Genomic DNA, 57,671 nt, shown 5'->3' with positions numbered 1-57,671 from the left:
CCCAATAAACACGTACATACTATGCCTAACTATAAAATAAAGGCAGGTTATTATTATGTACGCTCAATTCAGCCATCTAGATAGCATTAGGAAGGCATATCAGAATATACATCCGCACCTGGAAGATCAACACAAAATTGAAATTCAAAGTGTTCTTCATCAGTCAATCGGTCATGTAAACAATATTGATCCGTCTTTTGCTGCGTATGCAGAACTATTCAAAGAAGATTTTTAGAAAAAAATAAAACCGACCAGCAGGACTTTTTTATTGCGTCACGAATTCATATAGCGGTATGTTTTTAATGAAACCGTGAAGGGATGGAACAAAAATGACACAAACAAAAGTAACTGTTGAAAAAGAATTCTTAGATTATGTAAAAAAAATGGTGCACATCAATGAAGCGATCGGCCTCATGTATTGGGATCTTCGCACGGGCGCACCTAAAAAGGGTGTTGAACAACGTTCTGAAGTAATTGGAACATTATCTTCGGATGTATTTGCGATGTCTACTTCTGAGGAAATGAAGAGTTACATCGAAGAACTTTCTAAGTCAGATATACAGGACTCTCTATCTGATGTTACGAAAAAAACGCTTGAGGAAGTAAATAAAGATTACGAGCGTAATGCTAAGATTCCTCCAGCAGAATTTAAAGAATATGTCATTTTACAATCAAAAGCAGAAACTGTGTGGGAAGAAGCGAAGAATGCTTCAGACTTCTCCTTATTCCAGCCATACTTAGAAAAGCTTGTTGAATTCAATAAGAGATTCATCGGCTATTGGGGCTATGAAGGGAATAAATATAATACACTCTTAGATATGTATGAGCCTGGTGTTACCGTTGAAATCTTAGATGAGACGTTCTCTAAACTTCGTGATCGAATCGTGCCTCTTCTTCAAAAAGTTACAGAAGCAGGACAGCCAGATACGAAGTTCTTATTCGAACATTTTCCGAAAGAAAAGCAAAAAGAATTTAGTCTTCATGTTCTAAAAGATATGGGTTATGACTTTGATTCTGGTCGATTGGATGAAACGGTTCACCCGTTCGCGATCGGATTAAACCCTGGAGACGTTCGTGTAACAACGAAGTATATGGAAAATGACTTCCGTACGGCAGTATTCGGAACGATTCATGAAGGTGGACATGCACTTTATGAGCAAAACATTTCAGATGAACTCGTTGGAACACCACTTGCTACGGGTACATCAATGGGCATTCACGAGTCTCAGTCACTGTTCTGGGAAAACTTTGTTGGTCGTCATTTTGGATTCTGGAAAAATCAATACAACATGTTAAAGACGGTTTCTGGTGCACAGTTTAACGGAGTAGAACTTGAAGATTTCTACCGTTCAATCAACGTGGTCGAGCCTTCGCTCATTCGTATTGAAGCTGATGAGATGACATATCCACTGCATGTTATCGTTCGTTATGAAATCGAAAAAGGTTTATTTAACGACGAAATCGAAGTAAAAGACCTTCCACGCATCTGGAATGAGAAGATGCAAGAATATATCGGTGTAACGCCGAAGAACGACGCGGAAGGTGTGCTTCAGGACGTTCACTGGTCAGGCGGTAGCTTTGGTTACTTCCCGTCTTACGCATTAGGTTACATTTACGCGGCACAGCTTAAACATGCGATGCTGAATGATATTCCTGACTTCGACGCACTTGTAGAGGCTGGTAACCTTCTTCCGATCAAAGAATGGTTAACAAAAAATGTTCATCAATATGGAAAGATGAAGAAACCGATTGAAATCTTAAAAGACGTAACGGGTGAGGGACTCAATCCTGATCATCTGATCGCTTATTTCGAAAAGAAATACAGTGATATTTACCGCTTAGAGAACTAACTACATCCTACCGGCGGACTCGAATTTATATATCGAGAATGCCGGTTTTTTACATAATCTAAAAGTATAACTTGTTGTCAGAATGATTTTATACGTAACAACAAGTTTAATACGATCGTATAGGTTCACCGAATATTATCTTGAAAAGCTTGGTGTCAGCCAAGTTTTCTTAATGAAAATGTTTCATTTGTACATATTTTGTCTAAAACTATATAAAACGACACTAGGAGGAAATAAAGATGGGAGCTGCAACGACACAAGATATCCAGAACCTGTTAAAATTAAGAAAGCGCATTGCTGTAGTCGGTCTATCTGATCAACCTTTTCGTACGTCCTATATGGTTTCAGAATATATGCAGAATGCCGGTTACGAGATAATCCCCGTAAATCCTAATGTCAAAGAGGTTTTAGGGCAAAAAGCGTATGCATCGCTTGAAGAAATTGATGGCCACGTTGATATTGTTAATGTATTTAGACGCAGTGAATATTTGCCTGAAGTTGCACGTTCTGCTGCTAAAATTAAAGCTGGTTTCTTTTGGGCTCAGTTAGGTCTTTACAGTGCAGAAGCAGAAGAGATTTTGCAAAGTGCGACGATTCCTTATATTATGGATAAGTGCATTAAAGTGGAACATGCTATGATACGGTAGTAATGAACCACCCGCAATCATACGGGTGGTTTTCCCATGCTATCTAGCAAAGTAACATTTTTATTAGAAAATATTCTTTTCGACACTAAAGGTTTTCAGTTGATATACCGAGAAATAAGAGGAGAATATACAGACAACAGTAGTATAGAAACAAACGTTCTGCTATTATAGTAGTACTGCAGCAACGCGAAAGGAGCAACACAACTTGGCTAGTAATAAGTCATTAATGGAGTATAACGATGATGCCATACAGGTGCTCGAAGGTTTAGAAGCCGTTCGAAAGCGTCCAGGTATGTATATTGGAAGTACGGATGCTAGAGGGTTGCATCACCTCGTATATGAAATTGTAGATAACGCTGTTGATGAAGCTTTAGGCGGATTCGGTGATTACATACATGTGAAAATTCACAAAGATAATAGTGTGTCGGTATCTGATGATGGCCGAGGAATGCCAACAGGTATGCACAAACTTGGGAAACCAACACCAGAAATCATTTTTACTGTTCTTCACGCTGGTGGAAAGTTTGGTCAAGGGGGATACAAAACATCTGGAGGATTGCATGGGGTAGGAGCTTCAGTTGTAAACGCACTATCTGAATGGTTGGTGGTAACCATCCACCGTGACGGAAAGACTTATCGCCAGCGTTTTGAGAATGGTGGAAAACCAGTAACAACACTTGAAGTGATCGGAAATACGCGTAAGTCTGGAACGACCGTCCATTTTAAACCAGACCCGACCATGTTTTCTACGATCAACTACAACTACGAAACACTAAGTGAACGTTTACGAGAAGCAGCGTTCCTGTTAAAGGGAATCAAGATCGTACTTGAAGATGAACGTAACGGTGAAAAAGACGAGTTTCAATTTGATACAGGTCTTGAGGCATTCGTAAAATATTTGAACGAAGATAAAGATTCCCTGCACACTGTGGTGAGTTTTGAAGGCATACAAAACGAGATCGAGGTGGATTTTGCGTTTCAGTACAACGATGGATATGCCGAAAACGTATTATCGTTCGTAAACAACGTGCGCACAAAAGACGGTGGAACGCATGAATCTGGTGCGAAAACGGCGATTACTCGAAGCATCAACGAATATGCTCGTAAAACGAACATGTTAAAAGAAAAAGATAAGAACTTAGATGGATCTGATATCCGTGAAGGTTTAACAGCTGTTGTTTCAGTTCGTATTCCCGAAGAATTTCTGCAATTTGAAGGGCAAACGAAGAGTAAATTAGGAACGAGTGAAGCACGTTCTGCTGTAGATGCCGTAGTAGCGGTTAAGCTGGCGTATTTCCTTGAGGAAAATCCTGCAATTAGTGAAATGCTCATCCGTAAAAGTATTAAAGCCGCACAAGCGCGTGAAGCAGCACGTAAAGCACGTGAGGATGCTCGAAACGGTAAAAAGAACAAACGTAAGGATTCTATGTTGAGTGGAAAGTTAACGCCAGCTACATCAAAGAATCCTGAACGCAACGAACTCTATCTTGTCGAGGGTGATTCTGCAGGCGGTTCTGCTAAGCAAGGACGTGACCGTAAATTTCAGGCAATCCTTCCGCTACGAGGGAAAGTTATTAACACAGAAAAAGCAAAGCTTGCTGATATCTTTAAGAATGAAGAAATCAACACAATCATTCATGCGATTGGAGCTGGAGTGGGCTCTGATTTTACTTTAAAAGATGTGAACTACGATAAGATTGTCATCATGACTGATGCAGATACAGATGGTGCGCACATCCAAGTTCTATTACTAACTTTCTTCTATCGATACATGAAGCCGCTTATTGAAGAAGGAAAAGTATTCATCGCACTTCCTCCTCTTTATAAAGTAAGCAAAGGAACTGGTAAGAAGGAAGTCATCGAGTATGCTTGGGATGAGGACGAGCTTAGAGAAGCACAGAAAAAGATTGGAAAAGGCTACATTATCCAGCGCTATAAAGGTCTAGGTGAGATGAACGCTGACCAGTTATGGGAAACAACGATGGATCCCGACACTCGTACATTGATCCGAGTAAGAATTGATGACGCTGCCCGTGCTGAAAAACGTGTATCTGTCCTAATGGGAGATAAAGTAGAACCACGACGAAAGTGGATTGAAGAACACGTGGCGTTTGGCATAAACGAAGAAACTAACATACTAGATAACGAGAACTTGTCAGCATTCTGAGGAGGTTTAAAGATTGTCACTGCTTGAGAAATTTAGAGAGCTGCCGTTAGAAGACGTAATCGGCGACCGCTTCGGAAGATACAGTAAATACATCATTCAGGAGCGTGCATTACCTGATGCAAGAGACGGCCTGAAGCCCGTTCAGCGCCGTATTTTATATGCGATGTTCGCAGAAGGAAACACGAACGAAAAACCATACAGAAAATCAGCAAAAACGGTCGGTAACGTAATCGGTAACTATCATCCACATGGTGATTCTTCCGTTTACGAAGCAATGGTCCGTATGAGTCAGGACTGGAAAGTAAGAAATGTTCTGATTCAGATGCACGGTAACAACGGTAGTATTGATGGAGACCCTGCAGCTGCCATGCGTTATACAGAAGCGAGGCTATCTGCGATTGCTTCTGAACTGCTACGTGATATTGATAAAGAGACAGTAGAGTTCGCACCAAACTTTGATGATACAACCGAAGAGCCGGTCGTATTGCCAAGCCGTTATCCGAATCTATTAGTCAATGGATCAACGGGAATATCTGCCGGTTATGCGACAGATATTCCACCGCATCACCTTGCTGAAGTTATCGATGCGGTAACGATGCAGATCGATAACCCCGATGTTTCTCTTGAGGAATTAATGACTGTGATCAAAGGGCCAGATTTCCCAACAGGCGGAATCGTCCAAGGTCTTGATGGCATTAAGAAGGCGTTTGAAACAGGAAAAGGACGCTTTGTCATTCGTGCAAAAACGGAGATCGAGAGCTTAAAAGGCGGTCGTCAGCAGATTGTCATAACGGAAGTTCCTTTTGAAGTGAACAAAGCGAACCTCGTTAAGCGCATGGATGAGTTGCGTTTAGATAAAAAAGTAGATGGTATCGCTGAAATTCGAGACGAGACTGATCGCACGGGTCTACGTATCGTGATCGAGCTTCGTAAGGACGGTAATGCTGAAGGAATTCTAAACTATTTCTTTAAGAATACCGATCTTCAAGTCTCTTATAACTACAACATGGTAGCGATTCATAACAAGACACCGAAACTGATGGGTTTGAAGGCCATTCTTCATTCTTACATTCAGCATCAAAAAGAAGTTGTTACTCGCCGTACACGATATGATCTAAGAAAAGCAGAAGAACGTTCACACATCGTTGAAGGTTTGATTAAAGCTATTTCGATCCTAGACGAAGTGATCGAAACGATCCGTGCTTCAAAAGATAAACGAAATGCAAAAGACAACATCATTGAAAAGTTTCAGTTTACAGAACCACAAGCTGAAGCGATTGTGACTTTACAGCTTTATCGTTTAACAAATACGGATATTACGACGCTCCAGTCTGAAGCTGAGGACTTAGCGAAAAAAATTACGTATCTACGTTCTTTATTAGACAGTGAGAAAAAGCTATTTAACGTTATCAAAAAAGAGATGGCTGAGGTTCAGAAGAAATACGCCGATCCACGCCGTACAATCATTGAAGCGGAAATTGAAGAGATCAAGATCGACATGGAAGTGATGATTCCGTCTGAAGATGTTATGGTGACTGTTACAGAAGACGGATATGTAAAACGTTCTAGTGTTCGTTCTTACAGTGCTTCAAACGGAGAACCGCCAGGCATGAAGGATACTGATTCACTTCTCATGGCGTCTCAGCTAAACACAACCGAAACGCTTCTCATGTTTACGAACAAAGGTAACTACGTTTATCTGCCTGTGTATGAGATGCCAGAGATTCGCTGGAAAGACATGGGGCAGCACTTAGCGAGTCTTGTTGGACTAGATAAAGATGAAAGACTGATCAAAGCATACCCGATTAAAGAGTTTGCAGAGAATCAATACCTCATCTTCTTTACAAAGCAAGGTATGGCTAAGAAAACAGAACTTAAGTCTTATAAAGCAACACGATATAACCGTCCACTGATGGCGGTGAAGCTTAAAGCAGACGATGAAGTTGTTGATGTTTCGTTAACAAACGGAGAGAAAGACGTTTTCATTACGACACATTTTGGATTGGGATTATGGTTTGCAGAAGAAGAGATCTCAATCGTTGGACAGAGAGCTTCAGGAGTTAAAGGAATTAACTTAAAAGCTGGTGACCATGTGGTTAGCGGATTTGCGCTGCCAAAAGATCCAGAAAAAGCACAAGTTGTTATTGCGACACAGCGTGGTGCACTTAAAAAGATGAAGATTTCAGAATTTGAGAAAACCTCACGTGCAAAACGTGGTCTCGTCATGGTGAGGGAGTTGAAATCAAATCCTCATCGTATTGTGGGTATGAAGTTAATTACAACAGATGACATACAGTTTGTTTTAGAAACAAGTTCAGGAAAAGTTGAGACGATTTCTCCATCAAATTACAAACCAGCTGATCGGTACAACAATGGTTCGTTTGTTGTGGATACAGGAGAAACGGGACCAATAACTCGAATCAAATCATTGGTTTCAACTGAACAATCAAAAGAGTAGCTCTTGCTGCTCTTTTCTTCTTTTTTAATACTTGGTAGTTCTTGAAAGTAGTTGATTTTCGTTCCAGGATGCTCGCTTTCCATGGGGCGTACAGTGAGCCTCCTGCCGCTTTGCGCCTTTAGGAGTCTCCACCTGACCGCTCGTCCCATAGGAGTCTCGCACCTTGCACTCCAATCAACTTACCAAAGAAGTCAAGAATTAAAAATCAGCAGCAATGTAGATAAAGAACCCTCTGTAACTTGTAAATGAGGAATATAAAACAGTTAGGGAAACTACACAACTAGAGAAATGAGAGATACATAACATGAAGAGCAACACACATTTACTTGGAGGAGTTGTTGCAGGTGCTGCTTACAAGGCTTTTACAGATCTGCCTCCAGAGACTCTGCAGCATGAACTGACTTTTTTTGGTGCGGCTGTTCTTGGTAGCCTGCTTCCTGATCTTTGTCATCCAGGATCATATATAGGAAAGAAAACGGTATTTTTATCTAAAACGATATCTAAGACATTTGGTCATCGTACGATTACTCATAGCTGGATTATAATTCTACTATTATTTCTGTTGCCAGAGTGGATAGATTGGCAATATGAACAAAGTTTATGTACCGGCTTGGTCGTAGGGGTACTTTCGCATCTTATTTTAGATGCTGCAACATCGAGAGGTATTCAGCTTCTGTATCCGCTGCCCATTCGTTTTCGTTTTCCATTCTACACAAAAACAGGTTCAAAAAAGGAAACAAACATAGCCTCGTTACTTGGTTTAATAGCCGCTGTATTAATGATTCATCTATATATCGTCTCCTTGTTTTAAAGCAAGAATTTAAAAAGGGGTTTAATATACTTCCTCAATGGTAATACAACAAATGTACACACAAAATTGAGGAGTGGTTAAAGAATGGCTAAAATTGCAACAGTACTCGCAAACATGTTTGAAGATGTAGAATACACAGAACCAGCAAAAGCGTTTCGGGAAGCTGGCCATGAGGTAACCGTTATCGGCTCAGAAAAAGGTGCAACACTTGAAGGAAAGCAAAAGGAAGCCCAAGTGACGACGAATGCCGCGATCTCAGAAGTGTCACCTGAAGATTATGACGCACTTTTCATTCCTGGTGGATTCTCGCCTGATATCTTAAGAGGTGATGATCAATTCGTACAGTTTACGAAGCATTTTGCTGATGAAGGGAAGCCTGTATTTGCAATCTGTCATGGTCCTCAGCTCTTGATTTCTGCCGAGGTTTTAAAGGGGAGACACGTTACTGGATTCAAGTCTATTCATGTTGACTTAAAGAACGCGGGAGCAACAGTTAAGGATGAAGAAGTAGTTGTTTGTGGTGGTAATCTTGTAACGAGTCGCCAACCAGATGATATTCCTGCCTTTATTCGAGAGTCATTAAAAGCACTGCAACAATAAGTGGTTGTAAGATGAACCGTCTAGAGATAGATTCTAGGCGGTTTTTTTCAATGGTTGAAACTAAATGTAGCACAAAGCGTAAAATAGATATGAAAATATAGATGGGATGAAGAACGATGGAAACAAGGGAGTATTTATTGAAAGAACTTCAACAGATTGAGAAATGGGAAAAAGATCAAAAAGGGATATGGTTTTGGGAGCGGATAACGCGCTTGCCGTTTAAGCTGCTAGATAAAGTGACACCAAAGTTTATTCAAAATAAAATTGGTACACTTCTCGATGAAATTGGTGGATACATACAGAATGGTGGTCAATATCTATCCAAAGAGAAATCTGTTTTTCAGTTCTTCGAAAAACAAACGGGTAGAACGATTCATGATTTAGCAGACTTTAAAACAATACCAGTAGAAGAAATGAAGAAGGTTTCTTTAGAACTAGCAAACAAACGAAAAAGTGCTGCAACTCTACAAGGAGCTAGTACTGGAATTGGAGGTATCTTCACGCTAGCGATTGATATCCCTACTATATTAGCAATCTCTTTAAAAACTTTACAAGAAATAGCGATTATACACGGATATGATCCAAACGATAAAGAAGAACGAGTCTATATCCTAAAATGCCTTCAATTCTCTACTTCTGATTATATAGGTAAAGAAGCGATCCTTAATGAACTTGCTGCAATTAGTGAGGAAGAGAAGAAATCTAGAGAAGTTATTTCTCAAATTCAAGGTTGGAGAGAAGTTACTTTAACGTTTACAGAGTCATTTGGTTGGAAAAAGCTGTTTCAAATGGTACCTATCGCAGGAATCCTCTTTGGTGCATTCGCGAATCGGTCTATGATCAATGATCTTGCAGAAACAGGAACGATGCTTTACCAGAAAAGAAGAATTGTAGAAAGGTTAAAGTGTGATACGACCGCTGCTATAGAATCGGAGTAAAACGAATATACGAAGTAGACATTTCTAACATTTTATGGAAATGTCTTTTTTTGTGATCTATCTCACGCAAACTATACACAAATGATAATCGTAATTCAGTTTTGAAGGACTAATTCGCTTATTTGTTGAAAGTACATGTAATATAAAAAAAGAAATAAATGTAAATGAGCGGGTGACAAGTAAACATGGAACATATTGATAAAAGAAACCGGCTGGAAGAAAAACCTTTTAGTTACCGAGAAACAAAAGATCACAGCGTATTTTTAGATTATTATGGAAAACAAGTGAAAATTCTTAAAGGAAAAGAAGCAGAAAAGTTTTTAGATAAGATAAATGCTGCAGACAGTGATTTGGCGAAACAGTTGATTATGGCTAAAGTAACCGGCAATTTTAAAAGGGGTAATGAACGTAAAATATGACATGACTTCAATTCCTTCGGGTGCACAAATTCTAATAAACAATGATTATAAAGCATACTCATCAAAGTTTTAGGAGTGAAATAGATGAAGGGGTTCAACTACAAAGATTATGATGGATTAGGGCTTGCTGAGTTAGTAAAAAAGAAGGAAGTACAGCCGATGGAATTGGTTGAAGCGTCCATTAAAAGGATTGATTCTACAAATCCAAAAATCAATGCTGTTATTAACATGATGTATGAAAAGGCACGGGTGATGGCCATCAATGAACAAAGTGGGCCGTTTGCAGGTGTACCGACACTGTTGAAGAATATTTCACAAGAGGTGGAAGGCGAACCGATCACAGCTGGCTCGAAAGCTTTTCTTTCTTACCGAGCCAAAACTGATTCTGAATATGTACGAAGGTTAAGAAAAGCAGGCGTTATATTTCTCGGACAGACGAACGTACCAGAGTTTGCTTTAGTCGCTTATACAGAACCTGTTCAATATGGACCCACCCGGAATCCGTGGAATCCGAATCATACACCTGGTGGTTCGAGTGGAGGTTCAGCTGCAGCAGTCGCTTCTGGTATGGTTCCTTTTGCCGGTGCGAACGATGGCGGAGGTTCCATCCGAATTCCAGCATCTTATTGTGGTCTGTTTGGATTAAAACCAACGAGAGGAAGAACTCCAGTAGGCCCAAACTTTGGACGTTCTTGGCAAGGAGCATCAGCTGAACACGTTATAACACGAACTGTTAGAGATAGTGCAGCTATTCTCGATCAATTGCAAGGTCATGAAAAAGCAGGTGCCTTTCATACTCCAAAATTTGAAGGAAGTTTTATAAATGCTGCTAGCACTCCCCTAAATCGAAAGTTAAGAATTGCTTTTTCTGTCTCATCTCCCATTGGAACAGAAGTTCATGCCGAATGTCGAGATGCAGTTGTTAAGTCAGTAAAATTATTAGAGTCTATGGGGCACGATGTGGAAGAGATAGATGCTCCTATTGATGGACAGAAAATAGTGAAGAGTTATCTAATGATGTATTTTGGTGAAACGGCTGCAACATTAACATCACTGGAAAGTATTCTTGGACGGAAAGTGACTTATCGAGATGTAGAGCCATCTACCTGGCTACTTGGTTTGCTCGGAAAAGCAACTTCAGCAGAAGAATTTGTACTCAGTATTAGAGAATGGGATAAAGCAGCTCTACAGATGGAGACCTTTCATGAAATTTATGATGTTTACATAACGCCTACGACCGCTTTTGGACCCGCTAAGATTGGAGAACTTCAGCCAACAGCTTCAGAACAATTTCTTATTCGTACTGTCGGTCAGTTAGGGCTTGGAAGGTTTTTAAAGAAGGCAGGAATTGTCGATCAGATTGCTCGAAAAAATCTAGCTCGGACTCCTTTTACACAGTTGGCCAATCTGACTGGACAACCCGCTATGTCTATTCCATTTCATCTTACAAAAGAAGGGCTACCAATCGGAGTACAATTCATGGCTGCAAGAGGTCAAGAGGGGTTGTTGCTTCAATTAGCTGGAGAACTCGAACGATCTGATCATTGGATAGACGTGCGTCAAAATCCGTTATTTTAAAAAAATATGATACTTCAACCGTCTAGCTATCGCTAGGCGATTTTATTTGGGCTGAATAATTTTTTTCATTCACATAAGTGACAAGTTCATGTTCATATAATTAGAATGGTTCTTCGCTTTCTTTCATTTTTAATAAATTTTAGAAGGAGGTAACGTGTTGAAAACGAGTGTTAAATCAATAAAATTTTTGGATTCACTCCACAATCCTTCAAAGGAAGATCTCAAAACAGCTCTCATTTCTTTAAATATAGAGCTTGAAGATGTTCAAACAGAACTTAATACTTCAGAGAGTAAACCTTATTATAGAAAGCTATTATATCAGAACGAAGAAGTAGAATTATTGGTGATGAATTGGTCTCAATTAGAGTGTGCTCCACATGATCATGGAGCGTCGCAAGGTTGGATCAAAGTGCTTAGTGGTTCATCCAAGAATACCGTATATGAGATTAAAGAAAATGGGCTACCATCTGAATTATTTACAAAGACTCATGATAAAGACCAAATTTTTTACGCACCTGTAAACGGCATTCACAAGATGAAGGCTGAAGAGAATAGTGATCTTGTCACACTCCACCTCTATTCACCACCAATCAGTGGTATGAAGGTTTATGATCTTGAGAAATGTTCGGTATGTATAGTCTCTGATGATTGCGGAGCATGGTGGCCAGATGAGCAGCGACAAAAGTTAAAAGAGATGCAGTTAAATTCTTGAGAAACAGAGAAAAAGTCCAATTAATATCCAAATTTAATTGGACTTTTTTTATTCAATCATTACTTCTATTTTCTAAGTCTTTCGCAGTAGCACTCCATTCAACATCTTTTTCATCCTTTAAAGTCCCGAATAAAACATCTATAAAGGGAGTTGAAACGCCATACCAATAGTTCTCGTTCTTAAAGTGATGTAAGGTGTGTGTCTTTTTAATCCATCTGCCAAATCTGGTTTTCGGCTTGAGCGGTCGGTGGGCCACATAATGTTTCCATTCATAGATGAAAAACATGAACAAAAGACCGATAGAAAAAGACAAGGTGTACTGAACTGATTGTGTGAGGATAAAAAGAAGAGTGGATAGAAGAAAGAGGCTAGGAACGCTATACCAAATTGGCAAGAATAATAACTTTAATTCATTAGGCTTTTTATGATGATCATAGTGTAATCTTTTTATTAATTTGAACAGAAATGTATTTTTAGGTGCTTTAATATGAAAGAAAAAACGATGCGTAAGATATTCGCTGAACATGTAAATCAAAATACCAAGTGGAAAGAAAAGTAGAACAGTTGTCGTAAGGTTCATCGTAAATAAGATGCTGATTATTAGGATGAAAATAACCATCATTACTAAGATATCAAAATGAAAGAAGAAATCTCGATACATCCCTTTACTCTTCATAAGTCTCTCCTCCATTCAACTTTTTCTTCCAAAGATCTAAACTTTTTTCCATCATGGATTGCGTTATCTTTTCAGTCTTCTCTATGTCACCCATCAGAATAGATTCCAACAAGACGAAGTAATATTGTTTAGAAATTGAGCGATGGGAAGAGTCAGCGAAATATTTGAGTGCCATTTTGTAATAAACATTTTTAAAGCTATTCAAGATCAGGCGATAAATGGGGTTTGGAGATAAATGAGCCATATCTTGCTGTAGATTCCAATCAAATATGGCAAATGAATTTGGTTCATCTTTCAATTCATCCAGTGACGAGAACAGTGCGATCAGTTTTAAACGGTTATGATGTGCTGCATCTCTTATATAAGCTGGAGTTAAAGAAATTCTCAGTTGGAGCATATGCAGGACAAAATCATCGGGAATTTCGTCTTCCAGTTCTAGCATATTAACGATTGTCATCAAGTTTCCTTGTTTCCAATAATCATTCACTGTGGCTGGCATCCCTTTGTGTATGGTGATCCAACCATCCCGTTCCAAACGTTGCAAGGCTTCTCGAATCGTTGGTCTTCCTACATCAAATTGAGAAGACAAATCTCTCTCAGATAGCATTGATTCATGAATGCCGAGTTTTCCTTCTAAAATCGATTGGATGATTTGCTGTCCTATAATCTCTGAAGAGCGTTTTCCCACAGCAAGCTACACCTCGTTTCTGGTGGTAATACCAATGATTGATAGTGGTATTACCAAATATATGAATGTAAAAGAGTTTCATACCAATCTTTTATTTCAAAGTACCTATACTGAGATGCAGGTGTTTTATGTTTGTATAAAACAGATGGCAGTTACAAAAGCTGAGAACATCAATTATTTAGAAAGGGGAAAAGAGATGAGCCAGCAATTTTTCAAAAGAAAACGTCATGATTCTTCATCAGCATCTGAAAAATATGATCATCTTCATGTATCCTCTGATCTAAAGACGAATTTACTAGAGATTAAAAACATTCTAGGCGAAAGTATCGATGTGAAAATTGTAGAGTTTTTAGAGATGCCTGTTCCTTTTGGCATTTGTTACATCGAAGGATTGATCAACAAACAGCAACTAGAATTATCCATTATTGAACCTATAAAGCGGACACAACTAGAAAATAATAAATTACAACCGAAAGAACTTATCCATCAGACAGAAGTTTCCGCAATAATAAGCCCATGTCCTCATTTCGATTTGATCATTACTCCCGTTTTAAAAGGACAAGTTATTATTTTTGTAGACGGAATGACTAAGGCATACTCTATTCCACTTGAAACGTGGGAGACAAGAGGTGTAGAAGAACCAGAAGCACAAACGATGGTAAGAGGACCACGTGAAGGATTTATTGAAACCCTTCAAACAAATACAACCTTGATTAGACGCAGAATCTCAAATCCTACTTTGCGTTTTAAGCCATTTCAGGTGGGAAAGATTACGAAAACAACGATCTTAGTTTCATATCTAGAAAGCCAGGTTGATCAAGAAGTCTTACAAGAAGTGATAAAACGGATTACGAACTTGAATACGGACAAAATCTTTGAAAGTGGAATGCTTGAAGAGTTGATTGACGAGAACGGATACTCACCATTTCCTACCTTTCAATCTACAGAACGGCCAGATGTAGCTGCAGCTGCTCTATCAGAAGGTAACGTTGTAATCATGTTCGAGGGTACACCATTCGTCCTTATCACACCAACAACATTCATATCGTTTTTTCAAGCGGCTGAAGATTATTACCATCACTTTGATCTCTCAAGTTTCATACGTGTGATCCGAGTAATTTCGTTCATGATTTCTCTTGCTCTTCCGGCGGCTTATATTGCAGTTACTACCTTTCATCAAGAGTTGATTCCAACTAACCTTCTAGTCAGTTTAGCAGCTCAAAGGGAAGGAGTGCCATTTCCTGCATTCGTTGAAGCTCTTGTTATGGAGACGATCTTCGAAATTCTTCGTGAAGCAGGTATTCGTATGCCCCGTCCCATCGGTTCAGCGGTATCCATTGTAGGAGCGATCGTTATTGGTGAATCTGCGGTAGCCGCAGGACTAGTTTCACCAGCTATTGTCATCGTCGTTTCATTAACCGCAATTTCTAGCTTCGTTTCACCTTATTATGGCTTTAGTGGTGCTGCACGATTGCTTCGATTCGTTCTAATGATCTTAGCAGCAACAACCGGCATCTTTGGTATGATTTTTTTCATGATCGGACTGTTAATCCACTTGTGTTCACTAACTTCTATGGGAAAACCTTACTTCTCACCGTTAGCTCCTTTTCAATCAGGTAAGCAAAAGGACAGTCTACTGCGTCTCCCTTTATGGTGGACTCAAACGAAAATGCATAGAAAATGGGTAAAAAAATCATGAGAAGTTGGAAAATATTTGCGTTGATCTTCTCTTTTACTTTAATCTTAACCGGTTGTGCTGGTCGAATAGAGCTCAATGAACTTTTGATCGTATCTTCTATTGGTGTCGATTACAAGAAAAATAAAACGATTGTTCATTTTCAGGTGGTCAATCCGGGAGGTACAGCAGGTGGACAAGGTGGTGCTCCATCAGGAGGGTCTGGAGGATCGGTCTACACCTATACGGTAGCAGGTGAAACTCTTTATGATGCGGTTGAAAAAGGAAGAAATATACTACCTAGAAAATTGCTTTTTTCACATATTACAAGTGTCATCATTGGTGAAAAGTATGCAAGGACAAAAGGATTAGCACCATTATTTGATTTTATGGAGCGTAATCATGAAGTTCGGGATAATGTCATCATGTTTGTTGCAAAGAATTCGACTGCGAAAGATATTCTTTCCATGTATACACCGATTTTTAAAAACCCTGGAGAGTCTTTAAAAAATAGAGTTAGGTTAGCTGCTACCTCCACAGGTATATCTGAAGGAATTAAGGAAAAAGACGTTGTTCGTTGGAGATATGGAGAATTTAGAGATCCCGTCATTCAAGGGGTAGAAATCGTGAAGATTAATGATAGTCAAAGTGAGACGTCGAATCTAGAAAATATTAGTGCGAATGATAAGACTTATCGAATTTCAGGATTGGCTGTTTTCAAAAAAGAAAAAATGGTGACATGGTTGAACAATGATCAGACGAGAGGCTGGTCTATTATCAATCGAAAAGTGAAGGATATCTTTATTTTGAGTCACAAATGTGATAGTAAGAAAGGCAACGTAGGATTTATGGTAAAAAGTGTGGACTCAAAAACAAAGGTCCATTATAAGGATGGAAAATTAAAATACGTTGTAAATGTTAAAGGCAAAGCAATCTTACAAGAAGTTACATGTGCAGTTGATGTCGGAGATCCTAAAACGCTCCTTGAGATGGAAAAACGAGTGAACGAAGAATTAGCGAGACATATAAAAGGTACTGTGAAAAAAGCACAGGATGAAAAGACAGATGTATTTGGATTTGGGAAATTGCTTTATAACAAGGATCCCGAAGTTTGGAAGAAATACAAAGAAAATTGGAAAGACGAGTTTTCTAATGTAGAACTTGAAACGAATGTGTCCATTAAACTTGAATCTGTAGGAGCGAGGGTGGAAACCATTCATGAGCAAAAGTAAATCCTATAAAATTACACTTACGATCTTTTGGATCTTCTCGATGATAAACTTGGCAAGTTTTCTCTCGAATAGACAATGGCTTCCTTTTTCTAAATGGATTGATGCTCTATATTCACCATTATATAAACTGATGTTTGGAGGATAAACATGAACCATACTATAAATCGATGGCAGCTTGTTTTAATCGTAGTCAGTTTTATAATGGGCAGTTCCTTGTTAATGGCACCAAACTTAACCGCTTTCTTTTCCGCTCAAGATGCTTGGATATCCATGTTTATTGCGGTAGTGATTGGATTGATCTTGAATGTAACTTGGATATTAATCTTAAAGCGGTATCAGTTTCGCTCAATCTTTCGAATAACCGAAGTCGCTGGGGGGAAAGTGCTTGGAACGGTATTAAATATCATAATCATCTTTTATGCTCTTCATTTAGCTTCCTATGTCGTTCGGAATCTTAGTAACTTTATGATTTCGAACGTCATTCCAGAATCAAGTCCATGGACCTTTCAGATCATGATCATCTTACTTGCCGTCTATTCTTGCTTTTATGGATTAAACAATATTGGGCGTGTAAACGAATTTCTAACACCTTTTATGATCCTCTTCTTTATTAGTTCGTTAGCACTTACTACAAATCAGTTTAGATTTGCACATCTACAGCCTTATTTTGAACAAGGGTTATTAAAAATATCACAAGGCGCATACACGACGACGGGATTTCCGTTTATCGAGATCATTCTGTTAGGAAGTGTTCTCACCTATGTGAAAAACAAACATAAACTCTCCAAAAATTATCTAGCAGGAATCTTGTTTGGTGGAGTGGCTCTTATCTTAACCGTATTTATAGCTGTAGGTGTAGAAGGAGCTTATATGGTAAGAAGACAAAGCTACCCTACTTATGAATTGATGAGAGATATATCAATCATTAATATCTTTGAAAGGGTAGAGGTCATAATAGGTGTTGTTTGGATATTTGGCATACTTGTTAAGATTGTTGTAAGTCTTTTTACAGCGTTGAAAGGATTACAGCATCTATCTAAGTTTCCCAACTACCATCCTTTTCTACTTCCTGCAGGACTATTGATTTGGGCGATGAGTAACCATATCCACACGAATGCAATGGAGTTTACAGATTTTGTAGGACGAAATTGGACGTTATGGTGGTTTACTTTATATCTCGTTTTACTTGTTGTATTGGGTATAGGTATTTTGCGAAAAAAAGATAAGAATCAGGATCAACATGAAGAAGATTCTTCTCAATAAAACTTTTTATAATAGTGAGAAAGTGCAAGAAGTGGCCAAATTTTATCATAACTATGATAACGAATATAAAATGCACCAGGTAAGCCAGCTCCAGTTGGATAGCTGGCTCTTTCTTGTTTAGATAGCAACCATGTAGCAGCTTCCTCCATTTCCGGAATGGATTGGTCGTAGATTGAAGTTAATGCATGAAGCGCCCAAGCTGTTTGAGAAGGTGTACTTTCATTCAAGCTAACGTAGGTTCTCTTTGAATCACTTGCACATGATTCACCCCAACCACCATCTTGATTTTGAATCGATAGCAACCAGTATTTCGCTTTCTGAATTTCTTTATCTCTTGGATGAACACCACATGCCATTAAACCTGTAACCGCTGCCCACGTTCCATAAATGTAACAAACACCCCAACGTCCGTACCATGAACCATTCACTTCCTGATTCGCTCTTAACCAGTTCACACCTTTTTTGATAGTGAGGTATTCTTGATTCAAGCCATGGTAATTTCCTAAGAACTCTAACGTCCTGCCTGTAATATCAGGTGTGGAAGGATCAATAAGAGCATCTTTTGCATGCTTAATAGGAAGGCTTCCAATTAAATAACGATTTGTATTCTTCTCAAACGCTGCCCATCCGCCATCATCGTTCTGCATGGACACAAGCCATGCAAGCCCTTTTTCATAGCTAGAATAGTATGAGGAATGAGTGCGAGAGTATTGTGCCATTGTACGTAGTGCCACTTGGGTATCGTCTAGATCTGGGTGCTGCGTGTTACCTATAGAGAAGCCCCAGCCACCTGGGGTTGCATCTGGATTATGAACAGACCAATCACCATATTTATTCTGCTGTTGTGACAGTAGAAAGTTGGCCCCTTTTAATAGTTGAGCGTTTGTATGTGGAACACCCGCTTCCAGCAATGTATATAGAATGAGAGAGGTGTCCCATGTAGTGGAAGGTGAATTCTGTAGATGCATCGTGTGATCTATTTCACAAAACATCTTCATCAAGCCACTTAGTGCGTTTTGAATGATGGATGATGACCGTTCAAAGCCATTAGAAAGGAGACCATACACCATAAAAATTGTTGTTAACCCATAACTAAGAAGTGTCCCATCCGGTTCAATATGGATTTGAATATAAGAAAGAATGTTTTCTTTCTTTGTATTCATGTATGAGTCTCTAATATTCAACACAGAAAACAGATTGATCCAATCTTCTATGTTAGAACCTTGATCTGATTTTCCTAACAGTTCTGATAGATCAGGCGTGTAGCTTGAAGTTAATTTCTTTTTACCTTCAATCATCAATAAAACAGGTGCGAAGTGGGCTCTTGCATAGCTGCTTATATCATAACGGTTAATGGGAGAAGAAAGTGGAAGTGAAAAGAGAATGGCTGGGTCGATGGGCAGGTCTGGCCAGTGATATAAACCGTTCATTGCTAAAAAGACTTTTGTTAGAAGGTCCGCATTTTTTAATCCTCCATTATTTATGATGTAGTGTTTGGCGTTCTGAAGCGTTTCTTCCGTGTGTGAAAGGGGCTTTACATACAAAAGAGCTGTATAAGCTTGGATGGTCGCGGACAAATTACCAGGCTCCTCATCAGGATATACACGCCATAGCCCATCTTGAGACTGTTTGGAAAGGATGCGTTCAGCAATTCTATTAATAAGTCTCTCATTCCTGTAATCAATTGTTCGTAATAAAATGAGCATATAAGCGTCTGTGATCACAGAATTCTCAAAGCAATAACGCCATGTCCCATCGGGTTCTTGTAGGGAAAGGAGTTCATTACACCGTTTATAAATTTCTGATTCTATCTTCTTTTTAACGTTCAAATTTCTCACCGCACTTTATCCATAGTGGTTACAGTGTATGTAGCATATGGGTTATCCTATGAACAAGGAAGTTCAATCACTGTTCTTTTTCCGTCTATCACGTTAAAATCTTTTTAAGCAATGAGTTTTTGTTTTAAGGAGGAATGAGTTTGAGTAATAAAGAATTAGCAACATTCGCAGGGGGTTGCTTCTGGTGTATGGTTAAACCATTCGATGAATTACCCGGCATTCATAGTATCGTATCTGGTTACACTGGTGGACAACTTGAAAACCCATCATACGAACAAATAAAAAAGGGTGAGACAGGGCATCGTGAAGCGGTTCAAATCACATTTGATCCGAAGGTTTTTCCTTATCAAAAATTGTTAGATCTATATTGGCCACAAATTGATCCAACAGATGATGAAGGTCAGTTTATCGACCGTGGAAGTCAATATAGAACAGCAATCTTTTATCATACCGTGGAACAAAAAGAACTAGCAGAGAAATCTCGAAAGGCTTTAGAAGAAAGCGGCCGGTTCAATAAGCCGATCGTAACAGAGATTCTGCCAGCAAGTGAGTTTTATGAAGCAGAAGAGTATCATCAGGATTTTTACAAAAAGAATCCTAAAGCTTACAAAGAAGAGCGTGAAACGTCTGGCAGAGACAAGTTTATAATCGAAAACTGGAAGTAGGACACCATAATAATATTATGTAAACTAATTAAAAGAGACTTTAGTCATAAGTCTCTTTTTTTTACTTCTAGATTTTTAATTTATACTTAAGGCAAAGTATATGACATTCAAAACTAGCGGTTCAGTTTTCTAAGTTAGGTGTGCGAAATAAAATTCGAAATTGGAATACGTTCAAGAAGTTAGAAAGCAAATCAGAAAACATTTCTATGGAAACCTTTTAAAACATGGGTATTTGTTTGAATATAAAGTGGTCACTTTTTCCTCTTCAAAATGTTGGTTAAAAAGTACATTGAGATATCTATATCATCTTCTCGCTAAACCAATTTAACGCTTTTTTCGCATCTTCGGGTGACATACCTTGAGTTATATTTTTTAAGGATGCCCGCCAGACGGAAGAAAGAATAACTTCAACTCCTTCTACTAAATTATCTCCTAATATTTCATTGAACAGGATGGCTACTAGGTCTCTATTAGAGCTATAATCGGGCTCACTTAGTAGTTTACACGCATTAAGTTTTACAGCAGCATTAAAACCGACCAACATCGCCGATTTTAGTGAAGTCAATGAATCGTCATGAACTTCTGCAGCACCTTCCATTCTGCTCGTAATTCTTCTTTCAATCTCTTCGCGAACAACTTTATACAGTTCGATCTTATTACCAAAATGATGATATAGAGCTCCAGTTGTTACGCCTATTGATTTAGCAAGTTGTTGAACATTTACTCCTTCATAGCCGTGCATGCCAAACTCTTTTATCGCTTGGTTTAATATTTTTTCTCTAATTGAACCTGGAATTGGAATATTTGATTTCATGATTAGAGTATATCATGTTGACACATTAACGTAAATGATTTACGATTTACATAAATCATTTATGTTCTAAAAAATGGAAATAAGGAGCGTTGTCACATGAAGTTAGTTTTTCATTCTCAACCAGTAAAAGACATTAAAAAAGCTGTGATTTTTTACCGTGATGTTTTAGGAATGGAAGAAGCGTGGAGAGAAGGAGATCATACAGTAGCTTTGAAGACAAATGCGGATACTCAAATCTTGCTCGAAGATGATAATGGGGAACATGAATTTGGTCCAGGTAGCGTTTTTTTAGTTGATAGTGTTGATAAATACTTCAAAGAAAATAATCGAGCGCTTTCTTTTGTCAAAGAACCATGTGATATCCCTCCAGGTCGATATGCAATTTTTAGTGACGATTCAGGAAACCCAATCAGAATAATTGATATGTCAAAAAGGTCTTGAAACCTTGTAGATCCTACAAGGTTTTTTTGCTCTTATTCCACATCCAAAGGGGACTTAAGCTGATCATCATGTGTATCTATATAAAGTTTATTGCTGCTCGTTAATAAGGCATAAACAACTTTTTCCGCTGAGAGATTCCGCTTGATGAGTTCGGTTTGCAGCCACTCACGGGAGATGTTGTTTTCTTTTAAATTGTTCTGTAAGATATCGCCATCCATAATCAACTCAATCGGCAGTTTTACTTCAGGCTTGTACATACTTAAGTCTTTACGCGTAACGGTAAGGTGCTGTTCTTTCTTCTTCACAGATAACATTCCGTTATTTTCAACTAGCGCATAATCCACTTCGTCAACAGAGAAAATATCCTTTTGCCTAAGCTGTTGATTCAAATAATCGAGTGTGTAGCGCATTTTCTTCATGTTATGTTCGAGTATCTTGCCATTTTCTATTACGACAGTTGGATCACCAGCTACAAATTTTCTAGCTCTTTTGCTTTTTAATGAAAGATAAGCAGAAAGATAGATCAAGACAACAAAAACAACCAATCCGAGAAAAATGTACCGCGCTTTGATTTCAAGCGCAAATGATAGGTTTGCTGTAACAGAACCAAGTGTTACAACTGCGATAAAGTCAAAGATAGTCATTCTAGAAACAGTATGTTTGCCTAGTATTCGGGCTGCAACGTATAAGGCGATAAAAGCAACAATGGTACGTATCACAACATCTATATAAGTGTTCAAAGACATCACTTCCAATAACCAGCATTATTTATCATTTATTATTCTTTTTATCCAAATATATTGAATTTAAGACCGTATTCGTAATAGGTCATAAAGATTTGTGGTTTTCTGGAATTATCGTTTCTACATATATAAAAAACGCACAGATTTTATCTTGTGCGTTTTAAACTTCACGATTTGGTTTTCTTGTACTGATTCAACACGTGAACCATGCCTTCTTCGATAAGTTCATTTGCTGGCTTATCCAGTTTTTTTGCTAAAGCCTTAATTTCTAAGTACAATGAATGGCTTAATGTGGTATTTATATTTTTACGGTCATGATTTTTCTTTCGTATTTCACTCGTATACATCTAGCTACCTCCACTTCAAAAGGAGTTGATCCTCATTTGGCTCATGTTTTCATTCATGGCATTCTTTTAGCTTTCGGTCTGATCTTGCCATTAGGTGTACAAAATGTTTTCATTTTTAACCAGGGTGCTCAACAACCATCGTTCTGGAGAACTCTTCCTGCTGTTGTAACTGCTGGGGTTTGTGACACTTTGTTAATCGTTTTAGCTGTAGCAGGGATATCGGCTATTATTACTGCTTTTAGTACGCTGAAATTGTTGTTAATGATTGTCGGTATTCTCTTTTTATTGTATATGGGGTGGTCGATTTGGTCTAGCAAAACTAATCCGGAAACCTCTCAATCTAGTATGCAGCTGAAACAACAAGTCATTTTCGCCGCAACCGTATCCCTTTTAAATCCGCACGCTATTTTAGATACCTTTGGTGTGATAGGTACGAGTTCACTCGCCTATTCAGGATCTGAAAGGGTAGTGTTCACACTAACTTGTGTCGCGGTGTCATGGCTCTGGTTTATAGGATTGGCATTAACGGGAAGGACCATTGGAAGAATAGACTCTGGGGGAACCATATTAAATCTGATTAATAAAGGATCAGCTATCATTATTTGGTGTATTGCAATATACCTAGCGACTATTATTTTTTAAAGAATCTAGTTCTTTAAGCATCCCCAGAAACGTTGACATGCAACTTATTACTTACAAATACTAGAAAATAAAAATTGTTAAATCCTTCCTTTGACTCTAGGTTAATTTGCTGAATTTTGAAATAATTTAATTCGTTAGCGAACTAAAATCATTGGGAGGTACATATGAACAGAAAATTTGTTTTAAGTCTTAGCCTTGCAACAGCCTTAAGTATTGGGAGTATTGGTTCATTTGTTTTAGCTCATGATGAATTAGGATCTGATATTATTGAAAAGGGAACAGGGCCTGGTTATGAAGCCATTGAATCAACGATTGAAGGGTCTCAAAGTTTTAACTGGAAAGAGGTAGCAGCTGTACAAATCAAAGAAAAAAATGGCAAACAAAATAACACAGCTGACGTTTATGTACATAAAGGTTTTGCGTACACTGGGACACACACGAAGAGCGGTGGTGAAGGCGGAGTTCGTGTTTGGGATGTTAAAGATCCATCAAATCCTAAAGAAGTAGCATTGTTTGCTGATGATATCCCCGGCACTTGGCAAGAAAAAGTAATCGTGAAACGTGTTAGCACAAAACACTTTCAAGGAGACTTAGCTGTTGTTTCCGTTCAGCAGCTTAATCGTAAAGCAGAAGGATCTGTTGGAGGATTTCTTTTATATGATGTAACGAATCCTTATCAGCCAAAAAAGCTTGGATTCTGGGAGCTTGATAAGCGTGTTACTGGAACACATGAACTGTATTTGACCGAGCAGGGTGGCAAACCGTATGTTTTGACTGCAAATCCATACGCTGATTATTATACACATGGAGAGCAAAAGGACTTCCAAATTGTTGATGTGAGTAACCCAGCTTTACCACAAACGATCTATCAATTCGATCCTCGTGAATTACCAGAAGTACCAGAGGACTTTGACGGATATAACTGGACAGATTCAAATGGAAAGCAACGCGCTGTATTTAACCACAGTACGATGGCTGATGTAAACGGTAAAACAGCTTATCTGTCCTTCTGGGACCTAGGTACAATCGTATTAGATTTGAAGAATCCGGAGAACCCAACATATTTGGGAAGAACTACATTTAGTGCAGCACAGCAAGGATCTGCTCACTCTGCGGCTCTTGCTAAAGGCGGAAATGTGTTGATTGAAACACGTGAAGTGTATAACCCTACAAAACCAGGCTATGAACAATCATACGGTTATACACGTATTTTTGATATAAAGGACAAGAGAAATCCTAAGCTACTAAGTGAATTTAAAACAGAACTTGTTGATGATGTTCAATATGGAGTCACGTTTGCAAACACTGTTCACGATCCGAAAGTACATGGCAATACACTGTACCTTTCACATTATGGCGGAGGGGTCCGTTCAGTTGATATTACAGATCCTAGCAATCCTGTAGAAATCGGTAAATACATTCCTGAAAAATCAAACATCTGGGGTGTTGATGTAGCAGGTAACTATGTCTACGCTTCTGATATGGGAACAGGATTAAAAGTTCTTAAACTGACGAATGGTGAACAGTAATCTTAAGAAATCAACGTTCACAAGTATTATAATTTTACAAACGACCAAACAGTCCCACATTCATACAAGGGGACTGTTTGTTTTGGCTATATAATAATTGAGTAATAATCTTATTTTCTACTTCTTTCTACATAAGGATAAATCGGGTCTTTTAAATGGTATTCATAGGTCTCACCATCAACGATACCCACAACTTTTTCACTATCATATAATTGGAGTAAAAACTCAGCCATCTCTTTACTTGTATGGAATTTAGGAACTGTACCCTCATACTGAAATTCTTCAAGATCCATGGAACGCTTCGCAAATTCTGTCTCGGTCGCAGCTGGAGCCAACACTTTTGCTTGCATGGCTTGTCCTTTACTCTTTAATTCTTGTGCAAGTCCTTCTGTAAAGGCACTTACATAAAATTTGGATGCGCAATACGTTACAGCATCCGCAACAATTGTGTAGCCACCGCCAGAAGAAATGTTGATAATTTGAGTTCCTTCCACGTCAGCGTAATCTTTTACATAAAGAGAAGAAAGAACGGTTAATGCTTCTATATTTAAATGAAGCATTGTTTCAATTTTATCTAAATTTTGCTCACCGACTGAAGCAAAGTTTCCAAACCCTGCATTGTTGATCCAAGTTTCAATCTCATAATTCTTTAGACTTTGGTAAAAATCATGCGCATTGGATGTAACGGATAGATCAACTGTACGAACAACAACATCCAGTTCTGGATACATAGATAGAACGTTTGATTTCAGTTGCTCTAATTCCTCTGTTCGCCGAGCTGCAATAATTAAATTTTTGCCTCTTGCTGCGAATGCAAGGGCAGTTTCGTATCCAATTCCAGAGCTTGCTCCTGTAATAACCGTGTATTTCATTAAATTTCACTCCTTAAATTTATTCATTTGGTAATTGTTCTTGTGTTTTATTATACTGATTAGAGTAAACTCTAAGTCAAGGAACTAGATACCAGTTGAGGTGATAAAACATGTATACCATTGGAGAAGTTGCTAAACTCCTTAACATTACTACACATACACTTCGATTTTATGAAAAAGAAAAGATCATTACACCAGAACGAACAGATCAGGGTGATCGTCGTTATTCAGAGTCTCATATTCAATGGCTGCGTTTTGTTATAAAACTTAAAGAAACGAAAATGCCGCTTGTTCAAATTCAGGAGTATGCTTCATTATTCTTACAAGGTGAGAAAACCACTTTAAAGAGGCTGAGCTTATTAAAAAATCATCAAGATCATGTTCAGAATCAGATTCAAGTATTAATGGAAATTGATGAAATCTTGCGTAAAAAGATTTCAGCTTATGAAGACTATCTCCTGAAACGAGATTTCAGCTAATACATAGAGGGGTGCAACTTACATGCAGCAGAAGAGGATTCGAGATTTTGGTGTGACAATCGGGAAGCTTAAGACAGGAGCAAATAACTCGATTACAGATGTAGAGGGTGTTTCAGTAGGACATGTGACGCTAAGTGATGGAGATAAACAAACTGGAGTTACTGCCATCATTCCTCATGAGGGCAATACATTTATGGAGAAACTTATTGCTTCGAGTCATGTGATCAATGGGTTCGGAAAAACGTTGGGAACGATTCAGATGAAAGAACTTGGAGTGTTAGAAACTCCTATTATACTAACGAATACGTTAAGTATCGGTTCAGCCGCAGATGCTTTAATTCAATATATGTTAGACAAGAACCCTGAGATTGGCAGAACAACAGGAACGGTAAATCCAATCGTTGGTGAATGCAATGATATGTTTTTGAATGATGTAAGAGCACAATTTATAGAGAAACATCATGTAATTGAAGCTTTAGAAAATGCCGGAAAGAAAGTTAAAGAAGGCAGTGTTGGAGCTGGAACGGGAATGCTTTGTTATTCCTTAAAAGGTGGAATTGGAACGTCTTCAAGGTGTTTTTCCATTGACCAGAAAGCGTATACGATAGGAGTACTTGTTTTATCAAACTTCGGCATACTCAGCGACCTTTAGATAAACGGTAGAGCTATTGGACAAGAATTAAAGAAAGCTTTATTAAAATCGTGGGAGGAAAAGGACAAAGGATCTGTCATGATTATTGTTGCAACAGATCTTCCTGTTTCAGAAAGACAGATGAACCGAATAATTAAGAGATCTGTAGTAGGTTTGTCGAGAACGGGTTCAATTATTACACACGGAAGCGGGGAAGTGGTGATTGGCTTTTCAACAGCTACAAAGATCCCTCATATTAAACCAAATCATATGACTAGCATCCCAACGATACATGAAGAAGATATGGATCTAGCATTTCGTGCTGTTGGAGAAGCTGTAGAAGAAGCCGTCTTAAACTCGCTTGTAACAGCTTCGCATGTTAAAGGAAGGGATGGTAATGAACGACCAGCCTTTAAAGATCTTTTAGAAGAATTCAATATACAGATAGTCTAACGTTAATAAACGTATATATGAAATACAAAAACCCTATCGAAACTGCGTCGATAGGGTTTTTTGCCTTTTATACAAATAGACTTAACAGTAGAATAAAACCTAATCCGGCAACAGAGATAATGGTTTCTAATAAAGTCCATGTTGCAAACGTTTCTTTCATACTCAAGCCAAAATATTCTTTGAACATCCAGAAACCTGCATCATTTACGTGTGATGCTATTAAACTACCCGCTCCTGTTGCAAGGACGACTAATGCAAGGTTAACATCTGTTTGACCTAATAACGGAATGACTAGACCCGCTGTTGTTAATGCAGCAACCGTTGCAGATCCTAACGAGATTCGAAGGATGGCTGCGATAATCCATGCTAGTAAGATTGGAGAGAATGTTGTATCTTTAAACAATTCAGCTACATAATCACCAACGCCACCGTTGATCAATACTTGTTTGAAGGCTCCGCCTCCACCGATGATTAAAAGCATCATTCCGATATGTGTGATAGCTGTCGTACATGAATCCATAACTGTTTTAATCGGTATGTTTCTAGCTAATCCCATCGTATAAACGGCTACAAGTAAAGAGATCAACATGGAAGTTGAAGCGTCACCAACAAAGCGGATGACTTCAAATGTCTTTGAGTCTGCAATACCCATCGTGTTTTGAACAAGTGTGATCACAGTAGCGATAGACATTAAGATAACAGGAAGCATGGCTGTAAATACTGAGATACCAAATGAAGGAGTATCTTCTAATTTAAATACTTTTTGTTCACCTAACGAAGCAATATTTCCTGTTTTGTTGAATGAGTCAGGAACAATCTTTTTAGCAATCTTCGTGAATACGGGTCCAGCTAGAATAACAGTAGGAATCGCAATGATAAAACCATAAAGCAGTACTTCACCAATATTAGCTCCAAATTCTCCTGCAATTACCGTTGGACCCGGGTGAGGAGGTAAGAATCCGTGTGTTACTGAAAGAGCTGCTACCATTGGAATTCCTAGATAAAGAATGGAAACGCGTAATTGTTTTGAAATGGCAAACACGATTGGAATTAATAAAACAAGACCTACTTCAAAGAATAAAGCGATACCAATGATGAACGAAGCAACAACAATTGCCCATTGAATTTTCTTTTCACCAAATTTTTCTATAAGTGTAATAGCAATTCGCTGTGCACCGCCAGCATCAGCGATTAGTTTACCTAGCATGGCACCTAGACCGAAAATTAACGCCAAATGACCGAGCGTTCCGCCTAAACCTGCTTCAATGGATTTAACGATTTCTCCTAGTGGCATTCCAAGTACTAATGCGACACCAAATGAAACGATGATCAAAGAAATGAATGTGTTTAATTTGAAATACATGATTAATAACAGTAATGCTAAAATTCCACAAGCTACAATGAATAATGGCATGATAAAACCCCCTGATGTTAGTTTTTTCTATTGCTTAAGCTTCTTTGGTAAGCGGCAATACGTGAATAATCTTCTTCTAGTTTTCTAGATAAACTAATAAAAATAGGCAATAATTCTCTATATTCCTTTACGGCTTCCTCATTAGGCGAGTGTGTGTAAGTACTCCCGATCATTTTAGAAGCTGCTTCAAATGATTCTATTTTTCCAGTTGCATACAAACCGAGAATACAAGCTCCTAAACAGGAACTCTCATAAACTTCTGGTACAGCCACTTCTGTATCAAATATATCCGACATCATCTGACGCCAAATTTCAGACCGTGCGAAGCCTCCAGTCGCTTGAATTCTGCTTACAGGTTCATCCATACATTCAATCAATGCTAGATACACGGTATATAAGTTATAGATGACACCTTCAAGTGCAGCTCTAATCATGTGTTCTTTTTTATGAGACAACGTTAGACCGAAGAAGGATCCTCGCACGTCTGAATTCCACAGTGGTGCTCGTTCTCCGGCAAGATATGGGTGAAACAACAAACCATCAGCACCAGGTCTCACACGTTCTGCTATCTTTGTCAGAATTTCATAAGGGTCTATTCCTAGTCGCTTTGCTGTTTCTAATTCTGATGCTGCAAATTCATCCCGAATCCAGCGCAGGACAACACCGCCGTTGTTTACTGGCCCACCGATGACCCAGTGATTCTCTGTTAGTGCGTAGCAAAAAATTCTGCCTTTCTCATCTGTTTGTGGCTTATCTATAATTGTACGAATAGCTCCGCTCGTACCAATGGTTACAGCAATTTCGCCTTTGCCAATCGCATCAACACCAAGGTTTGATAAAACGCCATCGCTTGCTCCAATAATAAATGGTGTATTCGAATCGATCCCTATCTGTTTCGCTATATCCATTTGACAGTGATTAAAGATCGTTGTTGTAGGAACTAGGGTAGATAATTGATTACGATTAATACCTGCAACACGTATAGCTTCATCATCCCAATCCAAATTTTTTAAATTCATCATTCCCATCGCTGATGCTAAAGAATGATCCACAACATATTCATTAAATAAGCGGTGGAATATGAACTCTTTAATCCCTATATACTTTTTGGCTCTAGCTGCAATCTCAGGCTGATCATTTACGATCCAAGCGATTTTGCTTAATGGACTCATCGGATGGATAGGAGTTCCAGTTCGTTTATAGATCTCATGTCCATTACGTTGTGCTTTTATTTTTCGTGCCCAAGCTTCACTGCGGTTATCTGCCCAAGTGATGCAAGGTGTTAATGGTTGATCGTAATCATCCATTGCAATCACGCTATGCATGGCACTGCTAAAAGATATGAACGAGATAGCGCTGGATGGAATAGAAGAGCGTTTGATAACATTTGTAAGGGTTTGCAAAACCGTTCGGAAAATTTCTTCTGGATCTTGTACCGCTGTAGAAATATCAGGTGTGTGAAGCGGGTACCCGATGTTTTCCTGTGAGAGAATTTCACCGTTTTCATTAAACAATACTGCTTTTGTACTTGTAGTTCCGATGTCGACTCCTACCATATAGCTTCTTCTATGTTGCGTACCGTCGATATCCTTCATTTAATTACTCCTTTTCTTGCTCCCGTGCTTTCGATAGCATTTGTTGTGACATCCATAAATCATCTACTTTTCCTTGAACATCATCAAAGTTTTGATGAAGTGATTGAATCATAATTTTTCTATTTTTTGATGAGATTGCATCAATATAAAGTTCATGGTTTCTCATGATTCGAGAAAGGTCATCGTATTTTTCATTAAAATGCATACGCATGGATAATAAGATGAAGCTTTCCATGACAGGTTTTGTGTTGTTCCAGATCATCGTGATATACGAATGATCGATAGAACGAATAATTGTTTCATGAAATAAGACATCCTGAAGAGCGAACTCGTCAGCATCTTTGTACTTAATTGCAATCTGCATCATTTCTAAAATTTTTGTTAGTTCTCTAACAACGTGATCTGTGTCGTTTTTAACAAGTCGTTCAAAAACAAACGTCTCAATAAGAAGTCGAACATCATAAATTTCTTCTATTTCTTTTTCCGTTAAGCCGACCACAACTGCACCCATGCGTTCTAAACGAATTAAGTTTTCATTTGATAGAACTTTAAGTGCTTCTCGTATAGGAGAGCGGCTTACATTATATTCAGTTGCTAATTTATTTTCAGAAAGCATGGTACCGCTTTCAATGAGTCCCGAGATAATCCTCATTCTTAGTTCACATGCGACACGTTCTCCGGTTGAAGCTTTGGAAAGCCACTTTTCAGGATAAAGAAAATCCTTAGAATCGTTCAACATAAAAACCTCCTTTTTGTAGAACGAGTATACTTGTATACAAGTATTATAGTACAGTGATTTTAAAATGCAAGCGCTTTTATTTAAAGGTAGAAAAACAATTAACTATAATGGATTAGTTTAGAAATGAATAAGGTAAGAGATAGGGGAGGTATAAATTTGGAAGTGAATTTGATGATGAGAGACTAAAATTTATCCCTGCTTATCTGAATAAATAGAAAAGAACAATCTTGTTGAAGAGATTGTTCTTTTCTATTTATTTTATTCAATTGTTAAAGGTACTTCTTCTTTTTTTATTTCAGATTCATGGAACTCATTATATCGTGGGTGCATTTTTAATAATTCATCAACCGTAACAATTTCAAAACCCATTTGTTTGAGCTTAGGAAGGATGATTTTTAATGCAGCAACCGTTTGACTGCGATTACCACCAGAATCATGTAATAGAATAATGTCTCCGTTTTTTAAATTTGTTAATATATGTCTTGCGATTCTTTCAGATCCTGGATTAGTCCAATCACGAGGATCTTGATGCCAAGACCAAAGGATAACCTTGTATCCTTCTTTCTTTAAGATTTTTAAACTGTTCTCTGTAACCGTTCCGCCTGGAGGACGAAATAACTTTATATAATCTGAGTGATGAGCAGGATCTAGAAGGTGCTCGGTCTTTCTTGTTTCAACCACAACTTTATGCCTTGAGATAGTATGAAAACTAGGATGATTATACGTATGGTTTCCGATTTCATGTCCTTCCCTTAGTTCTCTTTTAACAATCTCGGGGTACTTCTTAATCCGCTTACCGATCAGAAAAAATGTAGCGTGAACTCCTTCTTTTTTAAGTATATCTAGAATTTGGGAGGTGTACACTGGATCTGGTCCATCGTCAAATGTAATCGCTACTTGTTTCTTATTTGAAGGGACTTCCCAGATCACATCACCATATTTCTCAACTTCGAAACGATTTACAACGCCTGCATACACTTTAGGTCCGAAAAAAAGAATATGACATAAGAACATAGTGATAATTACTTTTACAATGGTAGACATAAGGAGCCCTCATTCTAAAATTTATTACTATTAGTATTTGTAAGGGGAAACTGATTTATTACAGGCGTAGCTGTCAAATCGGGGATGAACATATTTGAGTTATAGAACGCAATCATGGTTAAAAATTTGCTTTTACAAAAGAAGTTTTGGCAACAAAAAAGCTGTTCAAAGGCTTTCTTTGAACAGCTTAACTGTTGTATTTTACAATCCACTTGGGGAAAGTGAGATCGCTTTTAATGCGTGATCTAAGTCGTAGATTAAATCATCTACTGTTTCGATTCCGATTGAAAGGCGGATTAATTCTGGACTCACGCCTGATTTTCTTTGTTCTTCTTCAGATAGTTGTTGATGAGTAGTGCTAGCTGGATGGATAATCAATGATTTTGAATCTCCAACGTTTGCAAGGTGAGAGAAGATGCTTACATTTTCGATTAACTTCTTGCCTTCCTCAATACCACCTTTTACCCCAAACGTTAAAATAGCGCCTGCTCCTTTAGGCAAGTATTTTTGAGCAAGCCCATAATAAGGGCTGCTTGGAAGTCCTGCGTAATTCACCCAATCAACAGAAGGGTGATTCTCTAGGAACTTCGCTACTTTAACTGTATTTTCCACATGTCGTTCAATACGAAGGGCAAGTGTTTCTAACCCTTGAATAAATAAAAATGAGTTGAACGGTGCAATAGAAGATCCTAAGTCTCGAAGCAGCTGCACACGTGCTTTTAAAATATATGCAAGTGGACCAAACGCATCTGTGTATACAATTCCTTTGTAGCTTGGATCAGGCTCGGTCAAGCCTGGGAATTTCCCATTGCTCCAATCAAATTTTCCAGAATCGATGATTACACCACCGACTGATGTACCATGTCCACCAATAAACTTCGTTGCAGAATGCACAACGATATCAGCTCCATGTTCGATCGGACGACAAAGGTAAGGAGTAGCCAACGTATTATCGACAATGAGCGGAACTCCTGCTTCATGTGCGATATCAGCGATCGCTTGAATATCTGCAACATCGATTTTCGGATTGCCGATTGTCTCGATGTAAACGGCTTTTGTTTTTTCTGTAATGGCATCTTTAAACGATTGAAGATTATCAATCTCAGCGAATTGTGTATGGATGCCGAGCTTGGGGAGAGTTACAGAGAACAGGTTATACGTTCCACCATACAGAGAGGTAGACGCTACGATTTCATCACCAGAGCCAGCGATGTTAAATATTGCATTTGTAATGGCAGCCTGACCGGAAGCAAGAGCAAGTGCACCAACACCGCCTTCAAGCTTCGCGATGGTCTGTTCAAATGCATCTTGCGTTGGATTCATCAAACGCGTATATATGTTACCGAACTCTTTTAGGGCAAATAAGTTTGCTGCGTGCTCTGTTGAATTGAACTGATAAGAAGTGGTCTGGTAGATCGGAACAGCGCGAGCTCCTGTTGTAGGATCTACTTTTTGACCTTCGTGTAATGAAATTGTTTCAAACCCGTACTGTCTTTTTGAATTTTGATCAGTCATTTTCAAATCTCTCCTCAACGTTAATATTTTTATATCCAATCACATTCAGTTTCAACTTATCCCAGAAAAAAAGACCTCTTCCAAAAGAAGAGGTCCCGATGATTTCACCCGATCGAAGTCTCATCTTTCAGAACAATGATTGTTCTGCTGAAATTAGCACCATGCGTTTCCGCTGGTTGCCGGGCTTCATAGGGTCAGTCCCTCAGCCTCTCTGGATAAGAAGATTTGAATATTGAATTAAGATTTATAATACATACGTCCCTATCAATAGTCAACAGAATTTTTTAAAAATTTCGGATTTTTATTTTCAGGATTGACTTTGACCGCATAAATAACTCCAATCGCCCAAAATGCAGCAAGTACAAAGTAGATCGAGAACAACATATTATGGGATACACCAAGAGTATGAAGAAGAGTTCTTGTATTGGTAATAATGATCAGACCTCCCACCAAAACCCCTAGTATGTGAGAGGGAATTAGGCGTACAAGCCAAGCGGCAACGGGAGCCGCAATCACTCCTCCTAGCATTAAAGCTCCGACCCACAGCCACTCAACTTGTTCCCAGCCGAGTGCGATGAAGAAACCGATTGATGCAGATACAGCTACTGCGAATTCGCTCGTATCTACAGAACCGATTACTTTTCTGGTTTTCAGATCTTGTTTTGCCATTAGAACCGGTGTAGTGACTGGGCCCCAGCCTCCACCACCTGTAGCATCTAAAAATCCTGCTAATAATCCAAGTGGAATAAGTTGTTTCTTTGTAAAGGGTTTACCACTCGCTGTTGCTTTCTTCTCTCCAAGCTTAAACAGAAAACGATATAAGATATAAATCCCAAGGATAATTAAGAAGATAGAGATATATGGCTTTATAACATCTCCAGGCAGGTTGCTTAAAAAACAAGCACCTACAAAAGCTCCTATAGAGCCGGGGAGGATTAAACGAAGAACCACTTGCCGGTCAACGTTTCCGAACTTAATATGAGAAGCGCCCGATGCCGCAGTGGTTACGACTTCAGCAAGATGTACGGAAGCAGATGCAGCTGCAGGAGCAATTCCCGCTACTAAGAGCAATGATGTAGATGTAACGCCATAAGCCATACCTAGAGAACCATCAATCAACTGTGCAACAAGACCAATTAGAGCCAATACGATTAACTTTTTCATTTTCTTCCTCCTCAAAATAAAAAGGCCCTTAACAAGTGATGTTAAGAGCCTTCGGTTTACCGATCAGCGATACGGATTAAATTTTAGTTAATACTATATGTTCCTAAAAGATAAAAAGTCAACTGTTTGTTTAATTTTTTTGAAAAAATAGAAAAATTAAAAAATAGGTCTTGATATCCATTTCAGATATGTTATGATTTTATAAAATTTAAACTCTTATCCAGAGTGGTGAAGGGAACTGGCCCGATGAAACCCGGCAACCTGCGATTGTAAGGTGCTAACTCCAGCAGAATGTTTTTACATTTTGGAAGATAAGGTAATATGCTTACCTCCACTATCTTTCCGAAATGGGAAGGTTTTTTTTATTGTTGTTTTCATATTCGTTGTTGCTTTTGAAAGAGTTGATTTCCGTTGCAGATACTCGCTTTCCGTGGGGCAGGCGGTGAGCCACATTTGTACGTTTCCGTATAAGTGTCTCACCTGCCCGCCTGTCCCACAGGAGTCTCGCATCTTCCACTCCAATCAAAAGACAAAGAAGAAATAAGTAACACTTAGAAAACAACAATTTTTAGGAAAGATACTTTAAAAGATAATGAATGTTGTAAAGGGAGGCAGTGGAGTGGCGAACGAAAAGAGTGCAAACGATTTTCTTCCTCAGCTTCAACAAATGCTGAGCAGTATCAAATTTGGATCAATCACATTAATCGTACAAGACGGAAAAGTAATTCAGCTGGAAAAAAACGAGAAGGTAAGAATTAAATAGCTCGCTGACTAGAAAACTAGAGGCGGTTTTAACGAATGGGCAATGTCCTAAAAACGTTAAAGCCGCTTTTTTAATGGCAAGAAGGAGGTAACAAATTGCTAACGTACGAAACATGGGACGAGAAAACCCATGATTTTAATAGTGATAATCCCACAAAAGGTGCACTGCATGCTTTGAAGTGGGCTTATGAAACGTATGAAGATGATCTGGTTTACGCCTGCAGCTTCGGAATTGAAGGAAGCGTCTTGGTTGATCTTGTTCATCAAGTAAAGCCTGATGCTCAAATTGTTTTCCTTGATACGCATCTGCATTTTCTAGAAACGTATGAAGTTATTGAAGCAGCGAAGAAAAGATATCCATCTCTTCGCATCAAGTTGAAAACACCGGTTTTATCTCTTGAAGAACAGGCGAGTAAGCATGGTGAAGAGCTTTGGAAATCAAATCCAAATCAATGCTGCAATATTAGAAAAGTGATTCCTTTAGAAGAAGAACTGAACGGCGTAACAGCATGGCTTTCAGGACTACGCCGTGAACAGTCACCTACCCGCCAAAACACGCAATTTGTTAATCGGGACGGGCGATTTAAAAGCATTAAGATTTGTCCGCTTATTCATTGGACTTGGAAAGACATTTGGCGTTATGCCCACAAACATGATGTGCCGTATAACAAACTTCACGACAATGGTTTTCCAAGTATAGGTTGCGAGCCATGTACACAGGCTGCACTAAACGCAGATGACCTTCGTTCTGGACGTTGGTCTGGTTTAGGAAAACTAGAATGCGGCCTTCATCAAAATGATAGTCAATAAAGAGAATTTCAGGAGGAGAGAAACATAATGAGTACAATACAGCCCCATGGAGGAAAATTAATCAACCGTTATCAGCCAGAGACACCTTATCACCATATACAAAAAGAAATCACTCTCGATGCGACAGCACTTAGTGACCTTGAATTAATCGCTATAGGAGCATATAGCCCGTTAACAGGATTCTTAAATCAAGAAGACTATCAATCAGTTGTTCATGACATCCGGCTAAGTGATGGAACGGTTTGGAGCCTTCCGATCACGTTACCTGTTGATCCTGTAACAGCAAATGCACTACAGAGACACGATGATGTTCGGTTAACGTACGAAGGAGTTACATACGGCATCCTGAAGGTTAGCGATATTTATACGCCTATTAAGCAAATAGAAGCAGAGAAAGTCTACAAAACGACTGATAACGATCATCCTGGTGTAAAGAAATTGCTGGATCGTCCTTCTGTGTATGTAGGCGGAGACATCACCCTCGTTAAACGTCCTCTGAAAAAGGAATTCAAAGCCTATCATCTCGATCCTAGTGAAACGAGAAAGACGTTTCGTGATTTGGGATGGAAAACAGTTGTAGGCTTTCAAACGAGAAATCCAGTTCACCGTGCACATGAATATATTCAAAAAACAGCGCTTGAAACGGTGGATGGCCTCTTCTTAAACCCGCTCGTGGGTGAAACGAAATCAGATGATATACCAGCTGATGTTCGAATGGAAAGCTATCATGTTCTTTTACAAAACTATTATCCAAGTGACCGTGTCTTCCTTGCTGTTTTTCCAGCTGCAATGCGCTATGCAGGTCCACGCGAAGCAATTTTTCACGCTCTCGTTAGAAAAAATTATGGCTGTACACATTTTATTGTTGGCCGTGATCATGCAGGCGTTGGTAATTATTACGGAACATATGAAGCACAAGAAATTTTTTCACAGTTTATAGCAGATGAAATCGGCATAACGACACTTTTCTTTGAACATAGCTTTTTCTGTAAAAAATGTGAAGCAATGGCCTCTTCTAAAACGTGTCCTCACACAACTGAAGATCATGTGATTCTATCTGGCACAAAGGTACGAGAACTGCTTCGTAATGGTGATTTGCCGCCTAGCACTTTTAGCCGTAAAGAAGTAGTAGAAGTCTTAATAAAAGGGCTAAAAAGACATGAAGAAAAAGAGCGAAAAGGAGATTCAAATGAGCAAACCGCACAACTTAACCTGGCACGATAGCTCAATTAAAAAAGAAGACAGACAAAAGCAAAATAACCATTCTAGTTTTGTTCTTTGGTTTACCGGTCTCTCTGGTTCTGGAAAATCAACCATTGCAAATGCACTTGCAAAAGAACTTTACGATCGAAACATACGGAATTATGTACTGGATGGAGACAACATCCGAAATGGATTAAACCGTGACCTATCGTTTTCAGATGAAGATAGAACGGAAAACATTCGCAGAATCTCAGAAGTTTCTAAGCTGTTTGTTGATAATGGAACGGTTGTGCTGACAGCGTTTATCTCCCCATTTATACAAGATCGAGAGAAGGCAAAGGCAATTGTTTCAGAAGAAGAGTTTATTGAAATCTTTGTATCATGTCCAATCGAAGAATGTGAGAAAAGAGATCCAAAGGGATTGTACGACAAAGCGCGAAAAGGTGAGATTCCAGATTTTACTGGAATTGATTCACCTTACGAAGAACCGGTATCATCTGCTCTTACCATTCATACGAACGAACAAAGCGTTACCGAGAGTGTTGAGGTCATTTTAAACTATTTGAAAAACAGGAAGTTGATTTAACTAACGATAAAGGAGATCAAAAACGATGGCATATGAAAAAGCGTGGGCAGATAATCCGAAGATCAACAAAACAGAACAAAAAAAGCTCGTAAAAGATGGATTGAAAATATTTGAAGATATTCCTCATTACGCAGAAAACGGCTTTTCTTCTATTCCGAAAGAAGAATGGGATAGTTTCAAGTGGGCTGGCTTATATCTGCAGCGTCCTAAAGAAGACGGCTATTTTATGATGAGGGTTAATGTTCCATCAGGCATTTTAACTTATGAACAAGTAAAAGCATTAGCTCATATTTGCAAAGATTATGGAAGAGACGTATTCGATATCACGACACGTCAGGCCATTCAATTTCACTGGCTGACCATTGAACAGATCCCAGATATCTTTAATCGGTTAGAAGCAGTTGGGTTGTCGAGCGCGGGTGCGTGTGGGGACATTACGCGAAACATAATGGGGAACCCGATCGCAGGTATCGATCCACATGAACTCTTTGATACCACTGAGATAGTAAAAGAAGTATATGAGTTCTTTCAGCACAATGAAGATTTCTCTAACCTGCCAAGGAAATACAAAATGTCCATTAGCTCCAATGTGAACAATAGTGCACATGCTGAAATCAACTGTGTGGCATTTACGCCGGCTTATAAAGAGATTGAAGATAAAGAGATACCAGGATTTCACATAAAGATCGGCGGAGGTCTTTCTTCTCGTCCTTTCTTAGCACAGCCCCTTGATGTGTTTATTGAACCGCATCAGGTAAAAGAGGTGTCAATCGCGATCACTACTATTTTCCGTGATTACGGATATCGGGAAAAGCGTCACCTTGCACGCCTTAAGTTCTTGATGGCGGATTGGGGGCCGGAGAAATTTAAAGAAAAGCTTCTAAAATATACCGGACAGCTTCACTCTAAAGGAAAAGATGCTCTTAAAACATGGAACGGCGGATATTTTTATGGTGTTCACCCTCAAAAGCAAGAGGGATTAAGTTATATCGGTTTTAACGTACCTGTTGGCCGACTTCATGCTGATGAAGTTTTAGAGCTTGCTGAAATTGCAAAGAAACACGGAAACGGCGAGATTCGAACGGTAAATTCTCAAAACTTAATTATTCCTAATGTGAAACACGAAAACGTCGAGTTGCTTTTACAAGAAGAAATTTTCAAACGCATCACCACGCAGCCTCTATCTTTCATTGGTCATTCTGTTTCTTGTACCGGGATCGAGTATTGTAACTTGGCACTCGTTGAAACAAAAGAACGTATGCGTAGGATCGCAGAAAACCTCGATCAGAAAATCGCACTAGATGTTCCCGTTAGAATTCATATGGTAGGCTGCCCTAACTCATGTGGACAGCGTCAGATCGCAGATATTGGCCTTCAAGGCGTGTTGTTAAAAACGAAAGAGAAAAAGATGGTTCAAGCCTTTGAGATTTATGTAGGAGGCACACTTGATGATGGCGGAAAGTTTAACGAAAAGCTAAAAGGAAAGTTCCATGCGGATTCACTAGACGAAGTACTTTTCTGCTTCCTTACTACATTTAAGGATACAAAACTTCCAGCAGAAAGCTTTTTTGACTATGTAAACAGACTTGGGCTCGAACAGCTTCAAAAAGAACTGGACCGGATTGCAGAAGAATTAGAAGAAAAAGTCTCATAAAAATGGAGGTCTCGCTATGTATTTATACCGGTTTGAAGTGATTTCGAAATCAGAGGTTATTCCTGTTGTAATAGCCGCTTCAACAGATGAGCAGGCGTTTCAGCTAGTAGACGTGGAACTTGAAAAGTATTTTCTGAAACAGCCTGAAGTCGATGAGATCTCTCTTTATGAAAAGAAAAGAATTCGTACGGGCAACGGCTTCGTGCTGTATGAACGTGAAACGATATTAAATCCTTAAGGAGTGATGATGATGGGAAAAGTATATCTTGTCGGAGCTGGCCCTGGTGATCCAGGGCTGATAACCGTAAAAGGTCTGCGTTGTATTCAGGAAGCGGATGTTATTTTATATGATCGTTTAGTGAACAAAGAACTGCTCTCATATGCAAAACCGGACTCCGACTTAATCTATTGCGGTAAACTGCCAAACTACCATTTCATGAAGCAAGAAACAATCAACAGTTTCTTAGTTAAACACGCTCAAAAAGGAAAAGTAGTAACTCGGCTAAAAGGCGGTGATCCCTTCGTGTTTGGAAGAGGCGGAGAAGAAGCAGAAACGCTTGCAAAAAGTCGTATTCCGTTTGAGGTGATTCCTGGAATAACATCAGGGATTGCAGCCCCAGCTTATGCGGGAATTCCCGTAACACATCGAAACATCGCTTCAAGCTTTGCGGTTGTTACCGGTCATCGTAAAAAAGGTGAAGAAGATGAGCTGAAATGGGAGAGTCTAGCGAACGGTATTGATACGTTAGCGATCTATATGGGAGTGGGCAACCTAGGTTATATTTGTAAGCAGTTGACGAGACACGGAAAAAGCAAAGAAACACCAGTTGCACTAGTTCAATGGGGATCTTTAGAGAGTCAACGAACCGTTACCGGTACACTGGATACGATTGAGGAAATCGTAGTTAAAGAACAAATTGAGAATCCGAGCATGATCATTGTCGGTGAAGTCGTTCGTCTTCGCAGTGAACTGAAATGGTTTGAACAGCTGAATGAAGAACCGAGTAAGCTTGCTGCCGTAAGAGAGGCTCTGTAAATGAAGGCATTGCTCTTTATCTGTCACGGTACAAGACTGAACAAAGGACGTATGGAAGCGGAAGAATTTGTGAGACTTTGTATGGCACAAGTTGAGGTGCCCATTAAAGAGATTTGTTTTTTAGAGCTTGCTGAACCCTCTATCACCCAAGGCTTTGAAACGTGTATACAAAAAGGAGCAACGAGTATCTCCGTTATTCCTGTGTTCTTACTAAGTGCTAATCATATAAAAATAGATATTCCAAAAGAACTTCACCACTTGCAGAATCAATATCCAGAAGTTGAAGTGATTTACGGGCGTCCATTCGGTGTACACAAAGCCATTTCGCATTTGTTGTGGGAGAAGATCACCAAAAGCGCAGTTAGTTTGAGAGAAAATACACATATTCTGCTTGTGGGCAGAGGCAGCACCGATCAAGATGTTAAGCGGGACCTAGAGACTATCGCGTCTAACGTTCAAAACCATTACGGAATTCCTAGTATACAAGCTTGTTTTCTAACCGGTTCAGAACCGAGCTTTGAAGAGGCTCTATGGAATAGTCGCGAGTTATTTGACCAAGTCATCGTTGTGCCTTATCTTCTATTTTCAGGGCTATTAATAAACGGGATGAAACAAACGACAATTCGTTATCAAAAACGAACCACACAAAACGTAACTCTTTGTGAGACGCTCGGCTACCACCCTATTCTTAAAGATGTTTTACTCACGCGTATCAATGAAACACTTGAAACAAAGAATTATGCATTTTCATAAAAAGCGAGGAATACTATGTATCCCATACATGTAAACTTGTCTGGTAAAACGGTGGTTGTAGCAGGCGGTGGAATAGTCGCGTATCGAAAAATTAAAGATTTATTGAATGAAGAAGCAAAAATTACTGTAATCAGTCCAACTGTAGTTAACGAGATTCAGCAATGGCATGCAGAAAAAAAGCTGACTTGGATTGAAGAAGAAGTGAAACGTGAAGATTTGGAGAAAGCATTTCTAATCATTGCGGCGACAAATTCCAAAGAGGTTAACTCTTGGATTGCAGAACAGGCAAATTCTAAACAGCTTGTGAATATAGCGGATCAACCGCACCTTGGCAATTTTATTGTTCCTAGTGTTGTAAAAAGAGGTAAACTCATACTCTCTGTTTCCACCTCTGGAGCTAGTCCAAGTCTATCAAAATCTATAAAAAAAGAGCTTCAGCAAAAATACAGTGAAGACTATGAAACGTATTTAGATTTTTTATTCCAATGCAGATCCATCATTAAGAAGGAATATACGGAAAAATATCGAAAAGACTTATTAACAAAGCTAACAGATCGGTCCTTTTTATATGATGTAGAAAAACAACGCTCGTATAAACAGGAATTAGTAAAGAAGATAGATCGGAAGTTAGTAAATGAACCCATAAATGAATAGACCCTTATCAAGAGAGGTAGAGGGAGCGGCCCTATGAAACCTCAGCAACCAGCAGCTATAAGCTGAAAAGGTGCTAATTCCTGCGAGTTCAATTGCTGAACTTGTAAAGATAAGAAGACCCCGACGCTTAAAAAAAGTCTTCTTTTATAGAAGGCTTTTTATTTTTATATAGGAGGCTATCATGAGTTTAATCACAGATTTAGAACAAAACAAGATACTGATCGGTGATGGTGCGATGGGAACACTTCTGTATTCGTATGGATCTGACTTTTGTTATGAAGAGTTAAATCTTTCTCAAGAAGAGCAGATCTATAACATCCACCGGGCTTATTTAGATGCAGGCGCGGATATCATTCAAACCAATACGTATGCAGCGAACTATTCGAAGCTAGAACGTTACGGACTTCAAGATCACGTAAAAGAGATCAATAAAGCCGCTGTTCAAATTGCTCGAAAAGCAGCTCAAAGTGAATATGTTGTAGGTACGATCGGTGGAATACGTGGCATAAAACCAAATAGCATCTCCCTTGATGAGATCAAGCGCAGTTTTCGTGAGCAGCTGTATTGTTTGTTGATGGAGAATGTAGACGGCATTCAATTAGAAACGTATTATGACCTGCAAGAACTAGAAACGGTTTTAGAGATTGCTAGAAAAGAAACGTCTCTTCCAATCATTGCTCAAGTGTCACTGCAGGAAGTAGGCTTTATGCAGGACCGGACGCCGATTTCAGATGCTTTGACCCGGCTTGAGAACTTAGGTGCTGATGTCGTGGGATTGAACTGTCGTCTTGGGCCATATCACATGCTGATGACGCTTGAGGAAGTTCCATTACCAAATCGGGCTTATCTTTCAGCGTTTCCTAATGCATCGCTTCCTTCTTATACAGATGGCCGTTTTAAGTATGAAGGGGACGCTGATTATTTTAAAGAATGTGCCCATTTGTTCAGGCAGCAAGGTGTTCGTCTATTAGGCGGATGCTGTGGTACGACTCCTGCTCATATTCGTGCCTTCTCAAGTGAACTTCAAAACTTAGAGCCTGTAACAGAAAAAGAAGTGAAGCAAAGAAAGCGAAAGATTGTCATTCAGTCTGCATCAAAACCTAAATACGTACCACTAAGTGAAGAAGTAAAGAAGAAGCAATCCATTATTGTAGAATTAGATCCACCACGTAAATTAGATACATCACGTTTTATGGAAGGAGCCAAGGCGTTAAAAGAAGCGGGAATCGACGCACTTACCCTCGCTGATAATTCGCTTGCTTCACCACGTGTTTGTAACTCTGCATTAGGATCGATTGTGCAGTCCCAACTTAATCTTCGCCCGCTCGTTCATATTACGTGCCGCGATAGAAATTTAATCGGCCTTCAGTCTCACTTGATGGGGCTTCACACGCATGGAATCCATGAAATACTTGCAGTTACCGGAGATCCCGCAAGCGTCGGAGACTTCCCAGGTGCGTCGTCTGTTTATGATGTCACGTCTTTCGAACTGATCAAGCTCATCAAACAGTTTAATGAAGGGTTATCACTTTCAGGTAAAGAGCTTGGAGAAAAAACATCCTTTACGGTAGGAGCGGCATTTAACCCTAACATCCGGTCCATCGATAAAGCGGTTGAGCGGTTGGAGAAAAAGATTGCTTATGGCGCAGATTACTTTATCAGTCAGCCTGTTTTTTCAGAGCAAAGACTTATTGAAACGTACGAGGCTACAAAGCACATTGATAAACCGATCTATATTGGGATTATGCCGTTAACATCTTCCCGAAATGCAGAGTTTCTTCACCATGAAGTTCCAGGAATCAAACTATCTGATTCTGTACGTGATCGCATGAGCAAGTACAAAGATAATCCAAAACAGGCGTGCAAAGAAGGTTTATTGATTGCTAAGTCATTATTAGACACAGCCATGGAACTCTTTAACGGCATCTACCTGATCACGCCATTTATGCGTTACGAATTAACCGTGGAATTAGCACAATATGCACGAGCTAACCATCCATCACTTTTAGCCAGGAGGTCACAGAATGCCTAAGTCATCAATAGAAAAACAGCTGGAATCAAAGATCTTAATCATGGATGGTGCGATGGGTACGATGCTTCAAGAAGCCAAACTTACACCAGAAGATTTTGGTGGCGAGGCGTTTGATGGTTGTAATGAGTATTTAAATGTAACGGCACCCCATGTTATTGAATCCATTCATTATAAATACCTTGATGCAGGAGCTGATATCATTGAAACGAATACATTTGGCGGTACGAATCTTGTACTAGATGAATACGAACTCGGCCATAGAGCTTATGAGATCAATAAGCTTGGAGCACAAATTGCAAGAAAAGCCGCTGATGCTGTTTCAACAGAAAATTGGCCACGTTTTGTTGCGGGTTCACTCGGACCGACTACAAAAACACTCAGTGTTACGGGCGGAACTACGTTTGATGTGTTAAGAGAAGCATATGCTGAGCAAGCACGCGGTTTGATTGATGGTGGTGCGGACCTACTCCTTTTAGAGACAAGCCAAGATATGCTTAATGTAAAAGCTGGCTTTTTAGGGATCGAGCAAGCTATTGAACAAACGGGAAAACGAATCCCGCTTATGGTTTCTGGAACGATTGAACCGATGGGAACCACACTTGCGGGTCAGTCGATTGAGGCCTTTTATATTTCGTTAAAGCATATGAACCCGATCGCAGTGGGATTAAACTGTGCGACAGGTCCTGAATTCATGCAAGATCACATACGTTCCCTGTCGAATCTGTCTACAAAAGCAGTGAGCTGTTATCCAAACGCAGGACTTCCTGATGAAGAAGGAAATTATCATGAAACACCAGAATCACTAGCCGCTAAACTATCCGGATTTGCAGAAAAAGGGTGGCTGAATATCGTTGGTGGCTGCTGTGGAACGACACCTGCTCATATTGAAGCACTATCAAAAGTTATGAAGAACTATACGCCACGTCACCGGCAAGTAAACGAAATTCATATGGTCTCTGGAATCGAACCTTTTATATATGATGATCCAACGTTAAGACCGATCATGGTAGGAGAAAGAACGAATGTTATCGGTTCACGAAAATTCAAACGATTGATTGCTGAGGGGAAGTTTGAAGAAGCGGCTGAAATTGCAAGAGCCCAAGTGAAAGGTGGTGCCCATGTACTCGACGTTTGTTTAGCTGATCCTGACCGAGATGAATTAAGCGATATGGAGAAGTTCATGAAAGAAGCGGTTAAGAAAGTGAAAATTCCCTTTGTCATCGACTCTACGGATGAGGATGTTCTCGAGCTAGCTTTAAAATATTCACAAGGAAAAGCCATCATCAATTCTATTAATTTAGAAGACGGTGAAGAACGGTTTGAAAAGGTGATCCCGCTTCTTCATAAATATGGAGCGGCAGTAGTGGTTGGAACGATTGATGAGATTGGAATGGGCGTTTCGGCTGAACGGAAATTGGAAATTGCAAAGAGATCATATGAACTATTAGTAGAAAAATATAGAGTTTCACCGACAGACATCATATTCGATCCACTCGTATTTCCTGTTGGAACTGGTGATGAACAGTACATTGGCTCAGCGAATGCAACGGTTGAAGGCATTCGTCAGATTAAGGAACATTTTCCCGATTGCTTAACCATTTTAGGTGTCAGTAACGTATCCTTCGGATTGCCGCCGGTAGGCCGTGAAGTATTAAATGCTGTATACCTTTATCATTGCACACAAGCGGGACTTGATTATGCCATTGTAAATACAGAAAAGCTCGAACGTTTTGCTTCGATTGCACCGGAAGAAATTGAGATGGCAGAAAACCTATTATTTCGTACATCAGAGGAAGCTTTATCTGTTTTTACCGACTTTTATAGAGGAAAGAAGAAAGAGACGAAATCAAAGCTGCCTGATATGTCTTTAGAAGAGCGGCTTCACTATTACATTTTAGAAGGTACAAAAAAAGGTCTCATTCCTGATTTAGAAATTGCTTTAAAACAGTACGCTACACCTCTAGCTATCATTAATGGACCATTGATGGATGGCATGAAAGAAGTCGGCCGACTTTTTAACGAAAACCAGTTAATCGTTGCGGAAGTTCTTCAAAGTGCAGAAGTGATGAAGGCATCTGTTGCTTACTTAGAGCCTTACATGGAAACGAGTGATGAGTCTGCATCAAAGGGAAAAGTTCTGCTTGCAACCGTCAAAGGTGACGTGCATGATATCGGTAAAAACCTGGTAGACATCATATTAAGCAACAATGGCTTCAAAGTAGTGGATTTAGGCATTAAAGTAACCTCACAAGCATTGATCGAAGCGATCAAAAAAGAAAAACCCAATATTATCGGTCTCTCCGGGTTGCTTGTTAAATCCGCACAGCAGATGGTGTTAACCGCAACTGACATGCGTGAAGCGAACATCTCCACGCCTATATTAGTTGGTGGTGCAGCGTTATCAAGGAAGTTCACCGATACGAAGATATCTAAGGAATACGAAGGAATGGTACTTTACGCGAAGGATGCAATGGAAGGACTTTCGCTCGCTAACCAAATTCAAACACCTGAAGATTACGATAAACTGGCCTTTGAACTTAAGGAAAGGAAAAAAAGGGTAGTGCTTGATACTGAGAGTCATGGAGGCTCCTCTTCGGTGGCAACAGCCGTAAGGGTCCGGTCAAAAGTATCTCAGACAGCTCCTGTTTTTGTTCCAAAAGATACAAAAAGGCACATTTTAAGAAATTACTCGATATCCCATATACAGCCTTACATCAATTTACAAATGCTTTTAGGGCATCATCTAGGGATTAAAGGGAAAATATCTCGACTGCTTCAAGAGAAAGATGAGAAAATCCTTCAAATCAAATCAGTTGTAGACGGACTGTTGGTAGAGGCGAAGGAAAGAAATTTAATCACTCCTTCAGCACTGTATCAATTCTTTCCAGCGCAAAGTGACGGTGAACGTGTACTCATTTATGACCCTATCGATCAACAAACGGTTATCGAGACATATGATTTTCCTAGACAAAACAAAGAGCCATATCTTTGTATAGCGGACTACTTAAAATCGAAAGACAGCGGGGAAATGGATTACGTCGGTTTCTTTTCTGTAACAGCAGGCACTGGAATTCGGGAGCTAGCTGCAGAACTGAAAAAAGAAGGCCGTTTTCTAGAAAGCCACGCTCTCCAAGCATTAGCTTTAGAAACAGCAGAAGGCTTTGCTGAACTTGTTCACCAACAGATGCGAGATCGCTGGGGATTTCCGGATTCAGTAGACTTTACAATGAGAGAACGTTTTTCTGCACGGTACCAAGGACAGCGTTTCTCCTTTGGGTATCCAGCCTGTCCAGAACTTGAAGATCAGCAAAAGTTATTTAAACTGATTCAGCCGGAAGATATCGGTATTCAACTAACAGATGGCTGCATGATGGAGCCAGAAGCATCTGTATCCGCTATCGTTTTTGCACATCCAGAAGCGAGGTATTTTAATGTGTTGAGTTAATCAATAGCACCTGGGATCAGGTGCTATTTTTATTGATAATCTCCTCATGGAATGTTTTTAAAATTTTCAAAAAACTAAGACGTTATAGTGTAAATGCATTCTTTTTTCTATTATGATGATGAAAAAGAGGAAGGAGTTATGTTCATGAAAAATATCGAATTTAAACTGCCAACCATCATCCGAGCTGGAAACGGTGAATTTAAAAAAGCGGGGACATATTTAAAAGAAGTGTTAGAGGGAAAACGAATCTTTATTGTAACAGACTCTGGAATTGAGCAAACGGGGTTTGTAAAACAAGCTATTCAAATGTTAGAACACCAAGGTTTTGTAATCCAAACGTTTAAAGAAGTGCGACCAAATCCGCGGGATATCGATTGTAAATTGGGCGGTGAAGAAGCTAGAAATTTTCGTGCCGATGCCATATTGGCAATAGGCGGAGGATCAGTTATTGATTCAGCGAAGGCAATAGCAATCTTACAATGCCAAGGTGGTGAGCCGCAGGATTACGCTGGTCGTGATAACGTTATTAAAAAAGTAACTCCTATCATCGTTGTTCCGACAACTGCTGGTACAGTTGCAGAAGTAACTCGTTCATCAGTTATTACTGATACGGCAAAAAAGATTAAATTCACGATTAAGGACGTCAATATCGCACCAGTCTTAGCGATCGTGGACCCTGAACTTACCTACGGACTACCTGCTCATTTAACTGCATCCACAGGAATGGATGCGTTAGTACATGCAATAGAAGCTTTTACTTGTAAACTGTCGAATCCTATTTCGGACGGTCTTGCATTACAAGCAATGAAACATATATACCCTTATTTAAGAACTGCCGTAAATAATGGCAACGATCTAGAAGCCCGATACAACTTAATGGTCGGTTCAACAATCGCAGGCATGGCTTTTTCTCATGCTGATGTAGCATCCGTTCATTGCATGGCGGAGGCAATCGGTGGATTATATGACACTCCACATGGGGTCGCAAATTCCATGTTCTTGCCATACATCGTTGAATACAATGCAGTGACGAATCTAGAAAAACATGCAACGATCGCAAGAACAATAGGAATTGCTTCTCCAAATGATTCTGATGAGGATGCATCCGCACTTCTCGTAAAAGAAATGAAGCAACTGGCAGAAGATCTATCTATCCCAACGTTCTCCTCATTACCAAAAGTGAACGAGAACGATTTCGATTATCTTGCAGAGTCCTCATTCTTGAATGGCTCTACACCCAGCAATGCTAGACAAATAACAAAAGAAGACTACCTGAAATTATTTAAGATTGCTTACTCAAAGAAACATAGTGAAAAAAGCCTGCATTAATAGATCTACCTTATATGATGAAAGAAGGTAAGCGAGGATGCTAAAACAAATTGAACAAGCATTACTAAAAATGATTTCTTCAGGAGAAGGAACATATGGCGTTTCGATCTATCATTTTGAAACGAAAGAATGCTTCGAATCTCATTCAGATGAGCTTTTTTACTCAGCTAGCATTATTAAAGTGCCAATTATGGCTGCTGTATTTGCTCATGCTACAGCAGGGAAATGTTCACTATCTGATAAAATTGAGGTGAGGGAAGAAGACATTGTGCCTGGGGATGGTGTCATAAAGCATTTGTCACCCGGTATTGAATGGACCATTCATGACTTAATCGTATTAATGATTATTAAAAGTGACAATACAGCTACTAATGTTTTAATTGATTTAGTAGGTATAGATAAGATTAATACATACATGAAAGAATGGGGATTTGATCAAAGTCACCTACATCACAAACTACAAATTAAAGCTGCTAGAGATCCTGAAAAGATGAATGTAGTAACCGCTCATGAAATGAATGGATTTTTGAAGAAAATAGCGGTTGGATCTGTGGTTTCTTTGAATTCTTGTAAAAAGATGATTGATATTTTGAAACAGCAGAAGATGAATGATTTGCTGCCAAGTCTGCTTCCTGAGGCAGATGGTGTAATCGGAACGATTCCGAATTGGGAAATTGCTCATAAAACAGGATATGTGCCAGGGATAGAGCATAATGTAGGATTACTTTACTTGCCTAGTCATTCATATGCTGTAGCTGTTCTTAGTAAAAATGTGCCGAAACGTTCTGAGCCAAGGCGTATTATGGGTGAGATAGGGCAATTGTTATATCAAGTTTCCTCTAAATAAAGAACAATAAAAAAGCTAATGGACGCTAAGCCCCATTAGCTTTTATTTGTTAACAAACAGAATCTGTAGATTTTGGATTTTTTAATCCGAACAATGGTCGAACGAATAGAGCTAAATACGTACCTAACATAGCCATAACTGCCCATACCCAGCCGTGAAGACTAAATGAAGCAATTCCGCTAAAGTAAGCACCAATGTTGCAGCCAAATGCTAAGCGAGCACCATAGCCCATCATTAATCCACCAATTATAGAAGCGCCAGCAATACCAGGTTTGATCTTTCCAGGTTTAAACGTTCCTTGGAAAGAAGCTGAAATAAATGCACCCAGCATAATACCGAAATTCATTACGCTTGTTCCATCTGTAAGAACACTTTTTGTGAGAGCCTCGCCGTTCTTGCCATCGAAATAACCCCATGTAGATACGTCAACACCAGTTGCCATCATGGCTTTACCGCCCCATAATGCAAACGCTGATGTGATACCCCATGGACTTCCTTTAACGGCTAATGTTAATGCGTTTAATAATGCGAGAACGATTGCAGCTGTAAACAACGGCCATGAACCACGAAGTACCTTTTTCCACCCAACTGTAGTCGGTAGTGGCTTCATCATAGGCGGATTCTTCTTTTTAGCAATTTGCACGGTTACCCAATAAATTAGAGCAAACAATCCTAACTGGACCACTAAAGCTCCGAAATAACCGAGTCCTGGAATCTGATTTAAAGAAAGCGGTGGAAGAGAAGGCAATCCCATCCAAAATGTGAAGTGGTAAGCACCAAGAACAGATCCAGCAATAAAAGATATAAGGGTTAAGATCATAGATGAAGATCCGCCGCCTAAAGAGTAAAGTGTTCCCGACGCGCATCCGTTTCCGAACTGCATCCCAATACCGAACAGAAAAGCACCAACTAAAATACTAATGCCAACTGGTGATACATTTCCTGTTGGTTCAACACCAGTAAAACTAAAACCAGTAGTGAAAATAACGGCAAACAATACCGATGCAACTGCAAGCATTACCATATGTGCTTGAAGTCCTTGGACGTTACCTACTGAAACTAATCTACGGAATGCTGAAGTAAATCCAAAGCGTGCATAAAGCAGAGTTCCACCAAGTGCTAAACCAATGATAAATAGGCTACCTTGTGTCCAATTTGCAATTTTTAATATCGACACAAGCAGGAATACAGCTGCAAGAAGGCCTAATAGCACAAAGGGCTTTTGTACAGGCTGTAATTTTGTAACAACAGTAGTGGGCTGAAACACTTTTTGTTTATTTGATGAAAGATGAGTTTCTGTTTGTTCCATAACTGTAAACCCTCCAATTCCTATGAGTTATGTCGGAATTATAGCATTATACTATGAATCCATAAATATGAAAAGTATTTTTGATTTATTCCACTATTGTCCATGTCAAAAAATGAGAACTTACATTAAATAATATGAATAGACAGGAAAGGAGACTATAAATGGGTAAAAGAAGAAATCAATTTCACAACGACTGTTTTTCATGTGATGACCTGAACAGAGCAGGACTTGGGTCTGGAATAGCAGCAAAAGAATCCTCTTTCCAAGCATTAACGACAACGACAACAACTTTCCCAATTCTAATTACACTCGATGATGCTGTAACTACAACAGGTATTGAATTCTTGAGGAACGGAGTAGCATCTGGACTTCAAACGACAACTGGTGGGATCTACGATATTGCATATATTGTTAGTTCAACTGTAACGACTACTACTGGTGTCGCAAATACATTATTATTCGAGCTAGTTACTAGCACAGGTAGGGTAATATCAGATTCAACAGCAACTCAGTTCTTTCCAGCAGCTTCTGTAGCAGGTTTCTCTGCGAATACAAACCTGGAATTAGCACTTAATGTAAGGTTGTTACCAGGCGAAAGTGTTTCAATCGTCTTACGATCAATTACGCCGTTAATTACTGCAGGGACCATTACAATAAATACAGCATCATTGTTTATTACACCAACTCCGACCATTGAAGAGTTTAGAGAAGAGTCATCGAGCTGTCACATAGAATCAAGTGTTCATCATTGTAAGAAAAATAGTTTATTTAGTAGTCAAAAGAATTCGCAGTATAGAAAAAGATAAATCCATTTTTGCCGCATCTTGATGTAAATTAAAAGATGTGGCAATTACATAATTAAAACAACTAATTTTTTCATTCTGTCTCACTTTCTTAAGTAATCTTAGTTTTTGAGATCAGTTTCGTTATGCTTTACATGGTTGCCGAGAATAGATATTACGTTAACTAGTAATAAATAATTAACTTACTTTTATTCACCTAAACACCCCCGTTTTTTTGTGTGTCCAAAAATAAAAAACCAATCCAAAAGTTGAGATTGGTTTTTTATTGCACTATATTTACTTTTCACTACTAATGGAATTAAATTTAAACTGAAACTCTCCATCATTCTTTAACCAGCGATAAAAAGTATTTATTCCTATATTCGCGCTCTTACAAGCCACTGGCAAATCTCCATTTAAATTGTAATGATAAAGTAATTCCAATTTCCTTGCTTTTATTGCAGATTTATTAACCTTAAATGGACGATCTTTTAATTGATCTGGTGGCATCTTTTCTCTATTAAATTCAATGTGTTTTCTAACAATATATAAATTTTTATCTTTGTAAATCCATTGCCCAAAGTTATGAACTGTTTTTCTCCCTGATAGGAATAATCTGTGATACTTTTCCTTACTAACTATGAAAGGTTCAAATGAATAACGTTCTAATTTTTTCTTAAGATGTTCCATAAATGTTTGTGAGCCACCAACAAAAGAAACTGTTCTTTTTTCAAAGTTAATATTTCCATCACCATCAAAGAAACCCCTTACAAAATGACTAAAATACTCTTCTGGTACATAAGGAAACTCGAGTGAAGTTGACTTTTTAGGAGTCATCCCATGTAACTGGATAAGATCTTCTTTCATAATTTTACTTGAGATGTTTAATAAATGTACGCCTGTTCGAGGATTTGTTTTGATCGGGTGTGTAGATTGAAGTTCTTCTCTAATATCTTCGAGGATTTTAGGATCTTTTTGTGAAAAACTAACCATCTGCAAATTTTTTGGCAAACAACCATCTGCAGCAAAAAAGCCTAATACATATGCCATGGATGCTGACCATGTTTTGAAGTAATCTTCATTCACTGAATAACGTCTTAACCAGCTGCTGTGTGGTTGTCTTGCAACGTTGTTTTGTTGCAGAACAGAATTGATATATCTCGCTGTAACATTTGCCTGTAATGCAATCTCTTTGCTGCTCATTCCGCTTTGAAATCGTTCAATAATCTTAGGAATACTCATGGTGCATTTCTTTTTCCGCATACCAATCAACTCCTTTATTCACTTATCTATATTATACCGAACATTTGTTCTCTAGTCGAGTTTTTGGCACTTTTCACAATAAAAAGACGCTATCACAAATGACAGCGTCCTTAAAAATTTCTATTTCATTAACTTTTTAATGATCTTTAAACCATGTTTGGCATTCGGATATCGAAAACTAAAGTCGAATTTGTTCGTTTGGTTGAGAACACTTTTGTTATGAGAAAACGCAACAAAACTGGACTCACCGTGATAACTACCTATCCCGCTCTCTCCTACTCCACCAAACGGCAGATAAGGTGTTGCGATATGCATCAATGTATCGTTGATTGATCCACCGCCAAACGAGATATTATTCACCACTTTTTCTTCGATCTCTTTGTTAATCGTAAACAGGTAAAGTGCGAGTGGTTTTGGACGCTCGACAACAAATTCGATCACTTCATCGATGTTTTCATATTCCATGACTGGGAAGATCGGTCCAAAGATCTCATCACTCATAACTGGTGAAGAAGTATCGAATGGTGCTATTAGAGTTGGTTCGATCTTTTCACTTGTTTCATCGTATCGACCACCGAAAAGTCTTTCTCCTTCTGATAAGTAACTTTTTAAACGATTAAAATGACGATCATTTACGATCTTACCGAATTCTTCGTTTTGTAGTGGGTTTTCCCCGTAAAATTCTTTTATGACTTCTTTAAATGTATCAATGAATGGTTGACGTATGTTTTTGTGCAAATAGATATAATCTGGTGCTATGCACGTTTGTCCAGCGTTCGTAAACTTTCCAAACGCTATACGCTTCGCAGCAAGCTTAAGGTCTGCTGTTTCATCTACTATACAAGGACTCTTGCCACCTAATTCTAATGTGATAGGAATAAGTCTCTTACTTGCCGCTTCCATAACAATTTTTCCTACAGGTACGCTGCCTGTGAAAAAGATATAGTCCAATGGTTGATCCAGCAAGATTTGATTAGTTTCAACTCCGCCTTCTACTACTGCGATAAAGTCAGGATGATAGTACTCTTTAATCAATTCATCTAACAGTTTTGACGTTTGTGGCGTCAGTTCAGATGGTTTTAATATAGCCGTATTTCCCGCTGCGATAGCACCGATTAATGGAGCAAGTTGAAGTTGAAACGGATAGTTCCATGGAGCGATGATTAACGTGACGCCATATGGTTCTGCTATTGTATAGCCCTTTGAGCCAATATGGGTTTTTGCTGTTTTCACTTTTTTAGGTTCCATCCATTTTTTAAGATGTTTTTGCGTATGTCGAATCTCTTCTAATAAAAAGCCGATCTCAGTTGTATAGGCTTCGGCTTCAGATTTATTTAAGTCTGTCTTTAATGCGTGAAGAATCTTAGTTTCGTTGTTTCGAATAAGCTTAGAAAGATTATTTAATGCTTTCATACGGAAATCATATGATCGAGTTACTCCGCTTCTAAAATAGGTTTTCTGAGCTCGTACGAGTTTATCAATGAATTCCTTTGTGTTTTCTTTCAACGTGTTTAGCTGATTCAAGCTTTACGCCTCCTATCATATAAAATTAAATGTTTAAACTTATAAACATGTATTAGTGAAATCACTATAATATGTTTATGATAGGTAGTCAATGATTTTGACTTTTCTCATCCATTATAATGATACATTATTAAAATAACCCTAATAAAAGCTGACTAAACAAAAAGACCCTTTCTGAATGTAAAAGAAAGGGTCTGTATAATCTGTAGTTAATCTTGTTGAACGGCAGAAACTTGCCACTCGACACCATATTTATCTGTTACTTGTCCATACGATGGGCTCCAGAATGTTTCTTGTAGAGGCATTGTCACTTTTCCCTCTTTAGAAAGTTTCTCAAATACTTGTTTTGATGTCTCTACTGAATCAATATGAATGGCTATAGATACTTGATTTCCGATTGTATAAGGCATTCCAGGAAAATTATCCGAAAGCATCATAACGGTATCGCCTACTTTAAATTGAGCATTCATGACACGGTCCTTTGCTTCTTCTGGAAGCGGATGATTCGGATCTTCTGGCATCTCTCCGAATGTTTGAAGTGAAATAAGCTCTGCGTTAAAAGCATCTACATAAAACTCTACTGCTTCTTTTCCGTTTCCATTTGTTACTACATAAGGATTCATTGCTACAATCATTGTTAGCACCTCATCGTATAATTTTTTCGAGCATGGAACGTTTGTTCGTATTCATTGTATCAAACTTTATTTCTACTAGCTACAATTTTTATATTTCTACTAAAATAAAGCTACACCTTCTTATTACATAAAAAAAGAGAACCTTTCAGGCTCTCTTTTATCCTCTTTATTTTAGATCAATACTATAAATTCCGAATCCGTTTGCATCTGTTTTGTTTGTATATTGAATCTTGCCCGCATCACTCGTATATTTTTGACCATTCGGTGATGATAGGAATGTTACGTTAGCATTTCCGCTAATTGGAGCAATCGACCAGTTGTTGTCAGCAGTCGGGGTGATCTCTTTCATCTCTGTGATGTAATCCATTAAGATCTGACGGTTCTCGTCAGCAGAATCTACTACATACTCGCTTCCTTTTACACCTGGGAAGTTACCGCCGCCACCCGCTCTGTAATTGTTCGTTACAACGATAAAATCTTGGTTAGGATCTACTGCTTTTCCGTCGTACGTTAGATTCACGATACGATTGCTATCAGCATTGATCACAACACCGTTTTTATCATATTTAGGAGCTTTTGTTACATCGACTTGATAACTAACACCATCAATTACGTCAAAGTTATATACAGGAAAACCTGAATCTAAAAGCTCTTGTGCCTCTGTTTTGTTCGGATCAATCGTCTTAAATTTACCTGCAGACATTTCTAGCCACTCTTTCACAACAGATCCTTTTACTTTTAATGCTTTTAACGTGTTGTCATAAAGGTAAAGGTCACCTGCACTGCGAATCGTAAGTGGTCCTTTTTGAATCTCAGTGAATTCAGTTACACCGTTTCTTCCTGCTTTAAATGGAGCCCCTACTGAAAGTATTGGAAGATCTTTATATTCTGGCTTGTTTAATGAGATGTATTTTTCTACATACCATTTTTGAGCGTTCGTTACAACTTGAACAGATGGATCATCTTGAACAAGTGCAAAGAAGCTATGAATATCATCAGTTGTTGAACCGATTGGAGTGTTTACGTACTTAATCGTTGCTTCATGAACATTTTTAACTGTATTAACTACTTTCTCGTCTGGTTTAACGGCTGCTGCACTTCTTACAGAAGATTGAGAGGAAACTACTTTCCATCTTCCACGATCTTGTTGAAGGGTTAAGTCGATTAGACCAAGTGACCCTCCCCCATATCCTGCTTGTACTGCGGGCACACCGTTTATCGTGCCTTTTGCGTTATCAACGCCAGGAAGAACATTGCCTTTTGCATCTTTAAACAGCGCATCTAATGATTTCTCATCCGCTGCAGGGAATATTTTATGTGTGTGCGAGAATGTAATGGCACTGATTCCTTTTACTTTGCTAAGTGAATAGATGACATCTTCTGTGTTCGTTTCACTTCCATTAAAACCAGAGTGAGCTTGTGCAATGATGATATCTGCACCTTTTTTCTTCATCTGCGGAATAAATTTTTCCGCACTTTCGATGATATTCTTTGTAATTACTTTTCCATCGAGATGTGATTTATCCCATTCGTTTATCTGTGGTGGTACGAAACCAATGTAACCGATCTTCAAAAGCTTGGGTCGGCCATATTCATCTCTAACGAATTTCTTTACAATTTTGTATGGTGTGTACTTGTTAACGTCATTCTTAGGATTGTTATCTTTATCATCCACGTATACGTTAGCATTTACAAACGGAAAGTTAGCATCATCGTACGTTTCTGCTAGAAAATCGAGGCCATAGTTGAACTCATGGTTTCCTAGTGTTGCCATATCGTAATTCATTAAATTCATAGCTGCGATAGCTGGATGAACTTCCCCGTCCTTTAGTGGGGCGATCTTTGCTTTATATGTACCAAGTGGTGTACCTTGAATCAGGTCTCCGTTATCAACTAATACACTGTTTTGACTGTACTTTAAATCTTCTCGAGCCGTTTTAACAAGTGTAGCTGTCTTTGCTAAACCAACGTTTTCAGAAACAGCATTTTTGTAATAATCGAAGTTTAATAGGTTTGTATGAATGTCGGTTGTTTCCATAATTCTGAGGTTAACTTTACTTTTGTGTTTCGTTGGCGTTTTTGCAATCGCTTGACCTGCTAAAGGTGAACTTAAAAGACTGATAGCTAGTGTAAGTGAAGCTACTTTTTTAACATTTTTATTCACATCAATAACCCCTTTAATTCATTGATTGAGACAAACTTGTCAGATTTAGGAAGATTTTATGAAAAGATCATTTCTAAATGATTGTTACTGTATCCACTTCATTGACTGTTGATTGTAATGAAAGATGCGAGACTCTTAAGTGCGTAAAGCGGCAGGAGGCTCACACCGTTCGCCCCATGGAAAGGGAGCATCTTTAACAGAAATTAACTACGTCCCAGAGTAACATTTTACTTGAATCATCCAA

Annotated in this window: 50 protein-coding genes, 2 pseudogenes and 3 riboswitches; of the genes and pseudogenes, 34 read left to right on the top strand and 18 right to left on the bottom strand. The window is 38.8% G+C overall.

The genetic code is table 11. The features are described from left to right. Positions 1 to 329: 329 nt before the first annotated feature. The 10 genes from I5J82_RS07405 to I5J82_RS07360 all read left to right on the top strand — a co-directional run bounded on the left by I5J82_RS07405 (position 330) and on the right by I5J82_RS07360 (position 12,180). On the top strand, positions 330 to 1,850 hold the full coding sequence (locus I5J82_RS07405) for a carboxypeptidase M32 (protein WP_198767304.1): 1,521 nt from the start codon (positions 330 to 332) through the stop codon (positions 1,848 to 1,850). A 239-nt stretch (positions 1,851 to 2,089) separates the two neighbouring features. Further along, the gene (locus I5J82_RS07400) at positions 2,090 to 2,497 is read left to right on the top strand and encodes a CoA-binding protein (protein WP_198767303.1); all 408 of its coding nucleotides are present in this window, start codon (positions 2,090 to 2,092) and stop codon (positions 2,495 to 2,497) included. Between the two features lie 226 nt (positions 2,498 to 2,723). After that, positions 2,724 to 4,664, top strand: a complete 1,941-nt coding sequence (parE, locus tag I5J82_RS07395) for a DNA topoisomerase IV subunit B (protein ID WP_233096588.1) — start codon at positions 2,724 to 2,726, stop codon at positions 4,662 to 4,664. A 13-nt stretch (positions 4,665 to 4,677) separates the two neighbouring features. Further along, on the top strand, positions 4,678 to 7,122 hold the full coding sequence (gene parC / locus I5J82_RS07390) for a DNA topoisomerase IV subunit A (RefSeq protein WP_198767301.1): 2,445 nt from the start codon (positions 4,678 to 4,680) through the stop codon (positions 7,120 to 7,122). Positions 7,123 to 7,426: 304 nt separating this feature from the next. Next, positions 7,427 to 7,933, top strand: a complete 507-nt coding sequence (locus I5J82_RS07385; protein ID WP_198767300.1) for a metal-dependent hydrolase — start codon at positions 7,427 to 7,429, stop codon at positions 7,931 to 7,933. A gap of 84 nt (positions 7,934 to 8,017) precedes the next feature. Continuing rightward, the gene (locus I5J82_RS07380; RefSeq protein WP_198767299.1) at positions 8,018 to 8,533 is read left to right on the top strand and encodes a type 1 glutamine amidotransferase domain-containing protein; all 516 of its coding nucleotides are present in this window, start codon (positions 8,018 to 8,020) and stop codon (positions 8,531 to 8,533) included. 116 nt (positions 8,534 to 8,649) lie between these two features. Continuing rightward, on the top strand, positions 8,650 to 9,471 hold the full coding sequence (locus I5J82_RS07375; RefSeq protein ID WP_198767298.1) for an EcsC family protein: 822 nt from the start codon (positions 8,650 to 8,652) through the stop codon (positions 9,469 to 9,471). A 185-nt stretch (positions 9,472 to 9,656) separates the two neighbouring features. Beyond that, positions 9,657 to 9,890, top strand: coding sequence for a hypothetical protein (locus I5J82_RS07370; RefSeq protein ID WP_198767297.1), 234 nt, complete (start codon positions 9,657 to 9,659; stop codon positions 9,888 to 9,890). A gap of 84 nt (positions 9,891 to 9,974) precedes the next feature. Then, positions 9,975 to 11,468 carry an amidase gene (locus I5J82_RS07365; protein WP_198767296.1) on the top strand — a complete coding sequence of 498 codons (1,494 nt, stop codon included), beginning with the start codon at positions 9,975 to 9,977 and terminating at the stop codon, positions 11,466 to 11,468. Positions 11,469 to 11,625: 157 nt separating this feature from the next. Next, on the top strand, positions 11,626 to 12,180 hold the full coding sequence (locus I5J82_RS07360) for a cysteine dioxygenase (RefSeq protein WP_233096426.1): 555 nt from the start codon (positions 11,626 to 11,628) through the stop codon (positions 12,178 to 12,180). A gap of 52 nt (positions 12,181 to 12,232) precedes the next feature. On the opposite strand, the gene I5J82_RS07355 is transcribed toward I5J82_RS07360, so the two are convergent. Together I5J82_RS07355 and I5J82_RS20605 are read right to left on the bottom strand one after the other, a co-directional pair. Next, complete coding sequence (locus I5J82_RS07355) at positions 12,233 to 12,856, bottom strand: sterol desaturase family protein (RefSeq protein WP_198767294.1); 624 nt, start codon at positions 12,854 to 12,856, stop codon at positions 12,233 to 12,235. After that, positions 12,846 to 13,544 carry a GntR family transcriptional regulator gene (locus I5J82_RS20605; protein ID WP_198767293.1) on the bottom strand — a complete coding sequence of 233 codons (699 nt, stop codon included), beginning with the start codon at positions 13,542 to 13,544 and terminating at the stop codon, positions 12,846 to 12,848. The genes I5J82_RS07355 and I5J82_RS20605 overlap by 11 nt, the downstream gene beginning before the upstream one ends. A 34-nt stretch (positions 13,545 to 13,578) precedes the next feature. Here I5J82_RS20605 and I5J82_RS07345 point away from each other — a divergent pair, with 34 nt between their 5' ends. The 4 genes from I5J82_RS07345 to I5J82_RS07330 are packed head-to-tail and all read left to right on the top strand — an operon-like array spanning position 13,579 to position 17,714. Further along, positions 13,579 to 15,243 (top strand): spore germination protein, encoded by a 1,665-nt coding sequence (locus I5J82_RS07345; RefSeq protein ID WP_198767292.1) that lies wholly within the window; start codon positions 13,579 to 13,581, stop codon positions 15,241 to 15,243. Further along, positions 15,240 to 16,451: a Ger(x)C family spore germination protein gene (locus tag I5J82_RS07340; RefSeq protein ID WP_198767291.1), complete on the top strand. Its 1,212-nt coding sequence runs from the start codon at positions 15,240 to 15,242 to the stop codon at positions 16,449 to 16,451. Before I5J82_RS07345 ends, I5J82_RS07340 begins: the two co-directional genes overlap by 4 nt. Then, on the top strand, positions 16,438 to 16,596 hold the full coding sequence (locus tag I5J82_RS07335; RefSeq protein WP_198767290.1) for a hypothetical protein: 159 nt from the start codon (positions 16,438 to 16,440) through the stop codon (positions 16,594 to 16,596). Before I5J82_RS07340 ends, I5J82_RS07335 begins: the two co-directional genes overlap by 14 nt. Before the next feature lie 2 nt (positions 16,597 to 16,598). Then, a complete protein-coding gene (locus tag I5J82_RS07330) occupies positions 16,599 to 17,714 on the top strand; it encodes a GerAB/ArcD/ProY family transporter (RefSeq protein WP_198767289.1) in 1,116 nt (371 codons plus the stop codon). On the opposite strand, the gene I5J82_RS07325 is transcribed toward I5J82_RS07330, so the two are convergent. Beyond that, a complete protein-coding gene (locus I5J82_RS07325; protein ID WP_198767288.1) occupies positions 17,708 to 19,552 on the bottom strand; it encodes a terpene cyclase/mutase family protein in 1,845 nt (614 codons plus the stop codon). The genes I5J82_RS07330 and I5J82_RS07325 overlap by 7 nt on opposite strands. Before the next feature lie 134 nt (positions 19,553 to 19,686). Here I5J82_RS07325 and msrA point away from each other — a divergent pair, with 134 nt between their 5' ends. Further along, positions 19,687 to 20,217 carry a peptide-methionine (S)-S-oxide reductase MsrA gene (gene msrA / locus I5J82_RS07320; RefSeq protein WP_198767287.1) on the top strand — a complete coding sequence of 177 codons (531 nt, stop codon included), beginning with the start codon at positions 19,687 to 19,689 and terminating at the stop codon, positions 20,215 to 20,217. A gap of 298 nt (positions 20,218 to 20,515) precedes the next feature. On the opposite strand, the gene I5J82_RS07315 is transcribed toward msrA, so the two are convergent. Continuing rightward, positions 20,516 to 21,031: a TetR/AcrR family transcriptional regulator gene (locus I5J82_RS07315; RefSeq protein ID WP_198767286.1), complete on the bottom strand. Its 516-nt coding sequence runs from the start codon at positions 21,029 to 21,031 to the stop codon at positions 20,516 to 20,518. A gap of 96 nt (positions 21,032 to 21,127) precedes the next feature. On the opposite strand from I5J82_RS07315, the gene I5J82_RS07310 reads away from it, so the two are divergent. Next, positions 21,128 to 21,472 carry a VOC family protein gene (locus tag I5J82_RS07310; protein ID WP_198767285.1) on the top strand — a complete coding sequence of 115 codons (345 nt, stop codon included), beginning with the start codon at positions 21,128 to 21,130 and terminating at the stop codon, positions 21,470 to 21,472. A gap of 32 nt (positions 21,473 to 21,504) precedes the next feature. On the opposite strand, the gene I5J82_RS07305 is transcribed toward I5J82_RS07310, so the two are convergent. Beyond that, a complete protein-coding gene (locus I5J82_RS07305) occupies positions 21,505 to 22,218 on the bottom strand; it encodes a DUF421 domain-containing protein (protein WP_198767284.1) in 714 nt (237 codons plus the stop codon). A 164-nt stretch (positions 22,219 to 22,382) separates the two neighbouring features. After that, a complete protein-coding gene (locus I5J82_RS07300; protein WP_198767283.1) occupies positions 22,383 to 22,562 on the bottom strand; it encodes a hypothetical protein in 180 nt (59 codons plus the stop codon). A gap of 36 nt (positions 22,563 to 22,598) precedes the next feature. On the opposite strand from I5J82_RS07300, the gene I5J82_RS07295 reads away from it, so the two are divergent. Then, positions 22,599 to 23,204: a LysE/ArgO family amino acid transporter gene (locus I5J82_RS07295; RefSeq protein WP_233096425.1), complete on the top strand. Its 606-nt coding sequence runs from the start codon at positions 22,599 to 22,601 to the stop codon at positions 23,202 to 23,204. A 164-nt stretch (positions 23,205 to 23,368) separates the two neighbouring features. After that, positions 23,369 to 24,733, top strand: coding sequence for an LVIVD repeat-containing protein (locus I5J82_RS07290; RefSeq protein WP_198767281.1), 1,365 nt, complete (start codon positions 23,369 to 23,371; stop codon positions 24,731 to 24,733). A gap of 110 nt (positions 24,734 to 24,843) precedes the next feature. Here I5J82_RS07290 and I5J82_RS07285 read toward each other — a convergent pair whose 3' ends face one another. Continuing rightward, on the bottom strand, positions 24,844 to 25,605 hold the full coding sequence (locus tag I5J82_RS07285) for an SDR family NAD(P)-dependent oxidoreductase (protein WP_198767280.1): 762 nt from the start codon (positions 25,603 to 25,605) through the stop codon (positions 24,844 to 24,846). Positions 25,606 to 25,715: 110 nt separating this feature from the next. Here I5J82_RS07285 and I5J82_RS07280 point away from each other — a divergent pair, with 110 nt between their 5' ends. Beyond that, positions 25,716 to 26,084: a MerR family transcriptional regulator gene (locus I5J82_RS07280; RefSeq protein WP_198767279.1), complete on the top strand. Its 369-nt coding sequence runs from the start codon at positions 25,716 to 25,718 to the stop codon at positions 26,082 to 26,084. Positions 26,085 to 26,106: 22 nt separating this feature from the next. Beyond that, positions 26,107 to 27,168 (top strand): annotated as a pseudogene (locus I5J82_RS07275) (DmpA family aminopeptidase). Positions 27,169 to 27,235: 67 nt separating this feature from the next. On the opposite strand, the gene I5J82_RS07270 reads toward I5J82_RS07275, so the two are convergent. The 6 genes and pseudogenes from I5J82_RS07270 to I5J82_RS07245 all read right to left on the bottom strand — a co-directional run. Continuing rightward, on the bottom strand, positions 27,236 to 28,582 hold the full coding sequence (locus tag I5J82_RS07270; protein ID WP_198767278.1) for a GntP family permease: 1,347 nt from the start codon (positions 28,580 to 28,582) through the stop codon (positions 27,236 to 27,238). 17 nt (positions 28,583 to 28,599) lie between these two features. Then, a complete protein-coding gene (gntK, locus tag I5J82_RS07265; protein WP_198768944.1) occupies positions 28,600 to 30,138 on the bottom strand; it encodes a gluconokinase in 1,539 nt (512 codons plus the stop codon). Positions 30,139 to 30,181: 43 nt separating this feature from the next. Continuing rightward, positions 30,182 to 30,916, bottom strand: a complete 735-nt coding sequence (locus I5J82_RS07260) for a GntR family transcriptional regulator (protein ID WP_408610388.1) — start codon at positions 30,914 to 30,916, stop codon at positions 30,182 to 30,184. Between the two features lie 258 nt (positions 30,917 to 31,174). Further along, positions 31,175 to 31,960, bottom strand: a complete 786-nt coding sequence (locus I5J82_RS07255) for a polysaccharide deacetylase family protein (protein WP_198767276.1) — start codon at positions 31,958 to 31,960, stop codon at positions 31,175 to 31,177. A gap of 201 nt (positions 31,961 to 32,161) precedes the next feature. Continuing rightward, positions 32,162 to 33,475: a homocysteine synthase gene (locus tag I5J82_RS07250; protein ID WP_198767275.1), complete on the bottom strand. Its 1,314-nt coding sequence runs from the start codon at positions 33,473 to 33,475 to the stop codon at positions 32,162 to 32,164. Between the two features lie 117 nt (positions 33,476 to 33,592). Further along, a riboswitch (SAM riboswitch) is annotated at positions 33,593 to 33,697 on the bottom strand. 176 nt (positions 33,698 to 33,873) lie between these two features. Next, a pseudogene (locus I5J82_RS07245) lies at positions 33,874 to 34,639 on the bottom strand (sulfite exporter TauE/SafE family protein); the annotation flags it as partial. Between the two features lie 213 nt (positions 34,640 to 34,852). After that, a riboswitch (SAM riboswitch) is annotated at positions 34,853 to 34,957 on the top strand. Positions 34,958 to 35,258: 301 nt separating this feature from the next. Here I5J82_RS07245 and I5J82_RS20300 point away from each other — a divergent pair. The 13 genes from I5J82_RS20300 to I5J82_RS07180 all read left to right on the top strand — a co-directional run bounded on the left by I5J82_RS20300 (position 35,259) and on the right by I5J82_RS07180 (position 49,750). Next, entirely contained in the window at positions 35,259 to 35,402 is a 144-nt protein-coding gene (locus tag I5J82_RS20300) for a YezD family protein (RefSeq protein WP_332873638.1), read from the top strand. A 95-nt stretch (positions 35,403 to 35,497) separates the two neighbouring features. Next, positions 35,498 to 36,211: a phosphoadenylyl-sulfate reductase gene (locus I5J82_RS07235; protein ID WP_198767272.1), complete on the top strand. Its 714-nt coding sequence runs from the start codon at positions 35,498 to 35,500 to the stop codon at positions 36,209 to 36,211. A 27-nt stretch (positions 36,212 to 36,238) separates the two neighbouring features. Next, a complete protein-coding gene (sat, locus tag I5J82_RS07230) occupies positions 36,239 to 37,435 on the top strand; it encodes a sulfate adenylyltransferase (protein WP_198767271.1) in 1,197 nt (398 codons plus the stop codon). Continuing rightward, a complete protein-coding gene (gene cysC, locus I5J82_RS07225; protein WP_198767270.1) occupies positions 37,401 to 38,000 on the top strand; it encodes an adenylyl-sulfate kinase in 600 nt (199 codons plus the stop codon). The genes sat and cysC overlap by 35 nt, the downstream gene beginning before the upstream one ends. Positions 38,001 to 38,025: 25 nt before the next feature. Then, complete coding sequence (locus I5J82_RS07220; protein WP_198767269.1) at positions 38,026 to 39,654, top strand: nitrite/sulfite reductase; 1,629 nt, start codon at positions 38,026 to 38,028, stop codon at positions 39,652 to 39,654. Positions 39,655 to 39,670: 16 nt separating this feature from the next. Beyond that, on the top strand, positions 39,671 to 39,892 hold the full coding sequence (locus I5J82_RS07215) for a DUF3906 family protein (protein WP_198767268.1): 222 nt from the start codon (positions 39,671 to 39,673) through the stop codon (positions 39,890 to 39,892). Positions 39,893 to 39,904: 12 nt separating this feature from the next. Further along, the gene (gene cobA, locus I5J82_RS07210) at positions 39,905 to 40,690 is read left to right on the top strand and encodes a uroporphyrinogen-III C-methyltransferase (protein ID WP_198767267.1); all 786 of its coding nucleotides are present in this window, start codon (positions 39,905 to 39,907) and stop codon (positions 40,688 to 40,690) included. Next, positions 40,691 to 41,443: a sirohydrochlorin chelatase gene (locus tag I5J82_RS07205; protein WP_198767266.1), complete on the top strand. Its 753-nt coding sequence runs from the start codon at positions 40,691 to 40,693 to the stop codon at positions 41,441 to 41,443. It begins immediately after the preceding gene. A gap of 15 nt (positions 41,444 to 41,458) precedes the next feature. After that, complete coding sequence (locus I5J82_RS07200; protein ID WP_198767265.1) at positions 41,459 to 42,097, top strand: NAD(P)-binding protein; 639 nt, start codon at positions 41,459 to 41,461, stop codon at positions 42,095 to 42,097. A gap of 1 nt (position 42,098) precedes the next feature. Beyond that, positions 42,099 to 42,213, top strand: a riboswitch (SAM riboswitch). Positions 42,214 to 42,278: 65 nt separating this feature from the next. Beyond that, entirely contained in the window at positions 42,279 to 44,129 is a 1,851-nt protein-coding gene (locus I5J82_RS07195) for a bifunctional homocysteine S-methyltransferase/methylenetetrahydrofolate reductase (RefSeq protein WP_198767264.1), read from the top strand. Further along, entirely contained in the window at positions 44,122 to 47,574 is a 3,453-nt protein-coding gene (metH, locus tag I5J82_RS07190; protein ID WP_198767263.1) for a methionine synthase, read from the top strand. Before I5J82_RS07195 ends, metH begins: the two co-directional genes overlap by 8 nt. A gap of 144 nt (positions 47,575 to 47,718) precedes the next feature. After that, positions 47,719 to 48,903 (top strand): iron-containing alcohol dehydrogenase, encoded by a 1,185-nt coding sequence (locus tag I5J82_RS07185; protein ID WP_198767262.1) that lies wholly within the window; start codon positions 47,719 to 47,721, stop codon positions 48,901 to 48,903. A 37-nt stretch (positions 48,904 to 48,940) separates the two neighbouring features. Next, a complete protein-coding gene (locus I5J82_RS07180) occupies positions 48,941 to 49,750 on the top strand; it encodes a serine hydrolase (protein ID WP_198767261.1) in 810 nt (269 codons plus the stop codon). A gap of 49 nt (positions 49,751 to 49,799) precedes the next feature. On the opposite strand, the gene I5J82_RS07175 is transcribed toward I5J82_RS07180, so the two are convergent. Next, a complete protein-coding gene (locus tag I5J82_RS07175) occupies positions 49,800 to 51,059 on the bottom strand; it encodes a YeeE/YedE family protein (RefSeq protein WP_198767260.1) in 1,260 nt (419 codons plus the stop codon). A gap of 161 nt (positions 51,060 to 51,220) precedes the next feature. Here I5J82_RS07175 and I5J82_RS07170 point away from each other — a divergent pair, with 161 nt between their 5' ends. Beyond that, the gene (locus I5J82_RS07170) at positions 51,221 to 51,865 is read left to right on the top strand and encodes a hypothetical protein (RefSeq protein ID WP_198767259.1); all 645 of its coding nucleotides are present in this window, start codon (positions 51,221 to 51,223) and stop codon (positions 51,863 to 51,865) included. A 273-nt stretch (positions 51,866 to 52,138) separates the two neighbouring features. Here the strand turns inward: I5J82_RS07170 and I5J82_RS07165 are convergent, their stop codons facing one another. The 4 genes from I5J82_RS07165 to I5J82_RS07150 form a co-directional block, all read right to left on the bottom strand. Next, on the bottom strand, positions 52,139 to 53,104 hold the full coding sequence (locus I5J82_RS07165; RefSeq protein WP_198767258.1) for an LAGLIDADG family homing endonuclease: 966 nt from the start codon (positions 53,102 to 53,104) through the stop codon (positions 52,139 to 52,141). Positions 53,105 to 53,224: 120 nt separating this feature from the next. Further along, positions 53,225 to 54,610, bottom strand: coding sequence for an aldehyde dehydrogenase (locus I5J82_RS07160; protein WP_233096585.1), 1,386 nt, complete (start codon positions 54,608 to 54,610; stop codon positions 53,225 to 53,227). 227 nt (positions 54,611 to 54,837) lie between these two features. Beyond that, positions 54,838 to 55,263 carry a VOC family protein gene (locus tag I5J82_RS07155; protein WP_198767256.1) on the bottom strand — a complete coding sequence of 142 codons (426 nt, stop codon included), beginning with the start codon at positions 55,261 to 55,263 and terminating at the stop codon, positions 54,838 to 54,840. Positions 55,264 to 55,429: 166 nt separating this feature from the next. Next, a complete protein-coding gene (locus tag I5J82_RS07150) occupies positions 55,430 to 57,427 on the bottom strand; it encodes a bifunctional 2',3'-cyclic-nucleotide 2'-phosphodiesterase/3'-nucleotidase (protein ID WP_408610387.1) in 1,998 nt (665 codons plus the stop codon). Positions 57,428 to 57,671: the final 244 nt, after the last annotated feature.

This window comes from Fictibacillus halophilus, from assembly GCF_016401385.1.
In the GTDB taxonomy this organism is placed as follows: domain Bacteria; phylum Bacillota; class Bacilli; order Bacillales; family Fictibacillaceae; genus Fictibacillus; species Fictibacillus halophilus.
The sequence above is the reverse complement of the archived record's forward strand: the minus strand, read 5'-3'. Positions and strand labels throughout refer to the sequence as shown.

Excerpts from the sequence above, each read along its gene's own strand:
- I5J82_RS07405 (WP_198767304.1), top strand. The coding sequence starts at position 330 with ATGACACAAACAAAAGTAACTGTTGAAAAAGAATTCTTAGATTATGTA.
- I5J82_RS07400 (WP_198767303.1), top strand. The coding sequence starts at position 2,090 with ATGGGAGCTGCAACGACACAAGATATCCAGAACCTGTTAAAATTAAGA.
- parE (WP_233096588.1), top strand. The coding sequence starts at position 2,724 with ATGGAGTATAACGATGATGCCATACAGGTGCTCGAAGGTTTAGAAGCC.
- I5J82_RS07385 (WP_198767300.1), top strand. The coding sequence starts at position 7,427 with ATGAAGAGCAACACACATTTACTTGGAGGAGTTGTTGCAGGTGCTGCT.
- I5J82_RS07380 (WP_198767299.1), top strand. The coding sequence starts at position 8,018 with ATGGCTAAAATTGCAACAGTACTCGCAAACATGTTTGAAGATGTAGAA.
- I5J82_RS07375 (WP_198767298.1), top strand. The coding sequence starts at position 8,650 with ATGGAAACAAGGGAGTATTTATTGAAAGAACTTCAACAGATTGAGAAA.
- I5J82_RS07370 (WP_198767297.1), top strand. The coding sequence starts at position 9,657 with ATGGAACATATTGATAAAAGAAACCGGCTGGAAGAAAAACCTTTTAGT.
- I5J82_RS07365 (WP_198767296.1), top strand. The coding sequence starts at position 9,975 with ATGAAGGGGTTCAACTACAAAGATTATGATGGATTAGGGCTTGCTGAG.
- I5J82_RS07355 (WP_198767294.1), bottom strand. The coding sequence starts at position 12,856 with ATGAAGAGTAAAGGGATGTATCGAGATTTCTTCTTTCATTTTGATATC.
- I5J82_RS07345 (WP_198767292.1), top strand. The coding sequence starts at position 13,579 with ATGATTGATAGTGGTATTACCAAATATATGAATGTAAAAGAGTTTCAT.
- I5J82_RS07340 (WP_198767291.1), top strand. The coding sequence starts at position 15,240 with ATGAGAAGTTGGAAAATATTTGCGTTGATCTTCTCTTTTACTTTAATC.
- I5J82_RS07335 (WP_198767290.1), top strand. The coding sequence starts at position 16,438 with ATGAGCAAAAGTAAATCCTATAAAATTACACTTACGATCTTTTGGATC.
- I5J82_RS07330 (WP_198767289.1), top strand. The coding sequence starts at position 16,599 with ATGAACCATACTATAAATCGATGGCAGCTTGTTTTAATCGTAGTCAGT.
- msrA (WP_198767287.1), top strand. The coding sequence starts at position 19,687 with ATGAGTTTGAGTAATAAAGAATTAGCAACATTCGCAGGGGGTTGCTTC.
- I5J82_RS07315 (WP_198767286.1), bottom strand. The coding sequence starts at position 21,031 with ATGAAATCAAATATTCCAATTCCAGGTTCAATTAGAGAAAAAATATTA.
- I5J82_RS07310 (WP_198767285.1), top strand. The coding sequence starts at position 21,128 with ATGAAGTTAGTTTTTCATTCTCAACCAGTAAAAGACATTAAAAAAGCT.
- I5J82_RS07305 (WP_198767284.1), bottom strand. The coding sequence starts at position 22,218 with ATGTCTTTGAACACTTATATAGATGTTGTGATACGTACCATTGTTGCT.
- I5J82_RS07300 (WP_198767283.1), bottom strand. The coding sequence starts at position 22,562 with ATGTATACGAGTGAAATACGAAAGAAAAATCATGACCGTAAAAATATA.
- I5J82_RS07290 (WP_198767281.1), top strand. The coding sequence starts at position 23,369 with ATGAACAGAAAATTTGTTTTAAGTCTTAGCCTTGCAACAGCCTTAAGT.
- I5J82_RS07285 (WP_198767280.1), bottom strand. The coding sequence starts at position 25,605 with ATGAAATACACGGTTATTACAGGAGCAAGCTCTGGAATTGGATACGAA.
- I5J82_RS07280 (WP_198767279.1), top strand. The coding sequence starts at position 25,716 with ATGTATACCATTGGAGAAGTTGCTAAACTCCTTAACATTACTACACAT.
- I5J82_RS07270 (WP_198767278.1), bottom strand. The coding sequence starts at position 28,582 with ATGCCATTATTCATTGTAGCTTGTGGAATTTTAGCATTACTGTTATTA.
- gntK (WP_198768944.1), bottom strand. The coding sequence starts at position 30,138 with ATGGTAGGAGTCGACATCGGAACTACAAGTACAAAAGCAGTATTGTTT.
- I5J82_RS07260 (WP_408610388.1), bottom strand. The coding sequence starts at position 30,916 with ATGTTGAACGATTCTAAGGATTTTCTTTATCCTGAAAAGTGGCTTTCC.
- I5J82_RS07255 (WP_198767276.1), bottom strand. The coding sequence starts at position 31,960 with ATGTCTACCATTGTAAAAGTAATTATCACTATGTTCTTATGTCATATT.
- I5J82_RS07250 (WP_198767275.1), bottom strand. The coding sequence starts at position 33,475 with ATGACTGATCAAAATTCAAAAAGACAGTACGGGTTTGAAACAATTTCA.
- sat (WP_198767271.1), top strand. The coding sequence starts at position 36,239 with ATGAGTACAATACAGCCCCATGGAGGAAAATTAATCAACCGTTATCAG.
- cysC (WP_198767270.1), top strand. The coding sequence starts at position 37,401 with ATGAGCAAACCGCACAACTTAACCTGGCACGATAGCTCAATTAAAAAA.
- I5J82_RS07220 (WP_198767269.1), top strand. The coding sequence starts at position 38,026 with ATGGCATATGAAAAAGCGTGGGCAGATAATCCGAAGATCAACAAAACA.
- I5J82_RS07215 (WP_198767268.1), top strand. The coding sequence starts at position 39,671 with ATGTATTTATACCGGTTTGAAGTGATTTCGAAATCAGAGGTTATTCCT.
- cobA (WP_198767267.1), top strand. The coding sequence starts at position 39,905 with ATGGGAAAAGTATATCTTGTCGGAGCTGGCCCTGGTGATCCAGGGCTG.
- I5J82_RS07205 (WP_198767266.1), top strand. The coding sequence starts at position 40,691 with ATGAAGGCATTGCTCTTTATCTGTCACGGTACAAGACTGAACAAAGGA.
- I5J82_RS07200 (WP_198767265.1), top strand. The coding sequence starts at position 41,459 with ATGTATCCCATACATGTAAACTTGTCTGGTAAAACGGTGGTTGTAGCA.
- I5J82_RS07195 (WP_198767264.1), top strand. The coding sequence starts at position 42,279 with ATGAGTTTAATCACAGATTTAGAACAAAACAAGATACTGATCGGTGAT.
- metH (WP_198767263.1), top strand. The coding sequence starts at position 44,122 with ATGCCTAAGTCATCAATAGAAAAACAGCTGGAATCAAAGATCTTAATC.
- I5J82_RS07185 (WP_198767262.1), top strand. The coding sequence starts at position 47,719 with ATGAAAAATATCGAATTTAAACTGCCAACCATCATCCGAGCTGGAAAC.
- I5J82_RS07180 (WP_198767261.1), top strand. The coding sequence starts at position 48,941 with ATGCTAAAACAAATTGAACAAGCATTACTAAAAATGATTTCTTCAGGA.
- I5J82_RS07175 (WP_198767260.1), bottom strand. The coding sequence starts at position 51,059 with ATGGAACAAACAGAAACTCATCTTTCATCAAATAAACAAAAAGTGTTT.
- I5J82_RS07170 (WP_198767259.1), top strand. The coding sequence starts at position 51,221 with ATGGGTAAAAGAAGAAATCAATTTCACAACGACTGTTTTTCATGTGAT.
- I5J82_RS07165 (WP_198767258.1), bottom strand. The coding sequence starts at position 53,104 with ATGCGGAAAAAGAAATGCACCATGAGTATTCCTAAGATTATTGAACGA.
- I5J82_RS07155 (WP_198767256.1), bottom strand. The coding sequence starts at position 55,263 with ATGATTGTAGCAATGAATCCTTATGTAGTAACAAATGGAAACGGAAAA.